The organism is Paraburkholderia sp. BR10882, assembly GCF_040948855.1.
GTDB classification, from domain to species: Bacteria; Pseudomonadota; Gammaproteobacteria; order Burkholderiales; family Burkholderiaceae; genus Paraburkholderia; species Paraburkholderia nodosa_A.
The window spans coordinates 1-56,821 of sequence record NZ_JBFPKP010000012.1 but is presented as its reverse complement, the minus strand read 5'-3'; the positions used below and the strand labels follow the sequence as shown (position 1 = coordinate 56,821).

Annotated in this window: 49 protein-coding genes and 1 pseudogene (1 of these 50 cut by a window edge); 37 read left to right on the top strand and 13 right to left on the bottom strand. The window is 65.5% G+C overall.

What is annotated here, in order from left to right; genetic code table 11:
* On the bottom strand, positions 1-1,326 hold the 5' portion of the coding sequence (locus AB3X99_RS26855; RefSeq protein ID WP_368618611.1) for a PLP-dependent aminotransferase family protein. It extends 102 nt beyond the left edge of the window; the window shows 1,326 of its 1,428 coding nt (coding positions 1-1,326); its start codon is at positions 1,324-1,326; its stop codon lies beyond the left edge, outside the window.
* A gap of 366 nt (positions 1,327-1,692) precedes the next feature.
* On the opposite strand from AB3X99_RS26855, the gene AB3X99_RS26850 reads away from it, so the two are divergent.
* The 3 genes from AB3X99_RS26850 to AB3X99_RS26840 all read left to right on the top strand — a co-directional run bounded on the left by AB3X99_RS26850 (position 1,693) and on the right by AB3X99_RS26840 (position 5,481).
* On the top strand, positions 1,693-3,024 hold the full coding sequence (locus AB3X99_RS26850) for an amino acid permease (protein WP_368618705.1): 1,332 nt from the start codon (positions 1,693-1,695) through the stop codon (positions 3,022-3,024).
* The gene (locus AB3X99_RS26845; protein WP_342947601.1) at positions 3,024-4,256 is read left to right on the top strand and encodes an FAD-binding oxidoreductase; all 1,233 of its coding nucleotides are present in this window, start codon (positions 3,024-3,026) and stop codon (positions 4,254-4,256) included. Before AB3X99_RS26850 ends, AB3X99_RS26845 begins: the two co-directional genes overlap by 1 nt.
* Before the next feature lie 76 nt (positions 4,257-4,332).
* Positions 4,333-5,481, top strand: coding sequence for a branched-chain amino acid ABC transporter substrate-binding protein (locus tag AB3X99_RS26840; protein ID WP_342947600.1), 1,149 nt, complete (start codon positions 4,333-4,335; stop codon positions 5,479-5,481).
* 17 nt (positions 5,482-5,498) lie between these two features.
* Here AB3X99_RS26840 and AB3X99_RS26835 read toward each other — a convergent pair whose 3' ends face one another.
* A complete protein-coding gene (locus AB3X99_RS26835; RefSeq protein WP_368618610.1) occupies positions 5,499-8,435 on the bottom strand; it encodes a PAS domain S-box protein in 2,937 nt (978 codons plus the stop codon).
* A 244-nt stretch (positions 8,436-8,679) separates the two neighbouring features.
* On the opposite strand from AB3X99_RS26835, the gene AB3X99_RS26830 reads away from it, so the two are divergent.
* The 11 genes from AB3X99_RS26830 to AB3X99_RS26780 all read left to right on the top strand — a co-directional run bounded on the left by AB3X99_RS26830 (position 8,680) and on the right by AB3X99_RS26780 (position 22,720).
* The gene (locus AB3X99_RS26830; protein ID WP_342947598.1) at positions 8,680-9,540 is read left to right on the top strand and encodes a Ku protein; all 861 of its coding nucleotides are present in this window, start codon (positions 8,680-8,682) and stop codon (positions 9,538-9,540) included.
* Positions 9,541-9,581: 41 nt separating this feature from the next.
* Positions 9,582-12,185 carry a DNA ligase D gene (gene ligD, locus AB3X99_RS26825; RefSeq protein WP_368618609.1) on the top strand — a complete coding sequence of 868 codons (2,604 nt, stop codon included), beginning with the start codon at positions 9,582-9,584 and terminating at the stop codon, positions 12,183-12,185.
* 223 nt (positions 12,186-12,408) lie between these two features.
* A complete protein-coding gene (locus AB3X99_RS26820; protein ID WP_069263710.1) occupies positions 12,409-13,821 on the top strand; it encodes a PLP-dependent aminotransferase family protein in 1,413 nt (470 codons plus the stop codon).
* 108 nt (positions 13,822-13,929) lie between these two features.
* On the top strand, positions 13,930-14,910 hold the full coding sequence (gene eutB / locus AB3X99_RS26815) for a hydroxyectoine utilization dehydratase EutB (RefSeq protein WP_368618608.1): 981 nt from the start codon (positions 13,930-13,932) through the stop codon (positions 14,908-14,910).
* Between the two features lies 1 nt (position 14,911).
* Positions 14,912-15,937 (top strand): cyclodeaminase, encoded by a 1,026-nt coding sequence (locus AB3X99_RS26810; protein WP_368618607.1) that lies wholly within the window; start codon positions 14,912-14,914, stop codon positions 15,935-15,937.
* Between the two features lie 9 nt (positions 15,938-15,946).
* A complete protein-coding gene (gene doeA, locus AB3X99_RS26805; RefSeq protein ID WP_368618606.1) occupies positions 15,947-17,155 on the top strand; it encodes an ectoine hydrolase DoeA in 1,209 nt (402 codons plus the stop codon).
* Between the two features lie 5 nt (positions 17,156-17,160).
* Positions 17,161-18,189, top strand: a complete 1,029-nt coding sequence (gene doeB, locus AB3X99_RS26800) for a N(2)-acetyl-L-2,4-diaminobutanoate deacetylase DoeB (RefSeq protein WP_069263716.1) — start codon at positions 17,161-17,163, stop codon at positions 18,187-18,189.
* 7 nt (positions 18,190-18,196) lie between these two features.
* Positions 18,197-18,679, top strand: coding sequence for an Lrp/AsnC family transcriptional regulator (locus AB3X99_RS26795; RefSeq protein ID WP_069263717.1), 483 nt, complete (start codon positions 18,197-18,199; stop codon positions 18,677-18,679).
* Positions 18,680-18,808: 129 nt separating this feature from the next.
* Complete coding sequence (locus tag AB3X99_RS26790) at positions 18,809-20,287, top strand: NAD-dependent succinate-semialdehyde dehydrogenase (RefSeq protein WP_368618605.1); 1,479 nt, start codon at positions 18,809-18,811, stop codon at positions 20,285-20,287.
* A gap of 20 nt (positions 20,288-20,307) precedes the next feature.
* Positions 20,308-21,702: an aspartate aminotransferase family protein gene (locus tag AB3X99_RS26785; protein ID WP_368618604.1), complete on the top strand. Its 1,395-nt coding sequence runs from the start codon at positions 20,308-20,310 to the stop codon at positions 21,700-21,702.
* 361 nt (positions 21,703-22,063) lie between these two features.
* On the top strand, positions 22,064-22,720 hold the full coding sequence (locus AB3X99_RS26780; RefSeq protein ID WP_028203801.1) for a helix-turn-helix domain-containing protein: 657 nt from the start codon (positions 22,064-22,066) through the stop codon (positions 22,718-22,720).
* Between the two features lie 58 nt (positions 22,721-22,778).
* Here AB3X99_RS26780 and AB3X99_RS26775 read toward each other — a convergent pair whose 3' ends face one another.
* A complete protein-coding gene (locus tag AB3X99_RS26775; protein WP_069263722.1) occupies positions 22,779-24,428 on the bottom strand; it encodes an alkaline phosphatase family protein in 1,650 nt (549 codons plus the stop codon).
* Positions 24,429-24,703: 275 nt separating this feature from the next.
* On the opposite strand from AB3X99_RS26775, the gene AB3X99_RS26770 reads away from it, so the two are divergent.
* The gene (locus AB3X99_RS26770) at positions 24,704-25,699 is read left to right on the top strand and encodes a Gfo/Idh/MocA family protein (RefSeq protein WP_368618603.1); all 996 of its coding nucleotides are present in this window, start codon (positions 24,704-24,706) and stop codon (positions 25,697-25,699) included.
* A 22-nt stretch (positions 25,700-25,721) separates the two neighbouring features.
* Here the strand turns inward: AB3X99_RS26770 and AB3X99_RS26765 are convergent, their stop codons facing one another.
* The gene (locus AB3X99_RS26765; protein WP_342947588.1) at positions 25,722-26,657 is read right to left on the bottom strand and encodes a LysR family transcriptional regulator; all 936 of its coding nucleotides are present in this window, start codon (positions 26,655-26,657) and stop codon (positions 25,722-25,724) included.
* A gap of 138 nt (positions 26,658-26,795) precedes the next feature.
* Between AB3X99_RS26765 and AB3X99_RS26760 the strand changes: the two genes are divergently transcribed.
* From AB3X99_RS26760 to AB3X99_RS26750, 3 genes are all read left to right on the top strand, one after another.
* The gene (locus AB3X99_RS26760) at positions 26,796-27,632 is read left to right on the top strand and encodes an MFS transporter (RefSeq protein WP_368618602.1); all 837 of its coding nucleotides are present in this window, start codon (positions 26,796-26,798) and stop codon (positions 27,630-27,632) included.
* A 49-nt stretch (positions 27,633-27,681) separates the two neighbouring features.
* Complete coding sequence (locus AB3X99_RS26755) at positions 27,682-28,203, top strand: hypothetical protein (protein ID WP_368618601.1); 522 nt, start codon at positions 27,682-27,684, stop codon at positions 28,201-28,203.
* 98 nt (positions 28,204-28,301) lie between these two features.
* Positions 28,302-28,730, top strand: coding sequence for a nuclear transport factor 2 family protein (locus AB3X99_RS26750; protein ID WP_368618600.1), 429 nt, complete (start codon positions 28,302-28,304; stop codon positions 28,728-28,730).
* Between the two features lie 78 nt (positions 28,731-28,808).
* On the opposite strand, the gene AB3X99_RS26745 is transcribed toward AB3X99_RS26750, so the two are convergent.
* Entirely contained in the window at positions 28,809-30,215 is a 1,407-nt protein-coding gene (locus AB3X99_RS26745; RefSeq protein ID WP_368618599.1) for an MFS transporter, read from the bottom strand.
* Between the two features lie 469 nt (positions 30,216-30,684).
* Between AB3X99_RS26745 and AB3X99_RS26740 the strand changes: the two genes are divergently transcribed.
* The 6 genes from AB3X99_RS26740 to AB3X99_RS26715 all read left to right on the top strand — a co-directional run bounded on the left by AB3X99_RS26740 (position 30,685) and on the right by AB3X99_RS26715 (position 37,497).
* Entirely contained in the window at positions 30,685-31,653 is a 969-nt protein-coding gene (locus AB3X99_RS26740; protein WP_069263738.1) for an AraC family transcriptional regulator, read from the top strand.
* Positions 31,654-31,788: 135 nt separating this feature from the next.
* Entirely contained in the window at positions 31,789-32,847 is a 1,059-nt protein-coding gene (locus AB3X99_RS26735) for a sugar ABC transporter substrate-binding protein (RefSeq protein WP_368605236.1), read from the top strand.
* A 60-nt stretch (positions 32,848-32,907) separates the two neighbouring features.
* Positions 32,908-33,753 (top strand): ATP-binding cassette domain-containing protein, encoded by an 846-nt coding sequence (locus AB3X99_RS26730; protein WP_368618598.1) that lies wholly within the window; start codon positions 32,908-32,910, stop codon positions 33,751-33,753.
* A gap of 11 nt (positions 33,754-33,764) precedes the next feature.
* Positions 33,765-35,060 (top strand): sugar ABC transporter permease, encoded by a 1,296-nt coding sequence (locus tag AB3X99_RS26725; RefSeq protein WP_083245222.1) that lies wholly within the window; start codon positions 33,765-33,767, stop codon positions 35,058-35,060.
* A 34-nt stretch (positions 35,061-35,094) separates the two neighbouring features.
* Positions 35,095-35,823, top strand: a complete 729-nt coding sequence (locus AB3X99_RS26720; protein WP_342947580.1) for an SDR family oxidoreductase — start codon at positions 35,095-35,097, stop codon at positions 35,821-35,823.
* A 45-nt stretch (positions 35,824-35,868) separates the two neighbouring features.
* Positions 35,869-37,497: an FGGY-family carbohydrate kinase gene (locus tag AB3X99_RS26715; protein WP_368618597.1), complete on the top strand. Its 1,629-nt coding sequence runs from the start codon at positions 35,869-35,871 to the stop codon at positions 37,495-37,497.
* A gap of 23 nt (positions 37,498-37,520) precedes the next feature.
* Here the strand turns inward: AB3X99_RS26715 and AB3X99_RS26710 are convergent, their stop codons facing one another.
* Entirely contained in the window at positions 37,521-38,789 is a 1,269-nt protein-coding gene (locus AB3X99_RS26710; protein ID WP_069263745.1) for a multidrug effflux MFS transporter, read from the bottom strand.
* Positions 38,790-39,004: 215 nt separating this feature from the next.
* Between AB3X99_RS26710 and AB3X99_RS26705 the strand changes: the two genes are divergently transcribed.
* Positions 39,005-39,268 carry a DUF6723 family protein gene (locus AB3X99_RS26705; RefSeq protein ID WP_069263747.1) on the top strand — a complete coding sequence of 88 codons (264 nt, stop codon included), beginning with the start codon at positions 39,005-39,007 and terminating at the stop codon, positions 39,266-39,268.
* A 35-nt stretch (positions 39,269-39,303) separates the two neighbouring features.
* Here AB3X99_RS26705 and AB3X99_RS26700 read toward each other — a convergent pair whose 3' ends face one another.
* A complete protein-coding gene (locus tag AB3X99_RS26700; RefSeq protein WP_368618596.1) occupies positions 39,304-40,419 on the bottom strand; it encodes a Kelch repeat-containing protein in 1,116 nt (371 codons plus the stop codon).
* Between the two features lie 316 nt (positions 40,420-40,735).
* On the opposite strand from AB3X99_RS26700, the pseudogene AB3X99_RS26695 reads away from it, so the two are divergent.
* Together AB3X99_RS26695 and AB3X99_RS26690 are read left to right on the top strand one after the other, a co-directional pair.
* Positions 40,736-41,869 (top strand): annotated as a pseudogene (locus AB3X99_RS26695) (cysteine desulfurase family protein); the annotation flags it as partial.
* A 70-nt stretch (positions 41,870-41,939) separates the two neighbouring features.
* Positions 41,940-42,746 (top strand): sulfite exporter TauE/SafE family protein, encoded by an 807-nt coding sequence (locus AB3X99_RS26690; protein WP_069263751.1) that lies wholly within the window; start codon positions 41,940-41,942, stop codon positions 42,744-42,746.
* Between the two features lie 21 nt (positions 42,747-42,767).
* On the opposite strand, the gene gcvA is transcribed toward AB3X99_RS26690, so the two are convergent.
* Positions 42,768-43,676: a transcriptional regulator GcvA gene (gene gcvA / locus AB3X99_RS26685; RefSeq protein WP_069263753.1), complete on the bottom strand. Its 909-nt coding sequence runs from the start codon at positions 43,674-43,676 to the stop codon at positions 42,768-42,770.
* 178 nt (positions 43,677-43,854) lie between these two features.
* Between gcvA and AB3X99_RS26680 the strand changes: the two genes are divergently transcribed.
* From AB3X99_RS26680 to AB3X99_RS26650, 7 genes are all read left to right on the top strand, one after another.
* On the top strand, positions 43,855-44,658 hold the full coding sequence (locus AB3X99_RS26680) for a hypothetical protein (RefSeq protein WP_368618595.1): 804 nt from the start codon (positions 43,855-43,857) through the stop codon (positions 44,656-44,658).
* Between the two features lie 162 nt (positions 44,659-44,820).
* Positions 44,821-45,090: a MoaD/ThiS family protein gene (locus AB3X99_RS26675; RefSeq protein WP_069263757.1), complete on the top strand. Its 270-nt coding sequence runs from the start codon at positions 44,821-44,823 to the stop codon at positions 45,088-45,090.
* Positions 45,091-45,148: 58 nt separating this feature from the next.
* Positions 45,149-46,267, top strand: a complete 1,119-nt coding sequence (locus AB3X99_RS26670; RefSeq protein WP_368618594.1) for an exo-alpha-sialidase — start codon at positions 45,149-45,151, stop codon at positions 46,265-46,267.
* A 397-nt stretch (positions 46,268-46,664) separates the two neighbouring features.
* Positions 46,665-46,985, top strand: coding sequence for a DUF4148 domain-containing protein (locus tag AB3X99_RS26665; protein WP_069263760.1), 321 nt, complete (start codon positions 46,665-46,667; stop codon positions 46,983-46,985).
* A gap of 124 nt (positions 46,986-47,109) precedes the next feature.
* Positions 47,110-47,511 carry a PPC domain-containing DNA-binding protein gene (locus tag AB3X99_RS26660; protein ID WP_342947570.1) on the top strand — a complete coding sequence of 134 codons (402 nt, stop codon included), beginning with the start codon at positions 47,110-47,112 and terminating at the stop codon, positions 47,509-47,511.
* Between the two features lie 163 nt (positions 47,512-47,674).
* Positions 47,675-48,118, top strand: a complete 444-nt coding sequence (locus AB3X99_RS26655; RefSeq protein WP_368618593.1) for a hypothetical protein — start codon at positions 47,675-47,677, stop codon at positions 48,116-48,118.
* Between the two features lie 89 nt (positions 48,119-48,207).
* Positions 48,208-50,322 carry a phosphocholine-specific phospholipase C gene (locus AB3X99_RS26650; RefSeq protein ID WP_342947568.1) on the top strand — a complete coding sequence of 705 codons (2,115 nt, stop codon included), beginning with the start codon at positions 48,208-48,210 and terminating at the stop codon, positions 50,320-50,322.
* A 99-nt stretch (positions 50,323-50,421) separates the two neighbouring features.
* Here the strand turns inward: AB3X99_RS26650 and AB3X99_RS26645 are convergent, their stop codons facing one another.
* Positions 50,422-50,715, bottom strand: coding sequence for a hypothetical protein (locus AB3X99_RS26645; RefSeq protein ID WP_035512844.1), 294 nt, complete (start codon positions 50,713-50,715; stop codon positions 50,422-50,424).
* Positions 50,716-50,761: 46 nt separating this feature from the next.
* Positions 50,762-51,262 (bottom strand): Spy/CpxP family protein refolding chaperone, encoded by a 501-nt coding sequence (locus AB3X99_RS26640; protein WP_256094627.1) that lies wholly within the window; start codon positions 51,260-51,262, stop codon positions 50,762-50,764.
* 239 nt (positions 51,263-51,501) lie between these two features.
* On the opposite strand from AB3X99_RS26640, the gene AB3X99_RS26635 reads away from it, so the two are divergent.
* Positions 51,502-52,785, top strand: a complete 1,284-nt coding sequence (locus tag AB3X99_RS26635) for a phospholipase A (protein WP_256094628.1) — start codon at positions 51,502-51,504, stop codon at positions 52,783-52,785.
* A gap of 72 nt (positions 52,786-52,857) precedes the next feature.
* Here AB3X99_RS26635 and AB3X99_RS26630 read toward each other — a convergent pair whose 3' ends face one another.
* Complete coding sequence (locus AB3X99_RS26630; protein WP_342947567.1) at positions 52,858-53,235, bottom strand: VOC family protein; 378 nt, start codon at positions 53,233-53,235, stop codon at positions 52,858-52,860.
* 156 nt (positions 53,236-53,391) lie between these two features.
* Between AB3X99_RS26630 and AB3X99_RS26625 the strand changes: the two genes are divergently transcribed.
* Complete coding sequence (locus tag AB3X99_RS26625; protein WP_069264161.1) at positions 53,392-53,652, top strand: DUF2934 domain-containing protein; 261 nt, start codon at positions 53,392-53,394, stop codon at positions 53,650-53,652.
* A 72-nt stretch (positions 53,653-53,724) separates the two neighbouring features.
* Here AB3X99_RS26625 and AB3X99_RS26620 read toward each other — a convergent pair whose 3' ends face one another.
* The gene (locus AB3X99_RS26620) at positions 53,725-54,000 is read right to left on the bottom strand and encodes a hypothetical protein (RefSeq protein ID WP_368618592.1); all 276 of its coding nucleotides are present in this window, start codon (positions 53,998-54,000) and stop codon (positions 53,725-53,727) included.
* 271 nt (positions 54,001-54,271) lie between these two features.
* Here AB3X99_RS26620 and AB3X99_RS26615 point away from each other — a divergent pair, with 271 nt between their 5' ends.
* Complete coding sequence (locus AB3X99_RS26615) at positions 54,272-55,060, top strand: hypothetical protein (RefSeq protein ID WP_069263771.1); 789 nt, start codon at positions 54,272-54,274, stop codon at positions 55,058-55,060.
* Between the two features lie 10 nt (positions 55,061-55,070).
* Here the strand turns inward: AB3X99_RS26615 and AB3X99_RS26610 are convergent, their stop codons facing one another.
* Positions 55,071-56,741: a tannase/feruloyl esterase family alpha/beta hydrolase gene (locus AB3X99_RS26610; RefSeq protein ID WP_368618591.1), complete on the bottom strand. Its 1,671-nt coding sequence runs from the start codon at positions 56,739-56,741 to the stop codon at positions 55,071-55,073.
* Positions 56,742-56,821: the final 80 nt, after the last annotated feature.

The window sequence follows — 56,821 nt, the reverse complement described above, 5'->3', positions numbered from 1 at the left end:
GACACGCACGCCGTGCTCGAGCGTCGAGCGGTCCACCGCGAAGGCCGAAGCGGGCATGGTATTCACGCCGCGCGCGAGCGCATTCGCGGCGAAGTCGTCGGAACGCCACGGCGCCGGTACACGCAGCCAGACGAACATGCACGCCGGGTCGCTGTTGAGCAACTCGCGCGGCAGGATCTGGAGAGCGAGTTCCTGGCGCGCCTGCAGCTCCGCACGCTGCGCTTCGAGGATGAGGTGAGCGGTGCCGTCCTCGATCCAACGCGTGGTGATGAGCGTGGTGAGCGGCGCAGGCATCCAGGCCGTCGTGCGCACGGCTTCGGCTGCGAGCGGTGCACCGTGCGGCGGCGTGAGCAGATAGCCGATGCGCAGCCCCGGCGCGAGCACCTTCGAGGTGGAGGCCACGTGGAAGGTCAGCTCGGGACACAGGCTCGCGATGGTCGGCAGGCGCTTGCGCAGCAACGGCCCGTACACGTCGTCCTCGATGATGGCGACGTGATGGCGCCGCGCGATCTCCACGAGCGCGAGGCGCCGCTCGAGGCTCATCGTGACCACGCTGGGGTTCTGCAGGTTCGGCACGGTGAAGATGGCCTTCACCGGCATGCGGCGGCAGGCATCGTCGAGCTGGTCGGGCAGGAGGCCTTCGGCGTCGCTCGGGATACCGACCAGCTCGAACTGGAATACGGGCGCGAGCGCCTTGAGGCCGTAGTACGTCAGCTTGTCGGAAAGGATCACGCCTTCGTGTCCCATCAGGCTGCTCAGGACCGCATAGAGGCCGTGCTGCGCGCCGCTCGTCACGACGAGATTCTCGGGCGAGGGCGTGAAGCCCGGTGCGGCGATCCACTGCGCGCCCGCGGCGCGCGCCCATTCGGCGCCCTGGGGCGGCTGGTATTCCTGGGTTTCGGCAAAGCGCGGGTCGCGCGAGATCGACGCCATCGTGCGGGCGAGCTGCGCGAGAAATTCTCCGGTCGCCGGCCGGTTGACGGTGAGGTCCACCACGCCACCCGCTTCAGCGCCGCTCGCCTGACTGCCGCGCTGCGCCGCCGCGCCGACGGCAGGCATGGCCCCGCCGGTGACGATCGAGCCGCGCCGCTTGCTCGCCACGATCAGCCCGCGCGCCTGCAATTCCTTATACGCGCGCGAGACCGTGGAGACGTTGATGCCCAGTTCCACGGCCAGATCGCGCTGCGGCGGCAGGCGGCTGCCGGGTGGGTACTGACCGCTGCGCACCTGCTCCTCGAGATTGCGGGAGACCTCCAGATACGTGGCTTGTCGACCTTTTGTCTGGAGATCGTCATCCGATTTTGTCTGGTAATCGTCGGCTTTCATGCAAGTAGTAACTCCATACAAAATTCGATCGTCTGCCACGTTGCCTTGCTGCTGTGAAATGGACTGCTAGCGCCGCCGCCGCATCGTTACGCCAATAGTACGATATCTGGCCGGAGTTTAGCTGCCTTTGTCCCGGGCCGAAAGGTCACCCACCAGGGAATTTCCTAGTCTCCACACAAAGCATTTTTAATTGCACACAAAAAATTATTGTGTGAGTATGAATTCAAGGTTTTGTTCGGTCGGCAGTTCGGCGCAACACGCACTGTATTACAGGAGGACAGGCTCGTGGCAACCCGGCAACCCACACCCGCTTCAGACGCAACATCCACACCCCTTGGCCACTCGCTGCGCAAGCGGCACGTCACGATGATTTCGCTCGGCGGAATCATCGGCGCGGGGCTCTTCGTCGGGAGCAGCGCGACCATCAGCGCGATGGGGCCGGCTGCCTGCCTGAGCTATCTGCTGGCCGGCATCGTCGTGCTGTTCGTCATGCGTATGCTCGGCGAGATGGCGCTCGCGCATCCGGGTGTCGGCTCGTTCACGGAGTTCACGCGCATCGGTCTCGGCGACTGGGCCGGTTTCACGAACGGCTGGCTCTACTGGTACTTCTGGGTCATCGTGGTCGCCGTGGAGGCGGTGGCGGGCGCGGGCATCCTGCAGCGCTGGATTCCCGCACCGGTCTGGGTAATCGGGCTCGTGCTCCTGTCGCTCATGACGGCCGTGAACCTGCTCTCGGTGAAATCGTATGGAGAATTCGAGTACTGGTTCGCGTCGATCAAGGTGGCGGCGATCATCGTGTTCATCGTGGTGGGCGCGAGCTATCTGTTCGGGTTCAGCTCGTGGCACCAGACCGTGAACAACCTGAGCGGCGACCACGGATTCATGCCGTTCGGCGCGATGTCGATCTTCGCGGGCGTGCCCACGGTGATTTTCGCCGTGGGCGGTGCGGAGATCGCGACCATTGCCGCGGCCGAATCCGACGATCCGGGCCGCAACGTGGCGTCGATGACACGCTCGGTCATCCTGCGCGTCATCACGTTCTATGTCGGCTCGCTCTTCGTGATCGCGTGCATCGTGCCGTGGGCGAGCATCAAGGTGGGCTACTCGCCGTTCGTGGCCGCGCTCGAAACCATGCATATTCCGGGCGCCGCGGACATCATGAATGCAATCGTTCTGGTGGCCGTGCTCTCGGCGCTGAACTCCGGGCTCTATGTCTCCTCGCGCATCGTGTTCCGGCTCGCCGAGCGCCGCGACGCCCCGCGCGCGCTGCTCTCGCTCTCGAAGAGCCGCGTGCCGCGCCTCGCCGTGCTGGCGAGCAGCATCGTCGGCTACGTGGCCATCGTCGCGGCCTTCGTTTCGCCCCAGGGCGTGTTCCTCTATCTCGTCAGTGCATCGGGCGCGATCATGCTGTTCGTGTATCTCTCCATCGCCGTTTCGCAGATCGTGATTCGCCGGCGCCTCGAGGCGACGGCGCCCGAACGGCTCACATTCAAAATGTGGCTCTTTCCCTGGCTTTCGTGGGCCGTGGTGGCCGCGATTGCCGGCGTGCTCTGCGCGATGGGCTTCGACCATGCGCTCGCGGGCCAGCTCATGGCGAGCCTGGCGAGCCTGGCGGTGGTGTCGGCGGCTTACCTGCTCACACGCAAGAGGACTCACGTGCAGGAATTCCGTGAGCCTGCAACCAACTGGAAGAAGTAATGGCGCAAGTGGCTGTCATCGGCGCGGGCTTCGTGGGGTTGTCGTGCGCGTACTGGCTCATGCGCGACGGGCACAGCGTGACGCTGTACGACGCGCAGGGGCCGGGCGAGGGCGCTTCATACGGCAACGCGGGCACGTTCGCGAACTATGCGTGCATTCCCGTGAACAACCCGGACGTGTTCCGCAACATCCCGCGCTTTCTATTCTCGTCGACGAGCCCGCTGCGCATCCGCTGGGGCGACGTGCCGGCGCTCGCGCCCTGGCTCACGCGTTTCCTGCTGAGCGCGACGCCTCGCCGCTATGAGGGCAGCGTGAATGCGCTCGCGCAATTGCTGTCGCGCGCCTTCGAAGGCTACCGCGAAATGCTGGCCGTCGACACGCTCGCGGCCTTCGTGCGTGAACGCGAATGCCTTTACCTGTATTCGAGCGCAGCGTCGTTCAAGGCCGCGCAGCCGGCGCTCGAGCTACGGCGCTCGCTCGGCGTGGCGTTCGAAACGCTCGCGCGCAACGAGATCGCCCAACTGGAGCCCGGCCTCGCGCCGCTCTTCTCTCAAGGCACGCTCTTCAAGGGCAGCTGGTTTCTGAGCGATCCGCGCGGCTTTCTGCAGGCCTTGCACGCGATGCTGACGCAGCGCGGCCTGGTGCACCGGCGCGTGGCGGTCGATACGCTGAAGCCAACGTCTGGTGCGGTGAAGCTGATCGATACGGCGGGCGAGGCACATGACGCGGAACAGGCCATTGTCTGCGCGGGTGCGTTTTCGGGGCGCCTCGCGCGCCAATGCGGCGACGCAGTGCCGCTAGGTGTGGAACGTGGCTATCACGTGCGCTTTCCTGGCACCGCTAATCGAATTTCGCGTCCGTGCGGCTGGGCCGAACGCGGCTTCTACATGACGCCGATGGACGGCGGCATCCGCGCGGCGGGCACCGTCGAGCTGGCGGCCAGCGGCGCGGGCAAGAACGCGGACCTGCTGCGCCTCTTGACGCGCTCCGCGCAGGAGGCGCTGCCCGGGCTGCCGGAACCGGACAGCGACTGGCTGGGTTTCAGGCCGAGCCTGCCCGACGCGTTGCCCGTGGTGGGCGCGTCGAGCCGCTCGCCGCGCGTGATCTACGCGTTCGGGCACCAGCATCTGGGCGTGACGCTCGGCGGCGTGACGGGCAGCGTGGTCGCCGATCTCGTTGCAAGGCGTGCGCCTCCTTTCGATCTCGCGCCTTATAGTCCGCGACGCTTTTAACCCGTGATTCAAGCCACTTTCCAGCCAACCGCCACATAACACCCACCGCAACAGTCTCCCAGCGAGGATGAGCATCATGAACCGCCGCACTCTCGTACTAACGATGGCCCTCGGGCTGATGGGCTTGCACGGCCCCGCGCAGGCGGCCGACCCCGAGGTTGTGAAGATCGGCTTCGCGGGTCCGCTCACCGGCCCGGTGGCGCGCGTCGGCAAGGACTTGCAGTACGGCGCGCAGCTCGCGATCGACGAGGAGAACGCCAAACACCCCATGATTGCGGGCAAGCCGGTGAAGTACGTGCTCGACGTGCAGGACGACCAGGCCGATCCGCACGTGGCCGTGCAGGTGGCGCAAAAGCTCGTGGACGACGGCGTGGTCGGCGTGATCGGCCACTACAACTCGGGCTGCAGCATTCCCGCTTCGACGGTGTATCACAATGCGAATGTCGCGATGATCACGCCGGGCTCGACGAATCCGGCGCTGACCCAGCAGGGCTACGCGAACGTGTTTCGCACCATGGGCAACGACGGCATCGGCGGCGTGATCGCCGGCAAGTTCGCGGTGGAGCAGTTGAAGGCGAAGCGCATCGGCATCATCGACGACCGCACGGCCTTTGGCCAGGGGCTCGCCGACGCGTTCGAGAAAGGCGCGAAGGAGGCCAACGGCAATATCGTCGACCGCGAGTTCACCAATGACAAAGCCGTCGATTTTCGCGCCATTCTTACCTCGCTCAAGCAGAAGAACGTCGACGTGATTTTCTTTGGCGGCCTCGACGAACAGGGTGCGATGCTCGCCAAGCAGATGCGCACGCTCGGCATGCCGGCGCGCCTGTTCGGCGCGGGCGCATTGAAGAGCAATGCCTTCCTGCAGATCGCGGGCCCGGCGGGCGAAGGCACGCAGGATCTCGAACCAGGGCCGGCGCTCGACAAGCTGCCTTCCGCGCAAGCATTCGCGAAGCGCTACAAGGCGCGCTTCAATCAGGATGTCGAACTGTATGCGCCGTTCGCCTATGATGCCGCGCTCGCGATGATCAAGGCGATTCGCGACGCCGATTCGCTCGACCGCTCGAAGATCGTCGCGAGTTTCCCGAAAGTGACGGTGGTGGGCGTGACGGGCAATATCGCGTTCGATCCGCACGGCGACCTCATCAAGCCGCCTTATACGCTCTTCGAGGTGCAGCAGGGCCAGTGGAAGAGCCTCAAGACGCTCGGGGGCAATGGCGTGTAAAGCGCGTGAGGGGCCTTTCAGCGCGCGACCAGCAGCTCGAATAGCGTGTGGAAATCGACCGGCTTCGTGAGATGCGAATCGATTCCGCTCATGCGCGAGCGCAGTCGGTCGGCGTGCTGGCCCCAACCCGTTAGCGCGATGATCTGCAGGCCGACGTACCGCGGGCTTTGACGGATCTGTCGCGCGATTTCATAGCCGTCCATGCCGGGCATGCCGATGTCGAGCACGACCGCATGTGGCACCGACTGCGCCAGCGCACCGAGCGCGGCGGCGCCGTCGTAGACCACGCGCACCTGCGCGCCTTCGCCCGAGAGCACCATGGCGAGCGAATCGGCGGCGTCGCGGTTGTCGTCGACCACGAGAATGCGCTTGCCCGCGAGCGGCTTCGCAGCGCGCGCCACGCTCGCCGGGGTCTCGCGCGCTTCCGTGGTTGTCTGCTGCGAGAGCGGCAGGCGCACCGTGAAGGTGCTGCCTTTGCCGGGGCCGGCGCTTGCCGCCTCGACGGTGCCCCCGTGCATGCGCACGAGATGTCGCACCATGGTGAGGCCAATGCCGAGGCCCCCCTGGTTGCGGTCGGCGGGGCGGCTGACCTGGGTGAACATTTCGAACACCTGATCGATCTGCCCCGCCGACATGCCGATTCCGGTATCGCTCAGTGCGACGACGACCCACTCGCCTTCGCGCGTGGCGTCGAGCCGGATCTGGCCGCCCGTGTCGGTGTAGCGCGCCGCGTTGTTGAGCATGTTCGCGAAGACCTGCGTGAGCCGCACGCGATCGGCGTCGAGAACGAGCGGCGTGTCGGGAAGCGTGATGCTCAGTTCATGATGGGCCTGATCGATGGCGGGTCGGCTCGTCTCGACGGCATTCTCGATGATTTCCGCGAGCGCCACGGGCGCCTTCACGAGGCCGATCTTGCCGCGCGTGATGCGCGACACTTCCATCAGGTCGTCGATCAGCCGCACCATGTGATGCACCTGACGATCGAGCATGTCGAGGATCGGCGCGGAGTCCGCTGGAAACTCGCTGTGCCGGATGAGGTGCAGCGCATTGGCGATCGGCGCGAGCGGATTGCGCAGCTCGTGCGCGAGCGTGGCGAGGAATTCGTCCTTGCGCCGGTCCGCTTCCTTGAGCGCGTCTTCGGCATTCACGGCTTCGGTCACGTCGATCGATACACACACGTGGCCGCGAAACTCGCCGTTCGCGGAAAACCACGGCGCACAACAGGTTTCGAACCAGTGCCAGCCTGCATCCTTGATTTTCACGCGCAGCCGGCTCTGGAACGCGCAATGGTCGAGTTGCGCAGCCTGTAGGCGCGACAGAAAGCCGGGCAGATCGCGCGGATGCACGATGGTTTGCCAGCCGGTTTCGAGCAGCTGTCCGGGCGTGAGGCCGATCGCCGTGAGATAGCGCTGGTTCAGATAGACCGTATTGCCTTGCGTGTCGATTTGCCAGATCAGTGCGGGCGACGCTTCGGCTAGCGCGCGAAAGCGCGCCTCGCTCTCGCGCAGCGCTTCCTGTGCGCTGCGGCGGTCGTCCACGTCGATATTCATGCCCACCCACTTGCGCACCGTGCCGTCCGGATTCCAGATCGGCGCGGCGCGCACGTTGGTCCAGCGCCAGCCACCCGCGGCGACGTGCAGGCGATATTCCGCGTTCACCACGCGTTGTGCCGCAATCGCGTCTTTCCATTGGCGCAGCGCGTAGGCGCGGTCATCGGGATGGACGGCGTTCGCCCAGCCTTCGCCGAGCCATTCTTCGCCGGGCTGCCCGGTATATTCCGACCAGCCCGGCGAGACCGACTCGGCCTGACCTTGGGCATCGGCTTCCCATACGGCCTGCGCAAATCCTTCCACCAACGCGCGAAAGCGCTCCTCGCTGTCAGCGCATTCAGTTTCCACGCGCTTGCGTTCCGTAATGTCCAGTGCGAATTCGGCGCACCTGGAAGCCATGCCCGTGCCCGAGATCCGCGTGGGCGCGAAAAGGCCCCACCAGCGCGTGCCGTCCTTGCGGATCAACTGCCGTTCATAAGGCTGTGTGCGTCCGGTGGTGGCGAGGTCGGTGACCGCACGCGTCGTGACGCCGAGAAATTCGAGCGGCACGAGCCGGTCCCAGTGCGCCGCGGCGCGCAAATCCTCGCGGCTATAGCCGCTCATCTGTTCGAAAGCGCCGTTGGCGTCGGCCATGGTGCCGTCGAGGTCGAAGAACAGCACGCCCACGGTTTCGATGGAGATGGCGGCCTGCAGGCGCGCCTCGCTCTCGCGCAGCGCCTCTTCGACCTGCTTGCGGTGCTCGGCTTCGTCGTGGAGCTTCGTATTGATGTTCTGCAGCGTGCGCGTGCGTTCGGCCACCTGCTGCGCGAGATTGCGGCCCGCGTCCTGGGCGTCGCTCAGCGCGCTCGTCAACTGGTGGGCGGCGCTCGCGCAGGAGGCGAGACCTTGTAGCTGGCGCGCGTCCTCGGCGTCGAAATGTCTTTCTTCGCCGTGCGTCACGGCCCAGACCGTGCCGACCACCGTGCCGTTGACGCGCCATGGCACGTGCAACGCCTCGCTGATGGGTGGATCGATCGCGCGGTACGAAGCAAAGCTGCGTGCCGGCCGGTCGAAGAGAAGCATGGTATTGCGCCCCTCGGTCACGCCGCAGGGACAATCGTCGCCGGGAAGCGTGCGGTCCACGTCGGCAGCCAGTTCGCCGGCCACCGCGCCCCAGCGGAAGCGGGCCGTGGGGCCGTCGCGCTCGGGCACGCTCACGCCGGCCGACTCGGCGCGGCAAAGCGTGAGGGCGAGCCGCGCGAGCATAGGCAGCACACCTGAGGGATTGTTCGCCATTTCATGCGCGAGCGCAGCAAGCGCACGGCTCTCGCCCTGGTAGTCGGGCAGTCGGTTCGGGCGGTTCACCAGGGCTTCGGTGATCAGCGTTTCCTCGACCGTGAGCGCAGGTGCGCCGTTGTCTTGCATGCTGCCTCCGCTTTAGTCGTCCGCCGCCCCGGCGTTCGCATCTTCGGTGCAAAGTTGCTAACGCAGGTGAGCCCATTGTGTTTGCGGGTAAGCATCGCGTATTCCCGTAGATAAAAACCGGGAGATGCCAGCACGTTTTGTTGCGTCCCTTTGAACACAGTGCACTTCTGAACGGGCCGCAAGGGCGGCGGGCATTGTATTTGCGTGATGGCCGCACGATACGGAAGGCGAGGAGGATGCGAGCATGCCACGCGCGATATGGAGAGGCGCCATCACCTTCGGGCTCGTGTATGTGCCGGTCGAAGTGTTCCCGGCTACGCAGAGCGAGCGTACCGGCTTCAACCTGCTCGATCGGCGCACGCTGGACCCAGTTGGCTATCAGCAGATCAACAAGCGCACGGGCAAGGCGGTCCAGCACGCCGACATCGTGCGCGGCTACGAGTATGAAAAAGGCGCCTACGTGGTGATGTCCGACGAGGAGATCAAGGCCGCGAGTCCCGAATCGACGCAGACGGTCGAGCTGCTCGCGTTCGTCGAGGCGTCGCAGGTCTCCTTTCTCTACCTCGACACGCCGTACTGGCTCGCCCCCGATAAGCGCGCGGGCAAGACCTACGCGCTCTTGCGCGACGCGCTCGCGGCGAGCGGCAAGCTCGGCATTGCGAGCGTCGTGCTGCACAGCCGGCAGCATCTCGCGGCGCTCGTGGCGGTGGGCCCCGCGCTTGCGCTGCAAACGCTGCGGTGGGCCACCGAGGTGCGCGAGTTCGATGCGGTGAAGCGGCTGCCCAGCAGTGCAAAAGCCGCGGGCGTGAGCACACAGGAACTGCAAATGGCGCGCAAGCTCATCGACGACATGAGCACGGACTGGGACCCCGAAACGTATCGCGACACCTACCTCGACGCGATTCTCGAACTGGCCGGGCGCAAGGCGCGCGAAGGCAAGGCGCACGAACTCACGCCCGTTGCGGCACCCGCGCCCGAGCGGCGCGGCGCGGATATCGTCGACCTTTCCGAGCTGCTCAAGCGCAGTCTCGGCAAGCGCAGCGAGCGCGGCGCGAGTGCGCCGCCGCGGAAAACGGCGCCGAAGCGCGGACGGCGCGCGGCATGATGAACGCAAATGCGGCTCAGAGAGCGCAACAAGGGTGAACGATGAAGCACAAACTCGAAGTCTACGAACAGAAGCGCCGCTTCGATGAAACCCCGGAGCCGCGTGGTCGCACTGCGCGACGCAGCGCGAAACCGCGAGAGGGTGAAGGATCGTTCGTGATACAGCGTCACGATGCGCGGCGGCTGCACTACGATTTTCGCCTCGAGCTGGACGGCACGCTCAAGTCGTGGGCTATTCCCAAGGGCCCGAGCCTCGACCCGACGGTGAAACGGCTCGCCGTGCATGTGGAGGATCATCCGCTCGAATATGGCTCGTTCGAAGGGCGCATTCCCGAAGGCAGCTATGGCGCAGGCACGGTGGCGATCTGGGACCACGGTGTGTGGCGCCCCGAGGGCGGTTTGCGCGGCGCGCGCGAAGGGTATGCGCAAGGCAAGCTCAAATTCACGCTGGAGGGCGAGCGGCTGCACGGCGGCTGGGCGCTCGTGCGGAGTCCCATGCACGACGGCAAACAGGAGAGCTGGTTGCTGATCAAGCAGCGCGACGACGAGGCCATGCCTGAAGACAAATTCCATGTAGTCGAGGACGAACCTGCTACGTCGAATACGTCGAAAACATCAAAAAAGGGCGCCCGCGCGGGCAACCGGGCCGCGGAGCAGGAGGCAGCCACGGCACTGGAAGGCGCAGTGCGCGCATCGATGCCAGAGACACTTGCCCCGGAACTTGCTACGCCGGTCGACGCTCCCCCGCACGGCGACAACTGGCTCTACGAAATGAAGTTCGACGGCTACCGCGTGCTGGCGCGCATCGACCGCCACGCGCGCGGCAAGGGCGATGTGCGTATCTTTACCCGCACCGGCAACGACTGGACAGCGAAGTTTCCGCGTCAGGTGCAAGCGCTGCGCGCGCTGAAGGTCGAATCGGCGTGGCTGGACGGCGAGGCCGTTGTGCTCGACGCGGCGGGCGTGCCCAACTTCCAGGCGTTGCAGAACGCGTTCGACGCGGGCCGTGCGGGCGACATCACGTTCTGGCTCTTCGATCTGCCTTGGCTAGACGGCGCGGACTTGCGCGGCGTGGCGCTCGAGGCGCGCCGCAATAAGCTCTCGGCGCTGCTCTCACAAAAGCCTGACGATGCGCTGCGCTTTTCGGCGGCCTTCGAGGGCGAACCGCAGGCCCTGCTCGAAGCCGCCTGCGAGGCGAATCTCGAAGGACTCGTCGCCAAGCGGCGCGATAGTCGCTACACGTCCACGCGCAGCGCAGCGTGGCTCAAGCTGCGCTGCTCGCGGCGCCAGGAATTCGTGATCGGCGGCTATACGGAACCGAAGGGCAGCCGCGAGGGGTTCGGCGCACTGCTGCTCGGCGTGTATGGCGACGATGGCGCGTTGCAATATGCCGGCAAAGTGGGAACGGGTTTCGACGCGGCGCGGCTCGAAGCGATGGCGGGCGAACTGCGTGCGCGCGAGCGCCAGAACTCGCCGTTCGCGGCGGTGCCGGCGGCCGAGCGTCGCGCGGGCGTGCACTGGGTGCGGCCCGAACTCGTGGCGGAGGTGCGCTTCAAGACATGGACGAGCGCGGGCGTGGTGCGCCAGGCGTCGTTCGTCGGACTGCGCGAGGACAAGCCCGCAAAGGACATCGTGCGCGAAGGGCAGTCCACGCCCGTGCAGGCGGTGGCGAACCAACGCGAAAAGAAGGTCGCGAAGCAAGCCTCGACGGACGCACCAAAGACTGTGAGCCGCACGCGCCGGGCCGCGCACGACGAAGCCGAAGTCGCCGGCGTGCGAATCACCCATCCCGAGCGGGTGATCGACGCGCAAAGCGGACTGCGCAAGATCGATCTCGTTGAGTACTTCGAAGCGATTTCCGCATGGCTGCTGCCGCACGTGCAAGGGCGCCCCGTTGCGCTTGCGCGTGCGCCCAAGGGCGTGGGAGGCGAGCTGTTTTTCCAGAAACACGCCAAAGCGTTGCAGATTCCCCATGCCACGCAGCACGCCGGTCTCGATCCAGGCCATGCACCTCTGCTCACGCTCGATTCCACCGAAGCGCTGGTCGGCGCCGCGCAGATGGATACGATCGAACTGCACACCTGGAATGCGCTCGCGGCAAGCATCGAAAAGCCCGACCGCATCGTCTTCGACCTGGACCCCGATCCCTCGCTCGGTTGGGAGCGCATGCTCGAGGCCGCGCAGCTCACGCGCGAACTGCTCGAGGCGCTGGGCCTACGGGCATGGTGCAAGACGAGCGGCGGACGGGGCCTGCACCTGGTGGTGCCGCTCACGCGCCATGCCGGCTGGGACGAGGCGAAGGACTTCGCGCGCGCGGTGGCGGGCCACATGGCGGCGACGCTGCCCGAGCGCTTCAGCGCGAAGATGGGGGCGCAGAACCGCAAGGGCCGGATCTTCGTGGATTATTTGCGCAACAACCGCGGCGCGAGCACAGCTGCGGCTTATGCGCCGCGGGCGCGGCCCGGTCTTGGCGTATCGGTGCCGGTCGACTGGGACGAACTGCACACGCTCACAAGCGGCGACCAGTGGAATGTCGCGAACGTGCGCGGGCGGCTCGAAGCGCTGCGCGCCGATCCGTGGAGCGGCTACGAAAAGGCGCGCCAACGGATTACGGCCGCTATGTGGAAACAACTCGGCGTGAAGTGAAAGCTTATCGTCAGATGCCAACCAGGCTCGCCAGCTCGTCGCCTCCGAAGTCGGTTCGCTGGCGCAGCGCGAGCGCGGCGCGCGAAATCGAGGTGCTGACCGACGCAGGCTCTGTCGATTTTCCGGACCTGATTGTCCTTTTTTTACACGCAATTGTCCTGAGACAATAATTTTCCGCCCCGTTTCTGAGCGACCATGAACGCTTACCGAGGAGCGGATCGAGATGGCGTGGGCGACGATTTCGGGCGAGTGGCGTGACGCGGTCGGGGCCGCGCACGGCGCAGAGTCCAAATACAAACGGCTGGTCAAGGCGATTGCACAGGACATCGAGCGCGGCGCGCTCGTTTCCGGCGTGCGCCTCGCACCGCAGCGCGAGGTGGCCTCGGAACTGGGCGTGAGCGTGCAGACGGTCACCAATGCCTACAAGGAACTCGAAAGACAGGGCCTGATTCGCTGCGAGGTGGGGCGCGGCAGCTTCGTCGCCGCGCGCGTGACCGAGTCGATGTCGAACTATATTCTCGACACGGCCGAGCGCGAGATCGTCGACTTTTCCATAGCGCGCATCGTTCACACGCCGCAGCACGACGCCGCGTGGCGTGATGTGTGCGCCACGCTCGCCACGCTGGACGATCAACCGTGGATTCGCTCGTTTCGCCCCATCGCGGGCTTCGAGCATCATCGCCAGGCAGGTGCGGCGTGGCTCGCCTCGCTCAACATGCCGGTGAAACCCGAATCGCTCCTCATCACCAATGGCGCGGCACACGGCATTTTCCTCGCGCTCGCGTCCACGGTGGGCCCCGGAGACACGGTGCTCTGCGAAAGCCTCACGGACCACGGCGTAATCGGCTCGGCAAACGTGCTAGGCTTCACGCTCAAGGGGCTCGAAATCGACGAGTACGGCATCCGTCCCGAGCATTTCGAGGAGATGTGCGACAGCGAGCGCGTGAGCGCGCTCGTGTGCACGCCGACCTTCAACAATCCCACCATGGCCGTCTTGCCCGATTCGCGCCGCCGCGCGATTGCGCGCATTGCGGAGCGCTATGGCGTGTACGTGATCGAGGACGATGTGTATGGCGCGCTGCCCGCGAAAGCCAACACGCCTGTCGCGAGCCTGATTCCCGAGCTGGCGTTCTATTGCACGAGCATGACCAAGTCGGTGCTCACCGGTCTGCGCACGGGCTATCTCGCCATGCCGCGCCGCCTTGCGCTGCGCGTGGAAAGCGTGTTGCGCGTGAGCAGCTGGATGGCGACCTCGCCGATTGCGGAGATTGCCACGCGTTGGATCATGGACGGCACCGCGCGGCGCCTCGTGGAACTGCAGCGGGAGCGGCTCGCCGCGCGCCAGGCGATGGTGCGCGAGGCGTTGGGCGACTATGTGCTCGGCGCGCATCCCAACGCGCTGTCCGCCTGGCTGCGCGTGCCCGACTACTGGCAGGCGGACCGCCTCGTGCGCGAATTGCGCAATCGCCAGATTGCCGTGACTTCACCGGACCCATTTCTCGTGGGCGGCACAGCGCGTCCCAATGCGGTGCGCATCAGCCTTGGCGCGGAAGCGTCGGACACCGCGTGCCGCAACGCGCTGCAGACCATGGCGGGCGTGTTCGAGCAGTATCCGCACGTGCACGATTTCAACTAGACGTTGCGTCTGCCCATCCGGGCGCGCGGATTGTACCAGGACATTAGAAAGCCCGTTTTGGCTCATTAGACTGGATTGCACAGATTCACAGGAAGGAACGTGCATTTCATGTCGTCGCTTTCGTTTTCGTCACTCTCGCTTGCCGATGTCTACCGCGCGCGCCAGCGGCTCGCCGGCCGCGTAGCGCACACCCCGCTCGTGGCGTCTCCCACTTTGTCGGCGCGCGTGGGCGTGCCGGTCTACTTCAAGCTCGAAACCGTGCAGCCCACGGGCAGCTTCAAGTTGCGCGGCGCGACCAACGCGGTGGCGCATCTCGCCGAGTCGGGCGTGAAGCGCGTCGTCACCGCGTCCACCGGCAATCATGGCCGTGCACTCGCGTATGCGGCACACGCGCTCGGCATGGAGTCGGCCGTCTGCATGTCGTCGCTCGTGCCGCCCAACAAGGTCGAAGCCGTGGCTGCGCTGGGCGCGCGCGTGGTGATCGCGGGCAAGAGCCAGGACGAAGCGCAGATCGAAGCGCAACGCCTCATGCGCGAAGAAGGCTATGCGTTCGTGCCGCCGTTCGACGACTTGCACGTGATCGCCGGGCAGGCCACCATCGGCCTCGAAATTCTCGAAGCGCTGCCCGACACCGCGACCCTCGTGGTGCCGCTTTCGGGCGGCGGACTGTTCAGCGGCGCAGCGTTTGCGGCGAAGCAGATCCGGCTGGACGTGCGCGCCATCGGCGTTTCGATGGCGCGCGGCGCGGCCATGCATGCGAGCCTCGCGGCGGGCCATCCCGTCGACGTTGAGGAAAGCGAAACATTGGCCGATTCGCTGGGCGGCGGCATTGGTCTCGACAATCGCCACACCTTCGCGCTGACTCGCGCGCTGGCCGATGAAGTCATCCTGCTCGGCGAGCCTTCGATCGCGCACGGCGTGGCCCATGCGTACCGCGAAGAACGCCTCGTGGTGGAAGGCGCGGGCGCGGTGGGCATGGCGGCGCTGCTCGACGGGCACATCGAGCGCAGCAAAGGCCCGCTCGTGATCGTCGTGAGCGGCGCGAACATCGACATGACGGTGCACCGCCGTCTCGTGACGGAGGTTTGAAATGCATTCCGAGTTGTCACCTGAGTTGCCGCCGGTTACGTTGCTGGGCGCACAGCAACTGCGCGAACTCGTCCCGCTCGATCTTGCGGCCGTGGATCAGGTCGAATCCGCATTCGTTGCGCTCGCAACCGAAGCCGTTGTCATGCCGCCCATTCTCAATCTCGCGCTGCCCGAGCGGCATGGCGAGGTCGATGTGAAAACGGCGTATCTGCCACGCTTCGAACAGTTCGCCATCAAGATCAGCCCCGGCTTTTTCGACAATCCCTCGTTGGGCCTCCCGAGCCTGAACGGGCTGATGCTCGTGCTCTCTGCGCGCACGGGTCTTACCGAGGCCGTGCTGCTCGACAACGGTTATCTGACTGCCGTGCGCACCGCCGCGGCGGGCGCCGTGGCCGCGCGCTGGCTTGCGCGTCCCGATGCGCGCCATGCGGCGATCATCGGCGCGGGTGAGCAGGCGCGCCTGCAACTCGATGCGCTCATGCTGGTGCGCAAAATCGACAGCGTGAGCGTTTGGGCCCGCGATGCGGCGCGGGCTTCCGACTTCGCCGCCGACACCGAACGCCGCCACGGCGTGCGCGCTCGCGTCGTCGCTTCGGTGCACGACGCGCTCGCGCAGGCCGACGTGGCCGTGACGACCACCCCCAGCCGCACACCGCTCGTGCACGCGGCGGACTTGCACGCCGGTTTGCACCTCACGGCCATGGGCTCCGACGCCGAGTACAAGAACGAACTCGCGCCCTCGGTATTCGAATCGGCGCGCTATGTCTGCGACCGCTTGCAGCAAACGCGCGTGCTCGGCGAACTCAGGCACGCGATCGAAGCGCACAAGGTCGCGCCCGATCGCGGCTTCGCGGAGCTGGGCGAAGTGATCGCGGGCCGCCGCGAGGGCCGCGTAAGTGCCAACGACATCACGATCTGCGACCTCACCGGCACCGGGGCGCAGGACACCGCCATTGCCGTTCTCGCCTTGCAGCGCGCCCGCGCGACCGGTGCGGGCGCGGTGTTTCACAACGCAGTCACGCCTTGAGAGGGAAAGATGTCCGCAGCAACTGAAAAGAGTGAGGTGGCGCCGCGCCTCGTGTTCGCACGCAGCGAATACGACGCGCGCATTGCGAAGACGCGCCGCGCGATGCAGGACGAAGGCATCGATCTGCTGATCGTCACGGACCCGACCAACATGAACTGGCTGACCGGCTACGACGGCTGGTCGTTCTATGTCCATCAATGCGTGCTGCTGACCATGGACGGCGAACCCGTCTGGTTCGGTCGGGGCCAGGACGCAAACGGCGCGAAGCGCACGGCGTTCATGTCGCACGACAATATCATTGGCTATCCTGATCATTACGTTCAGTCGCCTGTGCGTCACCCCATGGACTATCTGAGCACGGAAGTCATCGCCGCGCGCGGCTGGGACTCGCTGAGCGTTGGCGTGGAGATGGACAACTATTACTTCAGTGCAGCAGCCTACGCGTCGCTCCAGCGCCATTTGCCCAAGGCGCGCTGGGTGGACGCCACCGCGCTCGTGAACTGGCAACGCGCGGTGAAGTCGCCGCGCGAGATCGAGTACATGCGCGTCGCGGCGCGCATCGTCGAGAAGATGCATGCGCGCATTCTCGATGTGGTCGAGCCGGGCATGAGGAAGTGCGACCTCGTTGCGCAGATCTATGAGGCGGGCATTACCGGCGTGGAGGGCCGCGGCGGCGACTATCCCGCCATCGTGCCGCTCCTGCCCACCGGCGCCGATGCCGCCGCCCCGCACCTCACGTGGGACGATTCGGCATTCACGGCGAACGCGGGCACGTTCTTCGAGATCGCGGGCTGCTACCACCGCTATCACTGCCCGCAGTCGCGCACGGTCTATCTCGGCAAGCCGCCAAAGCACTTTCTCGATGCGGAGAAAGCCGTGGTGGAAGGCATCGAGGCCGGCCTTGCCGCCGCGAAGCCCGGCAACGTGTGCGAGGACATCGCCAATGCGTTCTTTGCAGTGCTGCGCAAGTCGGGCATCGAGAAAAACAGCCGCTGTGGCTACCCCATCGGCGCGAGTTTTCCGCCCGACTGGGGCGAGCGCACCATGAGCTTGCGTCCGGGCGACCGCACGGTGCTCGAACCCGGCATGACGTTTCACTTCATGCCGGGGCTGTGGCTCGACGATTGGGGTCTCGAGATCACCGAAAGCATTCTGATCACTGAAACCGGCGTCGAAACGTTCTGCACCACGCCGCGCAAACTGTTCGTGAAGGAGTAGGGCCGATGCGTGCGTCACCGATTACGCCGACCGTCGATTACGACGCCAATGGCGTGCAACACGGCTTTTTGAGGCTGCCTTATTCGCGCGACGATTCCGCGTGGGGCGCGATCATGATTCCGCTTACCGTGGTCAAGCACGGCGAGGGGCCGACGGTGCTCCTCACGGGCGGCAATCACGGCGACGAATACGAAGGCCCGATCGCGCTCGCCAAGCTGGCGGGCTCGTTGCAGGCCGCGGACGTGAATGGCCGCGTGATCATCGTGCCGTACATGAACTATCCCGCGTTTCGTGCGGGCACGCGCACCTCGCCGATCGATGCGGGCAATCTGAACCGCAGCTTTCCAGGTCGCCCCGATGGCAGCGTGACCGAAAAGATCGCCGACTACTTCCAGCGTGAGTTGCTGGCGCGCGCCGATTACGTGCTCGATATTCACGCGGGCGGGCGCACGCTCGACTTCGTACCGTTCGCGGCGATTCATGTGCTGCCCGATGGTGATCAGCAGGCGCGTTGCGAGCGTGCGATGCGTGCGTTCGGCGCGCCGTACTCCATGCGCATGCTGGAACTCGATAGCGTGGGCCTGTTCGACAGCGCGGTGGAGGAAGCGGGCAAGGTGTTCGTTTCGACCGAGCTGGGCGGTGGCGGCACGTCCACCGCGCAGAGCGTGGCGATTGCGGATCGCGGCGTGCGCGGCTTTCTTGCGCACGCCGGCGTCATCGAGCGCAAGGCCAGCGAGCGCAGTGGGGGTCCGCGCACGACCACCTTGCTCGACATGCCCGACGGCACCTGCTACACCACGAGCGAGCATCGCGGCATGCTCGAGATGTGCCGCGATCTCGGCGATACCGTCGAGGCGGGCGACGTGCTCGCGCGCGTGCACGACATCGACCGAACCGGAGGGCGCGCCGTGGAATATCGCGCGCAATGCGGGGGGCTGTTAGCTGCGCGCCATTTCCCCGGCCTCGTGCAGGCGGGCGACACCGTGGCCGTGGTTGCCGACGTGGTCGAACGCAACCTGCCCGTCGCGGCATGAGCACGCCGTGATCAAGCTCGACCGTTACGATCTGGCCATCCTGCGCATCCTCGAGCGCGATGGCCGCATCACGAAATCGAAGCTCGCCGAAGAGGTCAACCTTTCCATTTCGCCGGCCTGGGAGCGCGTGCGCAAGCTCGAGGAAAGCGGCGTGATACGCGGCTACCACGCCGAGGTGGACTGGGTCGGCGCGATGCGTGGCAGCCGCATCGTCGTGGAAGTGACGCTATCGCGCCATACCGCACCCGAGATGCGACGTTTCGAAGAGCGCGTGAGCGCGGCCGAAGAAGTCATGCAGTGCTATGCCACAGGCGGCGGCGTGGACTACGTGCTGCACGTGATGGCGCGCGACATCGACCATTACCAGCGCTTTATCGACGCGCTGCTGATGGAGGATCTCGGGATCGAGCGCTACTTCACCTACATCGTGACAAAGGTGGTGAAGTGTGCACCGAGTCACGCGCCAGCGTGGGCCCTGGAAAGCGCATGAATTTTTCGCGCCCGCGCGGGGTGGTTCAAAAGAAACCGCAAGTGTGCGGGGCCGAAAACCGAAAAAATCGCGACGCCGCCGGCCCCAGAATGGATTGCATGTCGACAGACCTGACAAGGAGTAGACGAGATGCTGCCACGACACCCCATTCTGTTCAAATCGCTGTGCTACGTGGACGGCCGCTGGGTACATAGCGACAGCGCGGCCACCGTGGCCGTGCAGAACCCTGCGGACCAGTCGGTGATCGGCCACGTGCCTATGCTCGTGCGTGCGCAGATCACCGGTGCAGTCGACGCCGCCCAGCGCGCCTTCGAATCGTGGCGCTGGGTTTCGCAAACGCAGCGCAGCGCGGCGCTCCTGCGCTGGCACGAGCGGATCGTGCGGCACCAGGAGGATCTAGCGGCGCTGCTCTCGCTGGAGCAGGGCAAGCCGCTGGCCGAATCACGCGGCGAAATCCGCTATGCGGCGAGCTTCGTCGAGTGGTATGCGCACGAGGCGAAACGCCTGGCAGGCCGTACGATTCCCACGCACATCGACGGCGCGCATCTGGGCACGGTGATGGAACCGGTGGGCGTCGCGGCGCTCATCACGCCATGGAATTTTCCGGTGGCGATGATCACCCGCAAGGCCGCCGCCGCGCTCGCCGCCGGCTGCACGGTCGTCGTGAAACCCGCGCACGAAACGCCGTATTCGGCGCTCGCTTTGGCGCAACTCGCGGAGGAGGCCGGCTTTCCGGCTGGTGTCTATAACGTAGTGCTCGGCGAGCCGCAAATGGCGATGGAAACGCTGGTGGGCGACACGCGCGTGCGTGCCGTGAGTTTCACGGGATCGACGCGCGTGGGCTCGCTCGTCACGCAGGCGGCGGCGCGTGCGGGCATCAAGAAGGTCGCGCTCGAACTCGGCGGCAATGCACCGTTCATCGTCACGGAAGACGCCGATCTCGAGCAGTCCGTAAGGATTGCCGTGGGGGCGAAATTCCAGACTTCAGGCCAGGACTGCTGCGCGGCGAACCGTATTTTCGTGGCACGGCCGCTTTACGAAGCGTTCGTCGAGCGCTATGCGGCAGCGGTGCGCGAGCTCAAGACCGGCCCCGCATTCGAGAAAGACGTGGATGTGGGCCCGCTCATGCACCAGGCCGCGTTCGACAGCACCGCACAGCGCGTGGACGATGCGCGCGAGAAGGGCGCGCGGATCGTGGCGGGCGGCCAGCCGCATGCGCTGGGCGGCTGGTACTACGAGCCCACGGTGATCGCCGATGCCGCGCCCGGCATGCGCGTGTACGACGAGGAAAACTTCGCGCCCATTTCGGCAGTCTGCGCGTTCGACACGCTCGACGAAGCGATCGCCAAGGCGAACGACACGGAATACGGCCTCGCGGCCTACGTGTGCGCGACGCGCATGGACACGATCTTCCAGTTGGTGCGGCGGCTCGACTTCGCGATGGTCTCGGTGAACGGCGTGAAGTTCACGGGCGCACCCATTCCGTTCGGCGGCATGAAGGCCTCGGGCCTGGGCCGCGAAGGTGGCGCGGAGGGCTTCGAGCCGTTCGTGGAAACCAAATATTTTTGTCTTGGCAATCTCGGCCTGCCGCTCGCGGCCATGGCCTGAACCGGAATCAGGAGGACAACATGACTCAACGTATCGACGCACTCTTCGAGCAGGACCGCGCGCACTTCATGCACCCGTCCACGCACGCCTACGATCACGAGAGCGGCGCGCTGCCGGGCAAGATCGTGCGCGGCGGCAAGGGCATCCGCATCGAGGACCATCAGGGCAAGCAGTATATCGACGCCTTTGCGGGTCTTTACTGCGTGAACATCGGCTACGGCCGCACCGAAGTTGCGGACGCCATGTACGAGCAGGCGAAGCAGCTCGCGTACTACCACACCTATGTGGGCCATTCTTCGGATGCAATCATCGAGCTGTCGTCGCGCATCATCGACTGGGCGCCTGCCGGCATGAAGAAGGTGTATTACGGCATGTCCGGTTCGGATGCGAACGAAACGCAGGTCAAGATCGTCTGGTACTACAACAACGTGCTGGGCCGCCCGAACAAGAAGAAGATCATCTCGCGCGACCGCGGCTATCACGGCTCGGGCATCGTCACGGGCAGCCTCACCGGCTTGCCGAGCTTCCATCAGCATTTCGATCTGCCGATCGATCGCGTGAAGCATACGGTCTGCCCACACTGGTATCGCAAGGCGCCCGCGGGCATGAACGAGGCGCAGTTCGTCGCGTACTGCGTGGAAGAGCTCGAAAAGCTGATCGCGCGTGAAGGCGCGGACACGGTTGCCGCGTTCATCGCCGAGCCGGTGATGGGCACGGGCGGCATCATCGAGCCGCCCAAAGGCTACTGGCCGGCCATTCAGGCGGTGCTGCGCAAGCACGACATCCTGCTGATCTCCGACGAGGTGGTGTGCGGTTTCGGGCGTCTGGGCTCGAAGATGGGCGCGCAGCACTTCGGCATCGAACCGGATCTCATCACGGTCGCGAAGGGCCTCACGAGCGCATATGCGCCGCTTTCCGGCGTGATCGTGGGCGAGAAGGTCTGGGACGTGATCGCGCGCGGCTCACAGGAACACGGGCCGATGGGCCACGGCTGGACCTATTCGGGACACCCGGTGTGTGCCGCCGCGGCGCTTGCCAATCTGGCGATCCTCGAGCGTGAAAAGCTCGTGGAGAACGCGGCGCAGGTCGGCTCGTACTTCGGCGCGAAGCTGCGCGAGGCGTTCGGCGCGCATCCGCTCGTGGGCGAGGTGCGCAGCGTGGGCATGCTGGCGGCGCTGGAATTCATGGCCGACAAGGAAGCGCGCAAGCCGTTCGACCCGGCGCTGAAGATCGGGCCGAAGGTTTCGGCGGCGGCGCTGGAGCGTGGCGTGATCGCGCGCGCCATGCCGCATGGCGATATCCTGGGCTTTGCGCCGCCGCTCGTCATGACGCGCGCCGAAGCCGACGAGATCGTCGGCGTCGTCAGACAGGCCGTGGACGAGGTGGCCGAGCGCAATCTTGTCGCGGCGGGGTGAGCCGCAAGGCACGCGTCAACCGTCAAAGGTGTAATTCCACGAGCCGCCGTACGCCAGTACGGCGGCTTTTTTGTTCCCGCTGGGCTTGCGCAGGTGTTGCTTTTCGGTCGCTTGCGCTTGCGCAATAGGCCGTGAAACCGTTGCCTGACAAGGCTCAAAAGCCCGCGGTTCTAGCGCGCGGCATTTTGCCACCACGTTGACGCACGCGCATGGTGTGACAATGCGTCGAAATCTTAAAAAATGTTAAAGAAGGAGTCGTTCGATGCTCTCACCCGTCGCAGGATCGGCTATCGTCGTGCGCCAAAGCAGCCGCGCTCCTCTCACCGGAACGCCACCCAGCGCACGCTGTTCGGGGTGCGCGATGCGCCATCTTTGCATGCCGCAGGGTCTGCCGGCAGAAGACCTGCCGAAGCTCGAGGCGCTGATCTGCGGGGCGCGCAAGGTGCGCCGTGGCGAGGCCCTGTATCGCTCGGGCGACCGCTTCGACAGCCTGTACGCCGTGCGCTCCGGCTCGCTCAAGACGCTGATTGTCAACCGCGACGGCCGCGAGCAGATCACCGGGCTGCGTCTCGCGGGTGACGCGCTGGGGCTCGACGGCATCGCCACCGACGTGCACGCGTTCAGCGCCGTTGCGCTCGAAGACAGCTCGATTTGCACGCTTCCCTACGCGGCGCTCAAGGGCTTGTGCCGCGAAAGCGGCACGATGCAGGACCGGCTGCACCGGCTCATGGGCGACCAGTTCAACCAGGAAGCCTCGCAGATGATGGTGCTGGGCTCGCTCACCGCCGAAGAACGCGTGGCCGCCTTCCTGCTCGACGTGTCGTCGCGCAACTGGCAGCGCGGTTATTCGCAGGCCGAGTTCCGTCTGCGCATGTCACGCGAGGACATGGGCAGCTACCTGGGCATCACGCTCGAAACCGTGAGCCGGATCTTGTCGCGCTTCCAGAAGCGCGGCCTCATCGACGCGCAGGGCAAGCTGATCCGCATCTGCGATATCGAGGGCTTGCAGACGGTTTGAGCGGGCCGCCGACGCGGCAGCCATCGAACCTCCGATGACTGCCGCAGCCAGCCACGCCTTACTTCTCGTCGAGACCCAGCCCCGGCAGGCGATGCGTGCCTTCGAGCTGAACCGCGTGCAGCAGATGCGGATCCAGGTCGAGCGCGCTCAGGATCGTCGGTGCGACCTGGGTCGTGAAGACGTAGTGGTCGTCCGTACGGCCGGCGTGGTGAATACCGGGGAACGACACGACGAGACCGAGGTGGCTGTCGTCGGGCGCGTTGCCGCCGTGCTCTTCATCCTTCGCCGTGCTCGACGTATAGATCACGCCCGGATTCGGCTGCACGATGATATCCGGCGTGCGGCCGTTCGACGGATTGCCGAACCAGTCCGCAAGGCGGTCGCCCGTGAGGATGTACGCCTGCGGGCCATCCGCGCAAATGCCCGGCGCGTTACAGCTCAGGTTCGCCTGCAGCGTCTTCACCACGGCGTCCTTCTGGCTCTGATCGCGCAGCCAGATCAGGCCAACGTCGTCGGTCTGCACCATGCCCGTGCCCGAGAGGCCCGAGCCGTCGTTCAGGTTGCCCGTCTTCGTGTTGTTCTGGCCGAAGTTGCCGGTCGAGTCCAGATAGTTGTTGGCTTCGAGCAGCTTCGTGAGCGTGTCGCCGTTCTTCACCAGCTTCGAGTGATCGGTCGGCGACTGGCCGTGCTTGGCCGTCACGATGATGAGCGTCGACGAGTACAGATTGCGCTGCTTCAGTTCCTGCACCACGCGGCCGAGCGAGTTGTCCAGATACGTGATGGCCGCGGCGACCTGCGGGCCCGGCGTGAAGTCGGCGTCGAGATAGCCGCCTTGTTTCGCCACAGGCGACTTCTGCGCGACGCTAAGCGTCTGGAAGTTCGTGCCGAACATCGTGGGCACCGGCGCGCTCGTCTTGCCCGTCGAGTCGAGGCCGTCGATCTCGTTGATCAGCGCCTGCACGTGGATGTTGTCGAAGACTTCGGTATGCGTGTAGGTGTCCAGATAATACGTGCCGGTCTTCGGATCGATCGAGTTGATCTCGGTGCGCGCCAGATCGTCCACGCCCTTGCCCGACGGACCGTTGACCCAGTCGTAGCCCCACGCATGCTTGTCCGCCCACGCGGTGCGCGCGCCGTGGATGTTCTGCTTGATGACTTCGAAGACGGTGTTCGTCTTGATGTAATTGTGCGGGTACACGGGCGTGCAAACGCCGTTGACCTTCGCGTAGGGAATGGCTTGCGGATTGAACGCGCCGCCGCCGTCGAGGTGGATCAGCGCGCCGCCGTTCTCTCCGTCGATGCCGGTCGTTTCATCGAACACGACGTTCCAGCCTTGCGGGCCCTTGCACTGCGAATCGAGCGGTGCGTAGAGCGTACGGTCATATGACACGTCATAGAAGAGGCCCGCGCTCTTCGGCGAGCCGCCCGTGACCAGCGCCGTGAGGCCGGGGAACGAATCGGACAGATGCGGCGTATGGGCGTTCGTGTAGGTCACGCCCGACTTCGCGAGCAGCGCGAGGTTGGGGCAGGCATTGCTGCCGATGCAACGAGCCACATCCTGTTCATGCAGACCGTCGAAACTGATGAGCAGGACGTGCTTCACGTCCTTCATGTCGCCTGCATAAGCCGTTGTGTGCACACCCGCAAGTGCCATTGCACTCGCGCCAACGACTGCGCCTAACCGCGACCACCGGCTCGTATTCTCCATCTTTCACCTCGTTTTTGTATTGCATTTGTGGGGACCTGCGCACAGCCCGAGCAATGTGGGGCTGGAAGGCGAATCTCTCGTGACGGCGTGCTTTCATCTTGCCGTCAGTTGTTATCAGTTGTTGCAAGACGCGTTTGCGGACGCGTGAAGTGAGGGTTTTCGCGGGTGTAGACTCCTGCATTCGAGCGTTCACGGTTCGCGCTGGAGCGCTCGTTAAGAGTGAGTTCCATTCAGTCCATTCCGGGCATCGCATAATCGAATCCAAAAGGAACGTCATGGCAAAGGATGAAATCGTCTGGGGTATCCTGGGTACGTCGAAGATCAACGACAAGGTCGTCGTGCCCATGCACCACGCACCGAAGTGCCGCGTAAAAGCGATTGCTTCGCGTTCAGCACAGAAGGCCCAGGCTGCCGCGGCGAAATATGGACTCGCGCAGGCGTACGACAGTTACGAGGCGCTGCTGGCGGACCCGGAAATCGATGCGGTCTATATCCCGTTGCCCAATCACCTTCACGTGGAGTGGACGATCAAGGCCGTCGAGGCGGGCAAGCATGTGCTGTGCGAAAAGCCGATCGGGCTCGATGCGCAACAGGCGCAACGATTGATCGCCGCGCGCGACAAGAGCGGGCGGTATATCCAGGAAGCCTTCATGGTTCGTACGCATCCGCAGTGGCTGAAGGTGCAGGCGTTGATCGAAGAGGGCGCCATAGGCGAATTGCGGGCGGTGACAGGCGGCTTTACCTACTACAACACCAATGCGCAGGACATTCGCAACCATAGCGATATGGGCGGCGGCGGCTTGCTGGACATCGGCTGTTATCCGATCACGACCTCGCGCCTCATTCTCGGGCGGGAGCCGAAGCGCGTGGTCGCGCTCGTGGAGCGCGACCCGTCGTTCGAAGTAGACCGCCTTGGCTCCGTGCTCATGGATTTCGACGGCGTGCAAGCGAGCTTCTTTTACTCCACCCAGATTCATCCCTACCAGCGCATGCAGTTTCACGGCACGACGGGGCGCGTCGAGGTCGAGATTCCATTCAACGCGCCGAACGACCGGCCGACGCGGCTGCTGTTGAGCCAGCAGGGAGAAGCCGATCGCTGGCTGGAGCTTCCGGTATGCGATCAGTACGGCGTGGCAGCGGCGGTTTTTGCCGAGGCGATTTTGAACGGCACGCCCCAGGCGATTGCGCTGGAAGATGCCTGCGCGAACATGCGCGTAATCGACGCCGTGTTCCGCTCGGCCCGCTCGGGCGCCTGGGAAAGCATTGCTTGACGTCGAAGCGCCGCGGGCGGGTTCAACGGGTTTTGGCTTGACCCGCGCCCGCCTTGCGGCTTTTCACATGGTCGATGAATGCGCGCAGCTTGGGCATGATCTGCCGGCGGCTGGGATAGCAGAGAAACACGCCCGGCAGCATCGGCGCGTAGGCGTCGAGCACGCGCACGAGTTTGCCCGCTTTCACGGCATCGGAAACCATCGGCTCGGGTAGCTGCGCGAGGCCGATGCCTTCGAGCGCCGCGCCCATCATGGTCGGGAAGTCGCTGGCGATCAGCGGTCCGGAGACGGCGATTTCCATAGCGTGCCCGTGGTCGTCGAATGACCATGAGGCCAGCGCGCCGTTGGAGCGCCGCCAGCGCAAGCAGGCGTGCTCGCGCAGATCGTCCGTGTGGCGGGGCCGTTTATTGCCGGAGAAGTAGGCAGGACTACCTACGACAACGAGACGAAACGGCGGCGTCAGTGGCACCGCCACCATGTCGGCGGCGACGAGCTGTCCGAGCCGGATGCCGGCGTCGAAGCCTTCCGCCGCGAGATCGACCACTTCCTTGCTCACCGCAATTTCCACCTCCACTTCGGGATAAGCCTGGCAAAACGAAGCGAGCAGCGGCTCGAGCAGCAGTGGGACGACCGCGCGCGGCACGGAGAGCCGCAACAAACCCGTAGGGCGCTGCCCGAGGTCGCGCGCGACTTCGCTCGCGGCGACCAGTTCCTCGAAGGCGGGTTTTGCGCGCGAAAGAAACCGTTCGCCGGCTTCGGTCAGGCCGACGCTGCGCGTGGTGCGCACGAACAGCGCCGCGCCGATGCGCTCTTCGAGCACACGCACCGCCTGGCTGATAGCCGAAGGCGTCACCCCGAGGTCCGCCGCCGCCTTGCGAAAGCTGCGGTGCCTGGCGACGCTCAGAAACGCCTCCACGCCATCGAGCGCACCTTGCCTGACTGTGAAGTTCTGCTTCATAGCGCATCAACATTGTGATGAATAGTCGCTCGCGGGAAACGATGGTACACCTAACGTGCCAGCCGATGACGCGCGCAAATCGCGTCGCGCGCAGGCAGGATCCAGCGCGAAGTCTGGCATTCATCTGGAGAACCGCTGATGAGCACACCCGCCGTTCCCGTTGGCATCATCCCGCCGCGCCCGGCCTGGCGCAGCCTGCGCTGGATTGCGCCGCTCACGTTGCTGTGGATTGCCGTGATGTACTGGCTGCCGGCGATCCCTGGCAGCGGTTTTCAAACCACGGCGCACCAGCTCGTCGCCCAGATGTTCATGGCGCTCGGATTGGGGCTCGGCCTCGAGCGCACCGGCCTGACGCTGAGCCAGCGCCGCGCGACCTGGCTCGTGATTCTCATGGCGCATGCGCTTTGGTTCGCAGTCGTCTGGAGTGCGGCGATCCATGGCGTCTTTCGACTGAGCGCCGTCCCGCCGCCGTTGCCCATGCTGCCGTTGGCGATATTCCTGCCTGTGATGGTCGGCGCGCCGCTATTGCTGATGTCGAAGCGAATCGGGCAAGTACTCGACGCGATGCCGGCCGCATGGCTCATTGCGCTGCAGTTTTATCGCGTGTTCGGCAGTTGGGCGATCGCTGCGTGGCTGCACGGCGCGATGGCCGGCGTGGACGCGTTGCCGGCGGGCACCGGCGACCTGCTGACGGGCCTGTTCGCCGTGCCGGCGGCCATCGCGGTGGCAAGCGGCACGGCGCAGGGGCACAAGGCCGCCATCGCCTGGAACATTTTCGGGCTGATCGATTTCGCCGTTGCCGTGACCCTGGGGATGATCACGGCGCCCGGCCGATTCCAGCTGATCGCGCCGGATATGCCGAGCCTCAACGCGGGCACGTACCCGTATGTACTGACGCCCGCGTTCGTCGTGCCCAGTTCGATCCTGTTGCATGCGCTTTCGCTGCGTCAATTGTTCCGGCGCCGCGCCGCGTGAGCTCCCTTCATTTCATCCGCACATCGCAACGCACCTTGCAGGAGGCAACATGTCACCGGAATCGATCTTTCGCTTGCACCTCGCGCTCGGGTATGTCGCGTGGCTCCTTTGTTTTACCGTCTACGTCTGGCCCCGGCTCAGGTCGATGGAGCCATTCGAGGCGCAACGCGCGATCGCCACGCTGCACAGCTTCCGCTTCTTCGGGCTGGTCTTCATGCTGCCGGGCGTCGTGAGTCCCGATCTGCCCGCGAGTTTCGCCGTGCCCACGGCTTATGGGGACCTCGCAACGGGTGCGCTGGCCATGCTGGCGCTACTCGCGGCAAGAAAGCGGCCGGTGTTCTGGTTCTTCGTCGTGGCGTTCAATCTCGTCGGCGCGGTGGACCTGGTTCTTGCCTACTACCACGCCATCCAGGCCGGTGTGCCTGTACACGCAGGAGAGTTGGCAGCGACCTACGTGATTCCCGTAATTGTCGTGCCGCTGCTGGCAATTACGCACGGCGCCGCCTTTTATTTGCTGCTGCGTCCGCAGAGCAAGGGCGCCCGCGTGCTCGCCAACGCTTCGCGCACCTGAAAGGCGGGGCCGCAAATTCACTGGACAGAGGCCAGGCGGCGTTGCTTTAATAAACAGCCGTTCATTCGCCAACGCAACCTGGTCCAGGAGACAACCCAGTGGACAAAGCCGCCGATCCGATCCTGCAGGTGCTGCACCAGTACAAGGCCGCGGTATTGGCCAAAGACGTCGATGCGTTCATCGCGCTCTACGACCCCGACATCCTGGCCTTCGACATGTGGGGCGCGTGGACGTACGAGGGCATCGCGTCATGGCGCAACATGGTGGAGGGCTGGTTCGGCTCGCTGGGCGCCGAGCGCGTGATCGTGGATTTCAGCGAGGCGCAGACCGTCGTCTCCCAGGACCTTGCCGTGGTCCACGCCTTCGTGAGCTACAAAGCGGTGGCGGCGGACGGCGAGGAATTGCGCTCGATGGACAATCGCATCACCGCGACGCTCAGGCAAACGGACGAGGGCTGGAAGATCTTCCACCAGCATTCGTCTTCACCGATCGATCCCGCGACGACGAAGGTCATTTTCAAACGTTAGTCGCCGAAAAGAAAATGCCCGACACGCGGTCGGGCATTTCGATCGGAGCATGACGGGCGCGAGCGGCCCGCCATGCCGTTACTGCTGGGCCTTGCCAGGCACCTGTTGCCCGCGCAACGAACAGCCCTTCGTTTCGATCACGAAGAAGAGTGCGACGGCGCCCACCGCGCATGCGGCCATCATGTAGTACGCCGGAACGAGCGGGCTGCCGGTCTTGTCCACGAGCCAGTCGCTCACGATCGGCGCGGTGCCGCCGAACAGCGAGGTCGAGACGTTGTAGGCAATCGCCATCCCCGCGTAACGCACTTGCGTCGGGAACATGGCGGGGAACATCGCCGAGATGGTCGCGAGCTGCGGCGCATAGAGCAGGCCGAGCACGGCGAAGCCGATCAGCGCGCCGCCCACGCCGTGGCGCATCAGCATGAACATCGGCACGGCGGCGACGAACAGCCCGACGAGCGAAAACCACCAGAGCGTCTTGCGCCCCACGTGATCGGAGAGCCGGCCAGCGAACGGCAGCAGGGCCATCATCGCCAGCATGCCGATGAGCGGAATGAGCAGCGACATGTTCTCGCTCACGCCCAATTCCTTGTGCATGTACGTCGGCATATACGCGAGCAGCACGTAGTTCACGACATTGAGCGCGACCACGAGCCCGCCCAGCAGCACGAGCGGCACGCGATGCTCGCGCAGCAGGGTGCGCAGCGAAATGGCCGGGCGCTCCCGCTCCTGTTGCTCGAACTTCTCTTCCATCTCGCGGAATACCGGCGTGTCTTCGATGCGCGAACGCAGATAGAAGCCGATCAAGCCCAGCGGCGCCGCGACGAGGAACGGCAGACGCCAGCCCCACGCATGCATCGCATCGTTGCCGAGCGCGAGCGATGCCGCGAGCATCAGCAAGGCGCCCAGCGAAAAGCCGGCCAGCGTGGCGAACTCGAGGAAACTCCCGCAGAAGCCGCGCCGCGCGTCGGGCGCGTATTCGGCCATGAAGGTGGCTGCACCGCCATATTCACCGCCGGTGGAGAAGCCCTGGATCATGCGCAAAACGATGAGCGCGGCCGGAGCGATCCAGCCGGCTTTCGCATAGGTCGGCAGCAAGCCCACGAGCAGCGTGGCGCCCGACATCAGCAGCACGGTCAGCGCGAGCACTTTCTTGCGCCCGAAGCGGTCGCCGAGCGGCCCCCAGAACAGGCCGCCGAGCGGGCGAATCAGAAATGAAATGGCGAAGGTGCCGAGCGCGAACAGCGTGGCGCTTGCCGTGCTGCCCGGAAACAGCGCCGCGGAGATATACGCGAGCCCATAGGCGTAGATGCCGTAGTCGAACCACTCGGTTGCGTTGCCGAGCGCGGCGGCGGTAATGGCGCGGCGTGGCAGCGTGTGCGCGCTGCCGGTGGGGGCGGCGTGCTGGTCGTGGTCGGGAGTCGACGTATCGTCCCATAGGGACCGGCCCGGCGTGGGGGAATGCCAAGTTTCGGCGAATCGCATAAGACGTCCTCTTGTCAGGAACCGCGGCCCGAATGGCGCGCTTGAGCGATCAAGTTAGTCCCGTCAATTTCTGTTTCCGATGTCATAGGACGATTTCGCATCGGGACTTTCCCTGCCTGCGCATCGCGCGTCCCTGTCGAGCGGGTGCGGTGGCGACTTTTGACCGCTCTTCGGGATTCGCCCTCGAGCGAGCGGCAGCAACATTTGCCGTTTTTCTGGTGGTTGGGCTGTCGCGCGGTTCGCTAGTGACAACTGTTGCGATGCACAAAAATTGACTTCCGGCACACTGGAATCGGCCCAGGACTAACCCGAATGCAAGAAAGTATCAGTCTGCGGTCTGATTTTCAGTGGTGGAGGCGTGCCGCGGCGGGTAATTTTCAGACATGGCGGCGCGCGGTCCGAAGACAGGTCGAGCGTATGCGCAAGTAGCCGTCGCAGAACAAGAAAAAACTGTGCAGGAGGAGTCGAGATGCAAACCATTGGGGCACCCGCGGCGCGCACGAACGCGCCCGGCGCCACGCATTCCCAGCCTGACCTCGAACTGGTCGCCGTGCCGCGCGACGAGTCGTTCAAGGTCTGGTCGCACGGCTACCCCTATCGGACGGTGCGCTGGCACTTCCATCCCGAGTACGAGATCCACCTCATCACCTCGACCACGGGCAAGTATTTCGTGGGCGATTTCATCGGCAGCTTCACGCCCGGCAATCTCGTGATGATCGGCCCGAACCTGCCGCACAACTGGGTGAGCAGCGTGCCGCACGGCGAGGCGGTGGACGAACGTTGTCTCGTCCTCCAGTTCGACGCGGCTTTCATTGCCCGCGCGATCGATGCGTTTCCCGAATTCAGGCGCGTGGAGGCGCTGCTCGATGCGTCGCGCTGGGGGCTGCTGTTCACGCCGGCAACGGGCGCGGCCGCCGAGCCGATCCTGCGCGAGATGCTGGGCGCACAGGGCATGCGACGCGTCACGCTCTTCATCGACCTGCTCGATCTGCTCGTGCAAAGCGAGGAGCCCGCGGCGCTCGCAAGCGAGGCGTATCGCGCCGACCCGGCCCGCTATGCGGGTACGCGCATCAATCACGTGCTCGCCTTCATCGGCAAGAATCTCTCGCAGGAGTTGCGCGAAACGGAGCTGGCGGAACTGGCCGGGCAGAGCGTGAGCGCATTCTCGCGCTATTTCCGCCGCCATACGGGCGTGTCGTTCGTGCGTTACGTGAACCAGCTGCGCATCAATCTGGCGTGCCAGCTGCTGATGTCGGGCGAACTGAACATCACGGACATCTGTTATCAGGTGGGCTTCAACAACCTCTCGAATTTCAACCGCCAGTTCCTGTTGATCAAGGAAATGTCGCCGTCGCGCTGGCGATCCTATCAGCGGCTCAACGCCGCGAGCGCGGCCAGCAAGAGCGAAGCCGTGTACGGCGCGCCCGCGATCGGCTAGCGGATCGCCCAGCAAAAGAGGTTCAAGCGCAGTGCGCATTTCAGGCATTGCGCAGGACGAACTCACACGTTCACAAGGCAGCACGACAGCACCGGCCACCCTACCAGGCATTCAACCAAAAAACGGAGACACCCAATGACCCGACTTCACACCCAACTGATCCGCGCCGCCGCGCTCAGTCTCGCCCTCGCGGGCATCACGTCGGCTTACGCCGCGCCGAGCGGCACGGTCGCGTTCCTGATGCCCGATCAGGCCTCCACGCGCTACGAGCAGCACGACTTCCCCGGTTTCAAGGCCGAAATGGGCAAGCTCTGCCCCGACTGTAAGGTGCTGTACCAGAACGCGAATGCCGATGCCTCGCAGCAGCAGCAACAATTCAATTCGGTGATCGCCCAGGGCGCGAAGGTCATCGTGCTCGACCCGGTGGACTCCACGGCCGCGGCTTCGCTCGTGCACATGGCGCAAAGCCAGGGCATCAAGGTCATCGCGTATGACCGGCCCGTGCCGTCCACGCCTGCCGACTACTACGTGTCGTTCGACAACGAGGAAATCGGCAAGTCCATCGCCCAATCGCTCGTGCAGCATCTGAAGGAGTCGGGCGTGGCCGGGAGCAAGGGCGGCGTGCTCGAAGTGAACGGCTCGCCGACCGACGCCGCCGCGGGGCTCATCAAGAAGGGCATTCACGAAGGGCTGCAGGGCAGCGGCTACAAGACGCTCTCCGAGTACGACACGCCGGAGTGGGCGCCGCCCAAGGCGCAGCAATGGGTGAGCGGGCAGATCACGCGTTTTGGACCGCAGATCGTGGGCGTCGTGGCCGCCAACGACGGTACGGCGGGCGGTACCATCGCGGCCTTCAAGGCGGCGGGACTCAATCCGGTTCCGCCGGTCACGGGTAACGATGCGACCACCGCGGGCCTGCAACTGATCATCGCGGGCGACCAGTACAACACGATCCTCAAGCCCAGCGAGATCGTGGCGGGCGCGGCGGCGAAGGTGGCCGTTGGCTTCCTCGACGGCAAGCCCGTGAAGGGCGAAACGACGCTCTTCAAGACGCCCACGCAGCTCTTCAAGCCGGCCGTCATCACGCAGAAGAACATCAAGGCGGAAGTGGTGGACAAGGGCTTCGCGAAAGCGTCGGATCTGTGCACGGGCCGTTACGCCGATGGCTGCAAGAAGCTCGGCATTGGCGGCTGATACGCATGGCAGGGCCCGGCGCGCGCCGGGCCTCGTGAGCAACGAAGAGGTACCCATTTCATGACTGACGAATCCACCAACCGCGCAACGGACAGCGCCACGGACCGAGCCACGACAAGCGACGGCGCGCCCGGCGAGCTGGTGCTGAGCCTGCGCGGCATCTCGAAGCACTTCGGCGCGGTTTCGGCCCTCACGGATATCGAGCTCGACGTGCATGCGGGCGAGGTGGTCGCCCTCGTCGGCGACAACGGCGCGGGCAAATCGACGCTCGTGAAGATTCTTGCGGGCGTGCACCAGCCGAGCGCCGGGACGATCACGTTTCGCGGCCAGCCGGTGAACCTGTCCGATCCGGGCACGGCGCTCGACCTGGGGATCGCGACGGTGTTCCAGGACCTCGCGCTTTGCGAAAACCTCGACGTCGTGGCGAACATCTTCCTCGGCCGCGAATTGAGCCCTTACCGGCTCGACGAGGTCACGATGGAAGTGAAGGCCTGGACGCTCCTCAACGAGCTTTCGGCGCGTATTCCCAGCGTGCGCGACGTGGTCGCCTCGCTCTCGGGCGGCCAGCGCCAGACCGTGGCGATCGCGCGCTCGCTGCTGCTCGACCCGAAGCTCATCATGCTCGACGAACCGACCGCCGCGCTCGGCGTGGCCCAGACCGCCGAGGTGCTGAACCTGATCGAGCGCGTGCGCGACCGCGGGCACGCCGTCATCATGATCAGCCACAACATGGAAGACGTGCGCGCCGTCGCCGACCGCATCGTCGTGCTGCGCCTTGGCCGTAACAACGGGATTTTCTATCCCGACTCCTCCAACGCCGAACTCGTGGCGGCGATCACCGGCGCGACGGAAAACGCGGTGTCGCGCCGCGCGGGCCGCCGCCAGGCGCAACAGGATGTCCAGTGAAAGGAACGATCGTGAGCAAGACTATCCATGGCGCTGCGCAGCCTGAAAACCCGGATGCCTCAAAGCCCGATGCGAAGCCATCCACGCTGCTCGACCGCAGCGACGTGCGCGTGAAGCATGCGAGCGGAATCGGCGAGAGCGTGTCGGCATTCGTCGACCGCGTGCGCTCGGGCGACCTGGGTTCGCTCCCGGTCATCGCGGGGCTCGTCATCATCTGGACGGTGTTCACGAGCCTGAACCCCGTGTTTCTCTCCGCCGACAACCTCGTGAACATGCTGTTCGACTGCTCGACGGTCGGCGTCATTTCGCTTGGCATTGTCTGCGTGCTGCTGCTCGGGCAGATCGATCTCTCCGTGGGCTCGATGAGCGGCTTCGCTTCGGCGCTCGTCGGCACGCTGTGGGTCAACGACGGCTGGCCCGTGCTGCTCGCCATCATCGCGGCCATTGCGGTGGGCGCGGTGATCGGCGCACTGTATGCGCTGCTGCTCAACTGGATAGGCATGCCAAGTTTCGTCTCGACGCTCGCGGGCCTGCTCGCCATCCTCGGCATGCAGCTCTACGTGCTCGGCTCGACGGGCTCTATCAATTTGCCCTACGGCTCGGCGATGGTGAACTTCGGACAACTGATGGTGATTCCGCCGCTCGTCTCGCACGTGATCGCGCTGCTCCCCGGTATCGTGCTCCTGCTGCTCGGCCTGCGTACGCGCACGCGCCGCCATGCGGCCAGGCTTTCGGCACCTTCGGTCGCAGGCCTGCTCGGGCGCGCGGCGGCGCTGACCGTGTTCCTCGAAATCGTCGTGGCCTATCTCAACCGCGGGCGTGGCGTGCCGCTGATGTTCGGCCTCTTTCTGGGTCTCGCCGTCGTCATGCAGTACGCGCTCACGCGCACGCGCTGGGGCCGCTCGATGCACGCCGTGGGCGGCAATCACGAAGCCGCGCGGCGCGCGGGTATCAAGGTCGGCGCGATCTATACGAGCGCCTTCGTGCTGTGCGCGAGCCTGGCCGCAATCGGCGGCGTGCTGACCGCGGCGCGACTCGCTTCGGCGAGCCAGCAGGCCGGCACCGGAGACGTCAACCTCAACGCGATCGCGGCGGCCGTGATCGGCGGCACGAGCCTTTTCGGCGGGCGCGGCAGCGCATGGTCGGCCGTGCTCGGCATCATCGTGATCCAGTCGATTGCGAGCGGCCTGACGCTGCTGAACCTGTCGTCGTCGCTGCGCTTCATGATCACCGGCGCCGTGCTGGCCATTGCCGTGATCGTCGATTCGCTCGCCCGCCAGTCGCGTGTTTCGCATGGCCGCGCCTGAGGCGTCGGCACCTGATTCAAGGAGAAAGTCACCCATGTCTGAATCGATCAAGGGTAAGGTCGCCGCCATTACCGGCGCGGCGTCCGGCATCGGCTTCGCGTGCGCGCGTGCGTTCGTGGACGAAGGCGCGAAAGTCGTGCTGATCGACCGCGCAGAGGACCGGCTCGCGAAATGTTGCGCGGAGCTGGGGCCCAACGCGCTGCCCCTCGCCATGGACCTGCTCAACGCGGCGGACTATGCGACGATGCTGCCCAGGATTCTCGATCTCGCGGGCGGGCTCGACATCTTTCACGCCAACGCCGGCGCGTATATCGGCGGCGAAGTGGCGAACGGCAACCCCGACGAGTGGGATCGCATGCTCAACCTGAACATCAACGCCGCGTTTCGCTCGGTGCATGCGGTGCTGCCGCACATGATCGCGCAGAAGTCCGGCGACATCGTTTTCACGAGTTCGGTGGCGGGCGTCGTGCCGGTGGTGTGGGAGCCCATTTACACGGCCTCGAAGTTCGCGGTGCAGGCGTTTGTGCACACCGTGCGCCGCCAGGTCGCGAAGCACGGCGTGCGCGTGGGCGCGGTGCTGCCGGGCCCTGTGGTCACGGCCTTGCTCGACGACTGGCCCCAGGCGAAGATGGATGAAGCGCTGGCCCAGGGCAGTCTCATGCAGCCGAAGGAAGTGGCCGATTCCGTGGTATTCATGCTCACGCGGCCGCGCAACGTCACCATTCGCGACCTCGTGATCCTGCCGAACAGTGTCGATCTTTAGGGCCTGTTATCAGCGTGAACAGGCCCTAACCACAATCAACGAGCCATGACCTCAATTAACCAGGCCGGCGGCGCACGCCATACCGTCGGTGTCGATGTGGGCACGGGCAGCGCCCGCGCCGGCATTTTCGATTCCGCCGGTCGCATGCTTGCGTCGGCGAAACACGACATCAGCGTGTTTCATGAGAGCGGCGCCATCGTCGAGCAATCGAGCACGCAGATCTGGAACGCCGTGTGCCAGGCCGTGAAGGAAGCGCTCGCGCAGGCCGCGATCTCGCCGGAGCAGATCGCCGGCATCGGCTTCGACGCCACCTGTTCGCTCGTCGTGCTGGGCGAGGGCGGCACGCCGTTGCCCGTTGGCCCGTCCGAAGTCGCCGAGCGCGACATCATCGTGTGGATGGACCATCGCGCCGTGGAGCAGGCTGAGCGCATCAACGCCACGGGCCACGATGTGCTGCGCTTCGTGGGCGGCAAGATCTCTCCGGAGATGGAAACGCCCAAGCTGCTGTGGCTGCTGGAAAACCGGCCCGAGGTGTTCGCCGCGGCCTGGCAGTTCTTCGACCTGACCGACTTCCTCACATGGCGCGCCACGGGCGATCTTTCGCGCTCCACCTGCACCGTGACCTGCAAGTGGACCTATCTCGCGCACGAGCAGCGCTGGGACGAGAGCTACTTCCGCAACGTGGGTCTGGGCGTGCTTGCCGATGAAGGCTTTGCGCGCATCGGCCGCACGATCGTCGAGCCCGGGACGCCGCTCGGCAGCGGGCTCACGCCGGAGGCCGCCGCGCAGCTCGGCCTGCGCGCGGGCACTGCCGTCGCGACGGGCGTGATCGACGCGCACGCGGGCGGCATCGGCACGGTCGGCGCGCAGGGGCAGCCCGAGGCGTGCCTCGCGTACGTGTTCGGCACCTCGTCGTGCACGATGACGACCACGCGCGACCCCGTGTTCGTGCCCGGCGTGTGGGGGCCGTACTACGCGGCGATGGTGCCCGGTGCCTGGCTCAACGAAGGCGGGCAGTCGGTGGCGGGCGCGGCAATTGAGCGCTTGCTCGCGATGCATCCGCTCGCTGCAGAAGCCGCGAGCCGCGCGGCGAGCGAAGGCCAGTCGCTGCCGACGATGCTTGCCGGGCTGGCGGTTCAGGCTGCGCAGAGCGAATCGGGCGCGGTGCGCCTCGCGCACGATCAGGGCCTGCATGTGGTGCCCGAATTCCTCGGCAACCGCGCGCCATTTGCCGATCCGCACGCGCGGGCCGTCATCGCGGGACTCGGCATGGAGACGGACATGGAGAGCCTCGTCGCGCTCTATGTCGCGGGCATCGGCAGCATCGGCTATGGGCTGCGGCAGATCGTCGAGGTGCAGGCCCAGGCGGGCGCGCCGATCGAGCAGGTCGTGATCAGCGGCGGTGCGGGCAGGCTCGACCTCGTGCGCCAGCTGCTGGCGGACGCAACGGGCAAGCCCGTGCTGGCCACCCACGCCGAGGAGCCGGTCCTGCTGGGCGCGGCCATGCTGGGCGCCGTGGCTGGCGGCCTATACGATAACGCGCGCGACGCGATGGCCGCGATGTCCCGGATCAGCAAGGTCTACGCACCGGCCACGGGCGAGATCGCGGCGCTGCACGAAGCGCGTTACCGCGCCTTCACGCAGTTGCAGGACGTGGCGCGCGCGATCCGATAGCGGCTGGACCGGGAGCTAGCGGCTCACGCCGCCTCGCCGCTGCGCTGCGCGAGCGCGGCGGCAGCAGCCTGACTTTGCGCGAGGTGGCGCAGCAGCTTCGTCACCATCACGACGACGGTGAGCGCGAGCAGTACGAAGAACACCGCTAGCGGCGTGAGCACGTGCACGGAGACGAAACCGGCCAGCCCCATCATCGCCGAGGAAACGAGCAGCAGCGCGCAGCCGAGAATCGCACTCGTCAAACCCGCGATATGCGGGAACAGCGAATTGCCCTTGGCCATCAGCGTGGGATACATCGCACCCGCGCACAGACCCATCACGAGTACAGGAACGGCGAGCGTCCACACGCGCAGGCCCACCGTGAGCGCGAGCACGAGCATCGCGATGGCCGCGCCCGCCATCACGCGCGCCCCCACACGCAGACGTTGCTCCGGGGTAGGCAGGCGCGGGCCATGGAGCCGGTTCGAGAGGCCGCCCAGGAAATACATCAGGCCGATGCCGAGCGCGAGATAGCCGAAGAAGGTGGGCGGCCTGTGCAGCGTGTTCTGCACCATGAACGGCCCGACGACGTTGAAGACGAGCAGGATGCTGTAGCACAAGCCCTGGGCGAGAAAGCAGCTCTGGAACACGGGGCTCGCGAGCACCTTGCCCGCGTTCGCGATGAGCGTGCGCGGCTCCAGCCGCACCGGTTGCCGCAAGGTCTCGCGAAAGCGCCACAGCAACGCCCACATCACCAACGAATAGACGAGCAGGAACACGAGGCAGGCCTTCCAGCCGAACAGCTCCTGCAGATGCGCGCCGATCACCGGCGCGATGATCGGCGCGAGCCCCCACGTAATCGACATGTAGGTGAACGCGTGCATGAGCGCGGTGCCCACGAACGAATCCGTGATGATGGCCTTCGCGAGCAGGTTGGTCGCGGCGATGCCGAAGCCCTGCAGGCAGCGCGCCAGCACGAAAGTTTCCAGATTCGGCGCGGCGAGCGAGAGCAGACAGCCGAGCGTATAGATCACGAGCCCGAAAGCCAGCACGCGCTTGCGCCCGAGCGCGTCGGAAATCGGTCCGAAGATGAGTTGGCCGAACGCGTAGGCGGCGAGATAAACGGACACGCTCGACTGGATCGCCTGTGGCGACGTCGCGAAGTAGCGCGCCATGGCCGGCAGCGCGGGCACGTAGATGTCGATGGCGAGCTGTCCGGCGGAGGCGAACAGGCAGATCAGGAACAGCAGGAAGCGCGGCGAGTTCGCCTGGCGTGCGGCGGTGGCGGGACGTTCGGGCAGATCGTGAGTCATGACAGCGTGAAAAGGGCGGGTTCCGGTGCGGCGGCGCTGGGGGGCGTTGGGGCAGCTGTTCGGAAAGCACGTTCGGAACACGAACACGGCGTCCGGCGCGGCGGCGCAGGCGCGTATTGTGCCCGTTATCGCCGACTTCCGTGCGACGCGCCTCTCAGGCCCGGCGCTTGCTGAGCTTCCACTTATCTCGCCCAGGATAGTCCCGGAGTGCCGAAATGCCAGAGAAAAGGCCGAAAGAGGCCGTGCGCCGTCCGACCACCGCGGAAGACTATGAAGTCTTCTGCGGCGAGCAGATCGACGGTGCGGGCCGCTACTACGGATTGCTGCGGATTCGCCGCAAGACCGATGGGCGGCTCATCTATCCGTTCGACGGCTGTCCGCGTCCGGGGCCGTGCGCGACCGGTCCGCAGGCAAGGCAACAGGCACTCACGCTCGCGGATGAGCTGATTCGCGCGGACATTGCCACGCCCGAAGGGTGAGCAGACGTGCGCGCCGAAGGGGGAGCCTGCCCAGCTCAAAGGGAAAACACTTCGTGCACCGAAGTCTGAATCACGCCGCCATTCATCGGGCCGCCGCCCGCCACATGAATTGCATCGCCCACGACTGCCGCGCCCATGCCATGACGCGGCGTGAGCATGGGCGCATAGGCCTGCCATGAATCGGTCGCCGGATCGTAGCCCTCGTTCTGCCCGAAGACGCGCCGCGTGCCTTCCCCGCCCATGCAGAAGAAGCGTCCCCGCCACGCCGCGCCGCCGTGACCGGAGCGCGGCGTGGGCATGGGCGCGCGTTCTTCCCAGGCGTCGCGCTTCGCGTCGTAGGCCACGTGCATGCCGGTGTTGAAGTCGAACGTATCCATGCGGCCGCCGGCCACGAGTATCCAGCCCCCAAGCGAGACGGCCGCCGTGTGGTCGCGCGGACCGGGAATGGGCGCGAGCGTTTTCCAGCTGTCGCTCTGCGGGTCGTATGCCTCGTGCCAGTCCACCGAGCGCGTGTCGCGGCCGCCGATCGCGTGCAGCATGCCCTCGTGCGCCACGACGGAAATCGCGCCGCGCGAGCCGCGCGAAAGCGGGTGAATCGCGTGCCAGCGGTCGTCGGCCACGACATAGGCGTAGCAGTCGGGCACGGCAATGCGGTTCTGCTCGACGAACCCACCCATCGCATAGACCACGCCGTCGAGCGCCGCCACGCCGATATGATTCGCGCCGCGCGGAACAGGCGCGGCGTTGCGCCAGGCGCCGCGCGCCGCATCGAATACATGGTGATAGGGCCGCGCGACCTGGCCCGCGCCGTAGCCGCCGATCACATGCATGCGCTCGCCCTCGCTCGTCGCCCACGCCATTTCGCTGCGCGGCAGCGGCAAGGGGGGCGCCGTGGTCCATGCGCCTTGCGGCGCGGCGCTCGGCGCGCTCGAGTAGAAGAAGCGCTGCATGAACGCTTCGGGTGGCAGCTGCGTGGCGTTGGGGTCGTGCAGGCTCGCGTAGAGGCCGCCACGCTGGGCCGTTTGCATCGCTTGCGGGTCTTCTTCGGGCATGGCCTGCATGTCCGCAGCCATCGCTTCACGCTGCGTGCACCAGGCGGTGCTGCTCGCGGCGAGGCTCAGTTCGAGGAAGCGGCGACGGGAAAGCGGCATGGCGAACCTCGCGGAGGTGGAGGGGACGGCATTGGGCGCGCTTTTCCCGGGGCGTTTTTCTCGCTCGCACAGCGCGCAGTGGATACGGTACACGGGAACGTTGTCGCCCACTTTGTGTTACTACGCGGCGATCCAGGGCGCGATCGGTTTCGCGCCGCCAGGCTGCCTGGTCGACCGTCTTGAGAATTTAATTTCAAGTTACGTCGGCGGAAGAGAATCGAATACTCCGTCATCTGGAGAATCCACTTAATTTTGGAACCATTTTTTAGTGCCCGGGGCGTAGCATTTTCGACATTCCGTTGTGCGAGAAACGAAGATGAGCGAGAAGGGCGATTTGCGTTACTTTGACTATGCCGCGACCACCCCGGCGGACCCGCGGGTGATCGAGGCGATGTTCGGCTGTCTGGGCATGGAAGGCGATTTCGGCAACCCGGCCTCCAGCTCGCATGGCGTGGGCCAGCGGGCGCGCCGGCTAGTCGAGCAGGCGCGCAAGGACGTGGCGGCGCTCATCGGCGCCGATGCCGCGGAGATCGTCTGGACTTCCGGCGCGACCGAGTCGAACAATCTCGCGCTCAAGGGCTATGCGGACCGCGCGACGCAAAAGCGCCATCTCATCACGAGCCAGCTCGAGCACAAGGCCATTCTCGATACGATGACGAGCCTCGAAGCGCGCGGCATGACCGTCACGCGGCTCGCACCGGACGCGCAGGGCGAAATCACGGCAGCGGCCGTGGCCGCCGCGCTCACGCCCGACACCGGTCTCGTCTCGCTCATGCTGGTCAACAACGAACTGGGCACGCTCACCGATGTCGCGTCGATTGCGAGCGTGGTGCATGCCGCCGGCGCGCTGCTGCACGTCGACGCGGCGCAGGCGCTCGGCAAGACGCCCATCGACGTGAAAGCGATGGGCATCGACCTCCTTTCGATGTCGGCGCACAAGGTGTACGGGCCGAAGGGCATCGGTGCGATCTACGTGAGCCGCGAGGCGTTCGAGCGCATCGCGCCGCAAATGCATGGCGGCGGTCACGAGCGCGGTCTGCGCTCGGGCACGCTGGCCACGCATCAGATCGTCGGCATGGGCGTGGCGTGCGTGATTGCGCGCGAGGCGCTGCAAGCGGACAGCGAGCGCATTGCGCGGCTGGGCGAGCGCCTGCTGGCCGAGGTGCTCGCGTTGCCGGGCGTCACGCTCAACGCCGCGCGCGCGCAGCGCATTCCCCACACGCTGAGCCTCACGATCGATCTGCCGGGCTTCTTCCCGTTCCTGCTGACCGGGGACCTCGCGATCTCGTCGACTTCGGCCTGTAACTCGGCGGCGGGCACGCCTTCGCACGTGCTCACTGCCATCGGGCTTGGCGAAGAGGCGGCAAACCGCACGGTGCGCCTGAGCCTCGGGCGCTTCACGAAGCCGGAAGACGTCGATTTCGCGGTGGACTGCATTCGTCGCGTTGTGGCGCCGTGTCTGCCGGCGGCTGTGCCCGCCTGATTTCGTCGGTCAAGGTCACGATGAACATCGAAACCCGATGATCGTTTCACTCGTACTCGGCGCCATGATCGGCGCGATGCTGGGACTCACGGGCGCGGGCGGCGGCATTCTCGCCGTGCCGGCCATCGTGGTGGGAATGGGCTGGCCCATGCAGCAGGCCACACCGGTCGCCTTGATCGCCGTGGCGAGCAGCGCGGGGATCGGCGCGCTCGAAGCCTTCCGCAAGCGTCTCGTGCGCTATCGCGCGGCGTTCTGCATGGCGCTCGCGGGCGTGCCGACCACGTGGCTCGGCGTGCGCCTCGCTCAAGCCATGCCGCAACGCCTGCTCCTCGCGCTCTTTGCCGGCGTGATGCTGTTCGTGGCGGTGCGGCTGCTACGTCAGACCATCGGGAAAAAGCGCGCGCTGCCCGAAGCGTCGCCGCTTTGCGTGGGCCGCGTCAATCCCGACACCGGCCGCCTCGTGTGGTCGAAAGCGACGGCGCTCGCGCTGGCCTCGACCGGCGCGTTGACGGGACTGATGACCGGCCTGCTCGGCGTGGGCGGCGGCTTCATCATCGTGCCCATGCTGCGCAAGCTCACGAACATCTCTATGCACGGTATCGTCGCGACGTCGTTGATGGTCATTGCGCTCGTGGGCTCCGGCGGCGTGGTGGCGACGGTGCTGCATGGCGTGCCGCTGCGGCTCGACCTCACGCTGTGGTTCAGCGTCGCGACCGTCGTCGGCATGATGCTGGGGCGTCACGTTTCGCACCGCGTTTCCTCGCGGCATACGCAGATGGGCTTTGCCGCCATTCTGGTGTGCGTGGCGTGCGGCATGCTCGCCAAGGTGGTGCTCGGTTACTGAGACCTTGCGCTTGGTTCGCGCTCAACCGGCCGGGGCGAGAAAGACGCGGATTTCGTCGGCGAGCCAGTCGCGCACGGCACGCACCTTGGGGTCGTCGCGGCTGCCAATCCGATAGACGAGATCATGGCCGCGCTCGGACTCGAGACGCAGTTCCGGGAACGGCGCGACGAGCCGGCCGGCCGCGATGTCGTCCGCCACGATCACGCTGCGCCCGAGCGCGACGCCTTCCCCTCGAATCGCCGCCTCGATCGCGAGGCTCCCATGGCTGTATGCCGTGCCGCGATCGCTGCGCACGCCGCTCAATCCCGCCAGCGCCAGCCATTGCTCCCAGTTCGCAAGCATGCCGCCCTCATGCAGCAAGGTGCAGCGCGCGAGACTCTCGACCGATGCCATGCCGCCCATCTTCGCCCGATAGTCAGCACTGCAAACCGGCGTCACGGTTTCGTCGAGAATGCGCTCGGCCAGCACGCGCGGATAGCGTCCGCTGCCGTAGCGAATCGCCACATCGACATCCGAGTCGTTGAGATCGACGTATTTGTCGGTCACGTCGAGGTGGACGTCGAGTTCCGGATGGCGAGCCTTGAGGCGATGCAGGCGCGGCGCGAGCCAGCGGTTCGCAAAGGACACGCTGGCGTTGATCTTCAGGCGCGTGACGCTGTCGTGCGTGCGCAGGCGCTCGGACTCCTTGGTCAATTCAGCGAGCGCGCGGTTCACGGCCAGCAGGAACTCGGCGCCCGCTTCGGTCAGGACAATGCGACGCGTGAGGCGCTGGAACAGCGCCACGCCCAAATGGCTTTCGAGCGTCTTGATGTGCCGGCTCACGGCGCCATGCGTGACGTGCAGTTCCTGCGCCGCCAGCGTCATGCTGAGGAGCCGCCCGGTGGCTTCGAAGGCGCGCAGGGTTTGCAGCGGGGGAAGGCGGTCGAACATGGAGCCGGGGGTGTACGTGACGTGTGAGTTTTGCTCACGCATTATATGACGACAAATGGTTTGTCAGCCACATCGACCGGCTTCAATATGGGCATAAAGCCGCGGGACGTAACGTAACCAGTGCGACGCCCGCCGCGCATTCCTGACAGTTGGCATTCTCCGCATTGCGTCGCCCATCATGGATCTTCTGCTTTTCAAGCTCGTCTTTACGCCGTTGTTGCTGTTGGCCGCCAGTCTTGCCGCTCGCCGCTGGGGCGAAGCGGTCGGCGGGCTGCTCGTGGGACTGCCGCTTACTTCGGGGCCGGTTTCGGTTTTTCTCGCGCTGGAGCACGGACCGGCGTTCGCCGCGCAAGCGACTGCGGGTTCGCTTGTCGCAACGGCTGCGCAGGCGGCGTTTTGCGTCGTCTATTGCCGCCTCGCGGCGCGTGGGTGGAAGGTGGCGCTGGCAGGCGCAGGCGCCACGTTCGCCCTGGTGGCCCTCGTGCTGCAATGGGGCGCGCTGCCTACGCATGGTCTTTATCTCTTCGCCATTCTGGCCATTGCTCTTGCGCTCAACCTGATTCCGAACAAGCCGGCAAGAACGGTGCGCCTCTCGCCGCCGTGGTGGGATTTGCCGTCGCGCATGGCGCTCATCGCCGGCCTTGTGGTGAGCGTGACGCTGATCGCACCTTACGTCGGACCCGAGGCGAGCGGCGTGCTCGCATCGTTCCCGTTCATGGCGATCATCCTCGCCGTGTTCGCGCACCGCCTGATCGGCCACGAAGCGGCGCAGCAACTGATGCGCGGCATGACCACGGGACTGCTGGGATTTGCGTCGTTCTTCTTCGTCCTGAGCCTCACGCTCACGCACTGGAATCTACTGGCTGCCTACGGAACAGCGATAATCTGCGTGCTCACGATTCAGGCGATTTCCCTGTACCGCATGCGTCTGCCGACACCTTGCCTGCACGGCAAGGCCAAGGCCGAAGGCAGCACGCCTTAACCGCTGGCTTTGCGTCTGGCGGGTCTGGGCTGACGGCGCCGCGCTTGCTGCGGTGCATCGCAGGACTTCGGCTTCGGGGCGCGCCAACGCCTCGACGCCCACGGCGAATGGCCTAAACTACAGATCCGGCGGACGCGGCCGTTTCCGCATCGCCGGCCCGCCATGGCGCACCTCTTCTTCGCAGCTTCGATTCAGCGGCACGTCGCGACGCCCGAGCGCGAGATCGACGCGCGCACGCTTCGCGAAGCGTTCGATGCCGTGTTTGCCGAGCAGCCGCGTTTGCGCGGCTATATCCTCGACGATCAGGGCGCATTGCGTAAGCATCTGGCGGTATTCGTGGACGGCGTTCGCCTGCGCGATCGGGAACATTTGAGCGACGCGCTCGGCGATGAGAGCCGGGTGTACGTCGTGCAGGCGCTGTCCGGCGGATGAGTCACCACTTTGCGTGGGACCGGAGCGCTGACTCTGGATCGACAGGAGGGTACGCGAGATGAGCGATCGACTGCTGGTCGCAACCCGCAAGGGGCTGTTCGTTCTGCAAGCCGATGGAGAGGGCGGCTGGACAATCGGCGAACCTGAATTCGTCGGCGAGCCGGTGAGCATGGTGATGCCCGATACGCGCGACGGCTCGCTCTATGCCGCACTCAACCTGGGCCACTTCGGCGTGAAGCTGCATCGCCGGCGCGCGGGCATGGCGCACTGGGAAGAATGCGCGGTGCCCGTCTATCCGCCACAGCCTGCCGAGGAGATTCAGGCCAGCGAACCGGATGCATTGGGCCGCCTGCCTGCGCCGTGGTCGCTCCAGCAGATCTGGTCGCTCGAACCGGGCGGCGCGGACGAGCCGGGCGTGCTGTGGGCGGGCACGATACCTGGCGGCCTGTTTCGCTCCGGCGACGGCGGCGACAGCTGGGAACTCAACCGCCCGCTGTGGGACCGCCCGGAGCGCCGCGAATGGGCGGGCGGTGGCTACGACGCGCCGGGCATTCACTCGGTGATGGTCGATCCGCGCGACAGCCGGCACGTGACAGTGGGCGTGTCGTGCGGCGGCGTGTGGCAGACCGGCGACGGCGGCGCGAGCTGGCGCCTCACCGCCGAGGGCATGGAGGCCGACTACATGCCGCCCGAGCGGCGCGGCGAACCCAATGCGCAAGACCCGCACCGCGTGGTGCAATGCGCGGCGAATCCGGATGTGCTGTGGACCCAGCATCACTGCGCAATCTTCCGCTCGACCGATGGCGCGGCCCACTGGCGCCGCATCGAAGCGCAGCCGTCGAGCTTCGGTTTCGCGGTCGTGGTGCATCCGCGCGAGCCGGACACCGCGTGGTTCGTGCCGGCCCAAAAAGACCAGTACCGCGTTCCTGTGGACGGCCGGTTCGTCGTCACGCGCACGCGCGACGGCGGGCGTACATTCGAGCGCTTCTCGAACGGCTTGCCGGCCGCACCGGCATACGACCTCGTGTACCGCCACGGTCTCGACATCGACGGTACCGGCACGCGCCTCGCCATGGGCTCGACCACGGGCGCGCTCTGGACCTCGGACGATGGCGGCGAAAACTGGCGGCTCGTTTCGGCGCACTTGCCGCCGGTGTATTGCGTGCGCTTCGGGTGATGGCGGCCTTCCAGCCCGCCGCGCGGCCATGGTCGCGGCATGCGCACGCTCGCGGAGCCGGCGCGCAGCACGTACGCGCATCTCGCGCAGCGGGAGGCGGCGTGCGGATCGCGCTCAGCTCGGTCAAGATGCAGATCTTCGCCGCAATCTGTCTCGCGCGGCGGGTATCGAGCGAAATGCGGGAGTAGCGAGGGGTTTTGTATCGTTGTGTATCCGCCGTGGCAATGGACAAAGAGGCTTGCAAAAGCAGGGGTTCGTGGAAACAAGCGGGATACGTGCGGGAGTTCAAATACACCCATGCCAGTCAGCGACGTCGCACAAGAGACATCGAAAAAGACTGGACGCGCGAGCCACGCCATCGTGGTCCGAACCAACTCATTGCTTACAGGTGGATACCATGAAACTCATCAAGTCGCTGATCGTTGCCGCTGTTGTCGCCGTTCCCGTCGTCTCTTTCGCCCAGTCGGCCGAGCCGCTCACGCGTGCCCAGGTCCGCGCCGAACTGGTGCAGCTCCAACAGGCCGGCTACAACCCGGCGGCCGACTACAACGACTATCCGCAGCACATCGAGGCCGCCGAAGCGAAGGTGAGTGCGCAGAACGGCGCGGTGGCGTCGGCGTTCGGCGGCGTGGCGAATGGGTCGTCGGCAGCGGGCGCGGTTACGGCTTCGGCGTCGCACGACATTCCCGGCCTGGGTTCGATCTACGCGCACCAATGATCGGTGCGTGAAGGTGCGAGTGCAAGAGCGGTCCGCTTCGAGCGGGCCGTTGTTCATGTCGCGACTTGCCTCGTGCTTCGTCCCGGCCTAACCTGTGCCGGATACGACGCCCCCCGAGGCCAGCATGCAAATCCATCCCGTACGGCTGTCTCCCGGCGACGATCTGCGCGCCACCGTCGAAAGCTTGCTGGGCCAGCAAGCCTCGCATGCGGCGTTCGTCATTCAGGGCATCGGCAGCCTGAGCGTCGCGCAGTTGCGCTTCGCCGGCGCCGAAACGCCGACCGCATTGCGCGGCGACCTCGAAATCCTCACGCTCGCGGGCTCGGTGTCGCCCGATGGCGCCCATTTGCACATGTCCGTGTCCGACGCGCAAGGCCGCGTGATGGGCGGCCACGTCGCGCGCGGCTGCACCGTGCGCACCACGGCGGAGCTGCTGCTGGTGCTGCTGCCTGGCCATCGTTTCTCACGCGAGCTCGATTCCGCGACCGGATACGCGGAGCTGCAGATCCGCAACGCGCCAGGCTGATCCGCCTGCGCCGCCATTCGCGCGACCCCACGCACCGTCACAAAATTTAAAAGCGGCATCGCTATGCTTCGGCGTTGCCTCGCCGCTGTCCGTGCTGCGCGCGAGGCCCCGCTCGGGCCGCTCCTCGAGCCGTTGTTGTGCCTCTATCTGGACGGAGACTTCGATGACGGTCGAATCCGCGCCGGCGCGCTTGCCATGGCAACGCGCGTCGCGCAGACGTTTGTGCCTGCCCGCTGCATTCAAAACGATGCGTGCGCCCGCCATGCTGTTTGCATGCGCAGCCGCGCTGTGTACGCTGGGCGCGTGCAGCGCACGTGATAGCGACGCGCGCGTCGCGCTCACCACGAACGCGGCACGCGAACTCGCGCAAGCGCAGCCAGGTACCAATCCACAGCGCCCGGCGCTCGCCAACGCATTCACGCTGGCGTCGGATGCGGGCGCATCGAATCTCCCAGATAGTGCGAACGGCATGGTGAACGCCGGCGTCGCCTTGCCCGCGAACGCCGTGCGCTCGCCGGCGAAGCCACCCGCCGGCGGGAGCGCGCAAGACACACAAGCCGCGCAGATCGAACCGCTTGTCACACCCGTTATCCACACCGCTGACTGACGTACCCGGCCGCGCGGCCTGGCCGCCTGCCGCCCGTCAAGGCGGCGTGCCGTGCGTGCCTTTCTCAACCTGAAGATGGAAACCACAAGATGACCTCGAGAAGCCGCCGTGACTTTCTCCGCACCGCCGCGATGAGCGCCGGTTCGGCCACCGCCCTGACGATGCTGCCGCAGGGCATCCGCAATGCGCTCGCGATTCCCGCGAACAATCGCACGGGGAGCATCCGCGATGTCGAACACATCGTGATCCTCATGCAGGAGAACCGCTCGTTCGATCATTACTTCGGCACGCTGCGCGGCGTGCGCGGCTTCGGCGACACACGCGCGATCACGCTGCCTACCGGCAAGCCGGTGTGGAACCAGCCGCTCGCGGCCGGCGCGGGCGAAGTGCTGCCGTTTCATCCCACGGCGTCCAACCTGGGCCTGCAGTTCATCCAGGACCTGCCGCACGACTGGACCACGACGCACGCTGCGTGGAATGGCGGCCGCTACGACCAGTGGGTGCCCGCCAAGGGCACGACCACGATGGCCTACCTCACGCGCGACGACATTCCGTTCCACTACCAGCTCGCCGACGCGTTCACGATTTGCGACGCGTACCACTGCTCGACGATGACCGCGACCGACCCGAACCGCTACTACATGTGGACGGGCTGGGTGGGCAACGACGGCAGCGGCGGCGGCCCGGTGATCGACAACGCGGAAGCGGGCTATGGCTGGTCCACGTATCCCGAAGTCCTGCAGAGCGCGGGTATTACGTGGAAGATCTATCAGGACGCGGGCGAAGGCCTGGATGCCAAGGGCTCGTGGGGCTGGACGGGCGACAACCCGTACATCGGCAATTACGGCGACAACTCGCTCCTGTATTTCCATCAATACCAGAACGCCCAGCCCGGCAATCCGCTGTATGACCGCGCACGCACGGGCACGAACGTGCTGGCGGGCGGCGGCTATTTCGACGTGCTCAAGCAGGACGTGGCGAACAATGCGCTGCCGCAGGTCTCGTGGATCGTCGCGCCCGAGGCGTATTCGGAGCATCCGAACTGGCCAGCCAACTATGGCGCGTGGTACGTCGACCAGGTGCTGCAGATCCTCACGTCGAACCCGGACCTGTGGAGCAAGACCGTGCTGCTCGTGAACTACGACGAGAACGACGGCTTCTTCGATCACCTGGCGCCCCCGTTCCCGCCGGCTTCGAGCGCGAACGGCCTTTCGACCGTCGACACGACGAACGAAATTTTCCCGGGCAGCAGCAAGTACGCGGCGGGCCCGTACGGCCTCGGACCGCGCGTGCCGATGCTCGTGGTCTCGCCGTGGTCGCGCGGCGGTTGGGTGTGCTCGGAGACGTTCGACCATACTTCCGTGATCCGCTTCATCGAGAAGCGCTTCGGTCTGCATCACGACCTGCGCGAGCCGAACATCACGCCATGGCGCCGCGCCGTGTGCGGCGACCTCACGTCGGCATTCAACTTCGCCACGCCTAACGCGGCGATTCCCGCGCTGCCTTCCACGACGGGCTATGCGCCGCCCGACAAGCTGCGTCACCCCGACTACGTGCCGGTGCCGCCGGTCGTGGGCAGCGTGCCGAAGCAGGAAGCGGGCGTGCGCAACGCGCGGGCGCTGCCGTACGAGCTGTTCGTGCGCTTCGATTCGAACGCCAGCTCGGGCGACGTTTCCACGCGCTTCGTCAATTCGGGCCGCGCCGGTGCGGTGTTCCTCGTCTACACGGCGGGCAGCACCGATGCGCCGCGCACCTATACGGTCGAAGCCGGCAAGCATCTGCAGGACAAGCTCGCGATTGGCGCGAGCGGCGCATACGACTTCAGCGTGCATGGACCGAACGGGTTTCTGCGCCGTTTCGCGGGCACGCAGGTCAAGTCGGACTGGTTCGGCGGCAACGAAACGGCGCGCCCCGAAGTGGCCGAGGGCTACGACGTGGCGAACGGCAACCTGCAACTGCGCCTCGAGAACAAGGGCGGCGCGCGCTGCCAGTTCACGATCGTCAACGCGTACGACCCGGGCACGAAGATCCAGCGCACGGTGCCCGGCGGCGACACCGAGCAGCTTTATCTCGACCTGCGCAACGCGTACGGCTGGTACGACCTGACGATCACGGTCGATAGCGATGCGACGTTCGTGCGCCGCATTGCGGGGCATGTCGAAACGGGCCACGCGAGCTATAGCGATCCCGCGCTCGGCGCCTGATACCGCTGAGGAGTGAGATGAGCCGCGGCTTTTGCGAGCCGTGGCTTTTTTTGTTTACCACGTAGTGGAGCAGGTGGATCAGGGGCGATCACGGCGCCTCTAGCGCCAGCGTGGCGGTGGCGGTCCCCAGCCGGGATGCCGGACGTGTCGCGGACCCATGAAATGCGGAGGGCGGTGCCACGGAGAAAAGCCGTGCCGCGAATACACAACGGGAGGCGGCCACATCGGCGCGGCGGGATGCATGAAGAATACGGGCGGCGGCGGCGCGTAGAACGCCCCAGGAATCCCGATGCCCACGCCGACATTGACGTTCACGCGCGCCTGTGCGGTTTGCATCGCGCACAGCGTCGTCGCGATACAGAGGAATGCAAACTTCAACACACGGAGTTTCATCGCCGATCCTCCGTCGCGAGCGCGCGTTGCGGACGCTCGCGGCTGGTTATTTCGTGTGCGCTTCAGCGGGCCGGAAAGCGGCGTCCGCAAGCTTCTTCTGCGAGTCGGGCATGGTCGCGTAAAGCGCCGAGAAGGCATCGAGCATCGCCTTGCTGCCGTCGGCATTCGCCTGGGCGATTTCGTTCCACGATTGAAGGTTCTCCACCGCGGTTTGCTGCTGGGCATTATCGTGCCGCTGCTGGATCAGATCATCCACCGTTTTCGCGTTATTGCGCATGACGTCGGCCACTTTCGCCCACTGATCCTCTTCGGCGGGAGTAATCTTCAGTTCGGCATGCAGTTCTTTCACGCGGTCGTCGACAGTTTCGACGTGATGCTGATGCGACGACGCAGCCGGAGCGCTGGCCTGCGCCCAGCACGTGGAAGTGCCGAGCAGGGCTAGCGCAAGCAGGACAGGTTTCATTGTCAGCCCTCGCGAAAAGCGTTCGCCGGCAATGGCCGGCAAGTCGGAACGAACCATTTTGATCATAGCAGCGGCGGCAACCAAATTCGGCATCCTCTATGTAACAGCGAATAACAGGGAAAAGAGGGAATAGGGCACGATTCCCGCAAAGCACCACGCTTCACTCACGCAGAAAATCGGCTTGGCTCGCCCGGCAGCGAGGCATTCTGACGATACAAGGAGGCAACGTGGCGATTCGATTGGCATTTCAGAGGGCATCCCATTCGCATTCCGCTCCCGTCGCCCGGTTAGCGTGGGGAAGACTGGCGTGCGCCACGCTGGCCGTGGCAACTTTGGCGGGCTATGTGCCTGCGAGCCGCGCCGCCGTGTCCATCATGCGCCCGCCGCGCGAGGCGAGATCGGACGAACCGCTCGTCGTGACGATCGTGTATACCGGCGATGCGCCGACCGGCACTTCGATCGACGTGCCGCGCGATTTGAGCATCACGCTGACCAATGGAGAGGCGTTGCCGAAGGCCGTGCTGCTCGCGCGCGAACCAGGCGCACCCGAGCATTTGCGGCTCGCCGCCGGAGAGATGAAGGCCGTGAGCTATAGCGCGGCATGGCCCAAGTGGGCGCGCGGCGCTTTGAGAGTGGACGTGCCGGGCGTGGACGTTTCGCCTTCCGTGGTCCTGCTCACGCGCATGCCGGCTTCGGCAACGGCGAACGCCGCGGCGCCTGCCTCCGCGCCTTTGGTGCCAGCGGCAACGGTTGCGTCCGCATCGGAACCGGTCGCCACGGCGCCAGCCGAAGGACCCATGGCGGGCAATGCTTCACTTGCGGCGCAAATGCCGCCTTCCACCGTAAAGCCCTCGAATTCGCTGGTGCCCGATATTGGCACTTTCCTCGCGGGCCGTCTTTCGTTCTACCAGCCAAACTATTTCGCGGACGGCTGGTCATCGAGCGACGCGGATCTCGCAAGATTCCAGATCAGTATCAAATTCCGCTTCATCTTGCCGGACGATCCGCGCTCACGCGGTTTCCTCGACAACCTCTATTTTGCTTATACGCAGACTTCGCTTTGGGATGTCCGCGGGGACGAGTCGCCGTTCCACGATACGAGCTACATGCCCGCGCTTTTCTACTACCTCGAGGACACCGGTTGGAGGTCCAGCTGGTTCACCCGGATGGGTATCGAGACCGGCTACGAGCACGAATCGAACGGGACGCCCGGTCCGGGTTCACGCGGCGTCGACATCGTGTACGTGAAGCCGATCTGGGATTTCGGCGACCTCAACGCGAACCACCTGACCATCGAGCCGAAAATCTACGCGTACGAGCACATCCAGGAGACGAATGGGGATATAGCCCACTATCGCGGCTATGTCGATCTGCTGTTCAAATACGGCAGCCCTGATGGCTGGCAACTCGCAACGACGCTGAGAAAAGGCACGAGATCGACCTATGGAAGCGTCGATGTGCAATTTACATACCCGCTTGCCAAGCTATTCGGCAATGCATGGGGCGGGTATCTGTTCCTCAACTACTTCAACGGCTACGCCGAAGATCTTCTCGATTACAACCAGCACCGCTGGGCTGCGCGCATCGGTTTCGCCGTGTCGCGCTGACTGACTTTGGCGTGCGAATGTTGGGAAACGTCACTCGTGCGGCGGGTATCGTAGAGAGACACCAGGCGTGGGTCACGTAATGCTTTGACCCACTACGAACCGGTGGCCATCCGGTGTGGCCACGGTGCATTCGCGCATGCCGTACGGGCGATCGAGCGGAGGCTGCAGGACAATTGCACCTCGTTGCGCGATTTCATCGTGAAACGCTTGAACGTCATCGACTTCCAGATAGCCGAAGTAGCTGTGATCGCCCGTCGCCGCCGGGGACAACGCATCGGGGCAATGGCCGAGCATGATCCGCACGCCGCCCCTCTCGACGATTCGCCAGTCGGTCGAATCGGCCCAATCTACCCGAAAGCCAAGCACGTCGCGAAAGTATGCCGCGTTGCGTTCGAGGTCCTGGACGGCAAGGACGAAAGCGAAGGGACGTAGCGTGTTCGTGTCGGTCATGAGCGATCTTCTTCGACAGGGATTCGATTGGGGGTGGCGTAAGTATGACGCACGCATCGGGCACCGTGTTTGCTCGCTGTACATGCAGTGCGCCATCCGCAGTCGCGGCTAGCCGGTTGCCGCGCTGCTCACACGCGCACCATCGGAGGAATGACCATGAATGAGCAACGGGAAGAGCGCATCCGGCGACGCGCTTATCAACTCTGGGAAGACGACGGCGCGCCGGAAGGTCGGGCGGACGAATATTGGAGCCGCGCCGAAAAACAGGTTGCCGCCGAATATGACGCAGAAGGAGAAGCGTCGAGCATCGCCAGCGATCAGGCCGGCAAGCGCCGGTTTGCCGGTGAACCCCTGCAGGAAAGCGACGCCATGCCGCCGAGTGAACTGGCGCGCGACAAGCGGCGCGGTGGCGGGTGAACTCACGCGTTGATCGCGCATGTGCCGCGCTTCAGGCCATCGTCACGCCAGCCGGCGCGACCTGTTCGCACATCAATGATGCGCGAACAGGTCGTTGCGGCCCTCGTGTGACATGAGTGCGTCGTGGCGCGACATTTGCGCAACCGACGCATTCGAGGTGCCCGAGCTTTCCATGCCATAGCCGGAATCGTCGGTGCGTTGCGTGCTGGCGCGCTGCGGGTTTGCCGGTTGCTGCATCTGCGTCTGCATTTGCCTGGTTTGTGCCGCAGGTTCAGTGTCCTGTGCGAAGGCGGCGGCGGGCAACGCGACGGCAAGCGAGACAATAGCAGTAGCAAGTATAAGTTTCATGATACAGACTCCATGTAACAAAAGTTACTTCGGATTACTGAAAAAATGTACGGATCGCAAAACCGTTTTGCAACCGCGCATTCAACATCGCGACGTCCGATCACCGCGACGTATGTCCACAGGCTACGCAGCCAACCTTAGAGTTTGCTTATGCGCAGGCAACGATGCGCATCTAGTGCATATTCGACCGTGGTTAAGGTTTAGTTAAGCAACGGCGGCATATAGTCCCAAGCTGTTTCGTTCCGCCCGTCATGCGGCGCAAGGAGTGTTCATGTCCACCACCACACGAAGTCTCATCGAAGATACGGTCAGCAAGGTCCCCGCCGTGACGCTCGGCTTCTGGATCATCAAGATTGCTTGCACCACGCTCGGCGAAACCGGCGGTGACTGGGTGACGATGTCACTGAATCTGGGCTATCTGGTTGGCACCCTCATTTTTCTCGCATGCTTCGTCGTGCTGGTGGGGGCGCAGATCCGTGCACAGCGCTTCTACCCGTGGCTTTATTGGGCGACGATCGTCGCCACGACCACGCTCGGCACGACGCTCGCCGACTTTTGCGACCGTTCGCTCGGCGTAGGCTATCCCGGCGGCGTATCGATCATTCTGCTGCTGCTCGTGGCCAGTCTCGCGATCTGGTACCGCGTAGAAGGTACGGTGTCGATCGAGAGCGTCGCGACGCCGCGCGTCGAGTGGTTTTACTGGATTACGATCCTGTTTTCGCAGACGCTCGGCACCGCGCTGGGCGACTGGGTGGCGGGCGAAGACCGCGGCGGCCTTGGCGTGGGCTACGAATATGGCGCTGCGATCTTCGGCGCAGGCCTCGTCGTCGTCGCGCTGCTGTGGTTGTGGCCGCGCGTTTCGCGCACGGCGCTTTTCTGGTTCGCGTTCGTGCTCACGCGTCCGCTCGGCGCGACGCTGGGCGATCTGCTCGACAAGCCCGTCGCTGACGGCGGCCTGCACTTCAGCCGCTTTTATGCATCGGCGCTGCTGATGATCTTCATCGTCGGCTGCATCGTGGTGCTGCCTCAGCGTGCCGCTCGCCGGGTGCGCGACGCGTAGCGCGCATCGGTCATTGCGGCATCACGCACGTGAAACTGGTCGCGCGGTTCAGATTACCCTTGCCCAGATAGCGCGGAAACGCCGGGTAGCGGCACAGCGGACGCGTGCGGCCGTTCGTGGCCTGGGCAATGTCGGTCGCGAACAAGGTTTCCGGCGCGCTGTCATGCGTGACCCAGTCGTCGAGCGCGCCCAGCAGATCGACGGACGGAATGAACACGCCGTTGCCGTGCTGGTAACCCGGCACCATGTAGAGCCGCATGAAGCTGTCCACGCGCTCTTCGCCGTAGCGCCCCACCAGCCCCTGGTAGTAGGCGATGGTCTGGTTTGGGCTGATGACCTCATCGGCGAGTCCTTGCAAGGTGATGAGCTTGCCGCCTCGCGCGATATAGCGCGACACGTCCGGATTCATCGCGCCGATCGTCGTCGACAGCGTAAACAGGCGCTCGCGGTGACGGCCGGGATGCATTACGTCGAAGTTCGTCGAATCGAAAGTCGGGTCGTGCGTGATGAAGTATTTGAGGTACGCATCGCCCTGCGCGTACAGGTAGCCATTGGCGACGAACCCCAGTTGAGTCAGCCGCTGCGGCGCATGCGCGAGGCCCAGCATGCTCGTGAAGCGCGTGCCCTGGAAGACGTTGTAGCCGCGATAGGTGTCCGCATTCCAGGCGAGCGCGTAGGGCAGGCGCAGGCCGTCTCGCAGGCTTTCCAGCGTCGCCAGTTGCGGTGGCGTCAGGCAGTCGTCGGGGGCGTGCTGGCGATCCGTCTGATCCTGTGAGGAGCAACGCAGCGAGTCGATGATCTCGGGCTCTTTCGCGCGGCAGGCTTCGACGTCGCTGATCAGGCCGTCCGCCGCGCCGTCGAGCGTATCGCATACCTGCATCACGCGCTCGTACACGCGCTCCAGCAGTTGCGGCGACAGATAGCCGCCCGGCGTGCGGTATTCGTGCTGGCCCACCACGACGCCCGTCAAGCGCACGCCCGAGAAGTTCAGCGCGGGCGAATTCGCGATCACGCCGTCGTAGTCATCGGGATAGCGCTGGATCACGGTATAGCCTTCGCGGCCGCCTGTCGAGCCGCCCGCGAAATACACGTGCTCCGGCGGCTTGCCATAGCCGAGCGTGATCAGTGCGAGCGCAACGTCATGCGCTTTCTTCAAATGCGCGTAGCCGAAGTTGGTCACGGCTTCTTCGAGCAGTCCGAAGTTGGCCTCGGACGAGGTGCCATTGTGGCCGGAGTCGTCGCCGAAGGTCGCATAGCCGCGCGCGAGCGGCGCGCGGTCGGGCGAGAAGGGCATCGGGCCGGTTCCCGTCACCACGACGCCGCTGTAGCCGCCACCGCCGAATTGCAGCGCACGGCCGTTCCAGCGGCTCGGAAGATTGACTTCGAAGCGGATGTCCGGCGTCCCGGCGCTCCGGGCGCGGATCACGCCGGTCAAGCGGCAGAAGTCGCCGTTGAGATTGCCTGTGGCGGTCGCGGAGATCATCGCGGCGCTCTGCACGAGCGCACCGTTGGTCGGCAGGCCGATGCTCGTGGGCGGCAGCAGCGCGCCGGCAAGGTCGGTGCAATGCAGCGGCAGCGAAGGCGTGTGCTGGGCGAAAACGGGGCCGCTAGCGATGAGCGTGAGCGTGGCGATGGCGCTCGCCTTGAGGGATCCGAGTGCGCGCTTGCCCCGTCGTATCATCCGCAGCCGGCTCCGTTGACGCTCGCCCGGGCCTTCTCCTTCTGGCGCCCGAGGGTGCCGCGCCACGCCCTGGCGAGCAT

Excerpts from the sequence above, each read along its gene's own strand:
- AB3X99_RS26850 (WP_368618705.1), top strand. The coding sequence starts at position 1,693 with ATGATTTCGCTCGGCGGAATCATCGGCGCGGGGCTCTTCGTCGGGAGC.
- AB3X99_RS26845 (WP_342947601.1), top strand. The coding sequence starts at position 3,024 with ATGGCGCAAGTGGCTGTCATCGGCGCGGGCTTCGTGGGGTTGTCGTGC.
- AB3X99_RS26840 (WP_342947600.1), top strand. The coding sequence starts at position 4,333 with ATGAACCGCCGCACTCTCGTACTAACGATGGCCCTCGGGCTGATGGGC.
- AB3X99_RS26835 (WP_368618610.1), bottom strand. The coding sequence starts at position 8,435 with ATGCAAGACAACGGCGCACCTGCGCTCACGGTCGAGGAAACGCTGATC.
- AB3X99_RS26830 (WP_342947598.1), top strand. The coding sequence starts at position 8,680 with ATGCCACGCGCGATATGGAGAGGCGCCATCACCTTCGGGCTCGTGTAT.
- ligD (WP_368618609.1), top strand. The coding sequence starts at position 9,582 with ATGAAGCACAAACTCGAAGTCTACGAACAGAAGCGCCGCTTCGATGAA.
- AB3X99_RS26820 (WP_069263710.1), top strand. The coding sequence starts at position 12,409 with ATGGCGTGGGCGACGATTTCGGGCGAGTGGCGTGACGCGGTCGGGGCC.
- eutB (WP_368618608.1), top strand. The coding sequence starts at position 13,930 with ATGTCGTCGCTTTCGTTTTCGTCACTCTCGCTTGCCGATGTCTACCGC.
- AB3X99_RS26810 (WP_368618607.1), top strand. The coding sequence starts at position 14,912 with ATGCATTCCGAGTTGTCACCTGAGTTGCCGCCGGTTACGTTGCTGGGC.
- doeA (WP_368618606.1), top strand. The coding sequence starts at position 15,947 with ATGTCCGCAGCAACTGAAAAGAGTGAGGTGGCGCCGCGCCTCGTGTTC.
- doeB (WP_069263716.1), top strand. The coding sequence starts at position 17,161 with ATGCGTGCGTCACCGATTACGCCGACCGTCGATTACGACGCCAATGGC.
- AB3X99_RS26790 (WP_368618605.1), top strand. The coding sequence starts at position 18,809 with ATGCTGCCACGACACCCCATTCTGTTCAAATCGCTGTGCTACGTGGAC.
- AB3X99_RS26785 (WP_368618604.1), top strand. The coding sequence starts at position 20,308 with ATGACTCAACGTATCGACGCACTCTTCGAGCAGGACCGCGCGCACTTC.
- AB3X99_RS26780 (WP_028203801.1), top strand. The coding sequence starts at position 22,064 with ATGCGCCATCTTTGCATGCCGCAGGGTCTGCCGGCAGAAGACCTGCCG.
- AB3X99_RS26775 (WP_069263722.1), bottom strand. The coding sequence starts at position 24,428 with ATGGAGAATACGAGCCGGTGGTCGCGGTTAGGCGCAGTCGTTGGCGCG.
- AB3X99_RS26770 (WP_368618603.1), top strand. The coding sequence starts at position 24,704 with ATGGCAAAGGATGAAATCGTCTGGGGTATCCTGGGTACGTCGAAGATC.
- AB3X99_RS26765 (WP_342947588.1), bottom strand. The coding sequence starts at position 26,657 with ATGAAGCAGAACTTCACAGTCAGGCAAGGTGCGCTCGATGGCGTGGAG.
- AB3X99_RS26760 (WP_368618602.1), top strand. The coding sequence starts at position 26,796 with ATGAGCACACCCGCCGTTCCCGTTGGCATCATCCCGCCGCGCCCGGCC.
- AB3X99_RS26755 (WP_368618601.1), top strand. The coding sequence starts at position 27,682 with ATGTCACCGGAATCGATCTTTCGCTTGCACCTCGCGCTCGGGTATGTC.
- AB3X99_RS26745 (WP_368618599.1), bottom strand. The coding sequence starts at position 30,215 with ATGCGATTCGCCGAAACTTGGCATTCCCCCACGCCGGGCCGGTCCCTA.
- AB3X99_RS26740 (WP_069263738.1), top strand. The coding sequence starts at position 30,685 with ATGCAAACCATTGGGGCACCCGCGGCGCGCACGAACGCGCCCGGCGCC.
- AB3X99_RS26735 (WP_368605236.1), top strand. The coding sequence starts at position 31,789 with ATGACCCGACTTCACACCCAACTGATCCGCGCCGCCGCGCTCAGTCTC.
- AB3X99_RS26730 (WP_368618598.1), top strand. The coding sequence starts at position 32,908 with ATGACTGACGAATCCACCAACCGCGCAACGGACAGCGCCACGGACCGA.
- AB3X99_RS26720 (WP_342947580.1), top strand. The coding sequence starts at position 35,095 with ATGTCTGAATCGATCAAGGGTAAGGTCGCCGCCATTACCGGCGCGGCG.
- AB3X99_RS26715 (WP_368618597.1), top strand. The coding sequence starts at position 35,869 with ATGACCTCAATTAACCAGGCCGGCGGCGCACGCCATACCGTCGGTGTC.
- AB3X99_RS26710 (WP_069263745.1), bottom strand. The coding sequence starts at position 38,789 with ATGACTCACGATCTGCCCGAACGTCCCGCCACCGCCGCACGCCAGGCG.
- AB3X99_RS26705 (WP_069263747.1), top strand. The coding sequence starts at position 39,005 with ATGCCAGAGAAAAGGCCGAAAGAGGCCGTGCGCCGTCCGACCACCGCG.
- AB3X99_RS26700 (WP_368618596.1), bottom strand. The coding sequence starts at position 40,419 with ATGCCGCTTTCCCGTCGCCGCTTCCTCGAACTGAGCCTCGCCGCGAGC.
- AB3X99_RS26690 (WP_069263751.1), top strand. The coding sequence starts at position 41,940 with ATGATCGTTTCACTCGTACTCGGCGCCATGATCGGCGCGATGCTGGGA.
- gcvA (WP_069263753.1), bottom strand. The coding sequence starts at position 43,676 with ATGTTCGACCGCCTTCCCCCGCTGCAAACCCTGCGCGCCTTCGAAGCC.
- AB3X99_RS26680 (WP_368618595.1), top strand. The coding sequence starts at position 43,855 with ATGGATCTTCTGCTTTTCAAGCTCGTCTTTACGCCGTTGTTGCTGTTG.
- AB3X99_RS26675 (WP_069263757.1), top strand. The coding sequence starts at position 44,821 with ATGGCGCACCTCTTCTTCGCAGCTTCGATTCAGCGGCACGTCGCGACG.
- AB3X99_RS26670 (WP_368618594.1), top strand. The coding sequence starts at position 45,149 with ATGAGCGATCGACTGCTGGTCGCAACCCGCAAGGGGCTGTTCGTTCTG.
- AB3X99_RS26665 (WP_069263760.1), top strand. The coding sequence starts at position 46,665 with ATGAAACTCATCAAGTCGCTGATCGTTGCCGCTGTTGTCGCCGTTCCC.
- AB3X99_RS26660 (WP_342947570.1), top strand. The coding sequence starts at position 47,110 with ATGCAAATCCATCCCGTACGGCTGTCTCCCGGCGACGATCTGCGCGCC.
- AB3X99_RS26655 (WP_368618593.1), top strand. The coding sequence starts at position 47,675 with ATGACGGTCGAATCCGCGCCGGCGCGCTTGCCATGGCAACGCGCGTCG.
- AB3X99_RS26650 (WP_342947568.1), top strand. The coding sequence starts at position 48,208 with ATGACCTCGAGAAGCCGCCGTGACTTTCTCCGCACCGCCGCGATGAGC.
- AB3X99_RS26645 (WP_035512844.1), bottom strand. The coding sequence starts at position 50,715 with ATGAAACTCCGTGTGTTGAAGTTTGCATTCCTCTGTATCGCGACGACG.
- AB3X99_RS26630 (WP_342947567.1), bottom strand. The coding sequence starts at position 53,235 with ATGACCGACACGAACACGCTACGTCCCTTCGCTTTCGTCCTTGCCGTC.
- AB3X99_RS26625 (WP_069264161.1), top strand. The coding sequence starts at position 53,392 with ATGAATGAGCAACGGGAAGAGCGCATCCGGCGACGCGCTTATCAACTC.
- AB3X99_RS26620 (WP_368618592.1), bottom strand. The coding sequence starts at position 54,000 with ATGAAACTTATACTTGCTACTGCTATTGTCTCGCTTGCCGTCGCGTTG.
- AB3X99_RS26615 (WP_069263771.1), top strand. The coding sequence starts at position 54,272 with ATGTCCACCACCACACGAAGTCTCATCGAAGATACGGTCAGCAAGGTC.
- AB3X99_RS26610 (WP_368618591.1), bottom strand. The coding sequence starts at position 56,741 with ATGATACGACGGGGCAAGCGCGCACTCGGATCCCTCAAGGCGAGCGCC.